Below are 55,147 nucleotides of genomic sequence, written 5' to 3' on the forward strand. Positions count from 1 at the left end.
ACAAGGCGGTCTCGGGCTCGAACAAGGCGCCCGTCGACAAGCTCTGAGCGAACGATCTGCCCCGGACCCGCCTCGGGCCGGGTCCGGGCGGCCCGTTCGCGTCAGTGCCGGGCGGCGACCCCTGCCAGGGTCGCGCGCCAGGTTTCCAGCGGCGCGACCGCGAGCCCGACCACCTTGCCCGCGTCGTCGGCGCGGCGGAGCGCGAGGGCCGCCGCGAACTCCGGATCGGCCTCGAAGGCGGCTCGCTCCGCCGGATCCATCGCCCCACCCTGGGCGATCAGCGTCCGCCGGCTGGCGGGGGAGAGGTCGTGGCCGGGATCGGCGGCGGCCAGGTACCGCTTTGCCGGGATGTGCAGTTCGACCAGCCGCGCGACCCGGTCGCCCAGCAGCGCCCGCACCGCGTCGGCACCGTGCCGGCCGTGCCCGGCGTCGTCACCGGGGACCAGTTTGTGCCCGATATCGTGGACCAGGCCCGCGACCTGCAATTCCGCGTCGCCCGGATGGTCTCGCCGCAGCAGTTGCGCGCACTGCCGGTCGTGATCGAGCAGATCGACCGGGTCGCCGCTGCGATCGGGCATGTCCCAGGCATCGGCGCAGTCGGCCAGCAACTCCAGTAACTCGGCCACGGAACGCGGCGGCACGACGATCGGCACGCCCGCAGCCTAGCCGGGACGGTGATTCGTGACGTCCCGCCCGCGCCGGATCCGGGGACGAGTATCAATGACGGTATGCGACATCCCGCCCGCCCGATCATGAATGCGCTGACCTTCCAGCCGCAGCGGCGGATCACGCTGACCCCCGCGCGCTACGGCCTGCCGCACGAGGATCTGACCCTCACCACCGGCGACGGCGCGCGCCTGCACGCCTGGTTCGTCCGCGCGACCACCGACGAGCCGATCGGCCACATCCTCTACGCCCACGGCAACGGCGGCAACATCGGTGACCGTTCCCCGATCCTGGCCCTGCTGTCCGCCGTCGGTTTCGACGTGCTGACCTTCGACTACCGCGGTTACGGCCGCAGCAGCGGCCGCCCCGGCGAGCACGGTCTGTACCGCGACGCGCGCGCGGCCCGCGCGACCCTGCTCGCCTATCCGCACGTGGACCCGGAACGTGTTCTGTACCTGGGCAAGTCGCTCGGCGGCGCGGTGACCGTCGAACTCGCCACCGAATTCCCGCCCGCCGCGATGATTCTCATGTCGACGTTCACGACCCTGCGCGACGCGGCCCGGTCGATCTACCCCTTCCTGCCGAAATCGTTGATTCCCAACGCTTTCCCGAGCCTCCAGCGGATCCGCGACATCCGCGTGCCGACCCTGGTGATGCACGGCGACGCCGACGAACTCCTGCCGGTCCGGATGGGCCGGGCCCTGTACGAGGCCGCCCCGGGCCCCAAACAGTGGCGCTGCTACCCCGGCGGCCACCACAACGACCTCGTCCTGGATCCGGTCTGGGCCCCGACAGTGGCGGCGTGGGCCCGCGCCGCCCTGGACTCCGCGGGGAGCGAGTAATCCGCCGCAGTCCGGGTAGCACGTGATCGTGACGTACCCGCGTCACGCTGTGCAGGATCGATCGAAGGAGGTTCGACATGGCCGATCCGAAGAACCCTGGTCAGTTCGGCAATCGGAGCGATACCGCGGAGCAGGCCCGTCGCGGTGGCCGAGCGAGCACGGGCAGTTTCGGCGGGCCCAATTCCGCCGATCCCCGCGAGGCGGGCCGTAAGGGCGCCGCCGCTCAGCCGACCGAGGCGAAGGCACGTGGCGGGCAGCACAGTCACAGCGGTCGCTGAGCAGGCGGTCGCGCACACCGCGCCGAGGGTGCGGTGATTCCGAAGGGCCGGGCGGAATTCCGCCCGGCCCTTCGGCTTTCGTACCGCTGGTCAGCCGGCCGTCCCGGACCGGTCGGACAGGCCCAGGCGGAGATGTTCGCTGTGGTAGACGGCCTCGTCCAGCAATTGCGCGACATGGTTGTCGTAGAGGCTGTAGACGATGGATCGGCCGGTGCGGGTGCCCACGACCAGTCCGAGATTGCGCAGCAGGCGCAGTTGATGCGACACCGCCGACTGCTCCATGCCGATCGCGTCGGCGAGTGCGCTGACCGGGAGCGGGCCGTGCCGTAGTTCGGTCAGGATCAGCAACCGGCTCGGCGTCGCCAGCGCCTGCAGTGTGGTGGCCACATGGGCGGCGGCGTCGGCGTCCAGCCGCGCGGCGGGGCGATCGCGGCCCTGCATCCCGTGTCCCATGACCGCTGATCGTACTCCCGCCGAAATCACATGAAGACGTGTTCATATCTTCTGATATCGTGGCGCCGGTCCGAAGCTCATCGCCGAATGTGGAGGTGATCCGTGGTCGCTCCGGCCGCAGCACCCACTCGACCCGCCCCCGCCCCCCGCCGGATCCGGCCCGGGCGCGCGAGCTTGTTCCGTCTCACCGAAATGCGCTGGGCCGCAGCGGCGCTCGGGCTTTTCCTGCTGGGGGCGACGGCGCAGGTGACCGGCGCGCCGGCCTGGCTGTCCTGGACCGCCTACCTGGCGTGTTACGCGGCCGGTGGCTGGTCGCCCGCGCTGGCCGGTCTGCGCGCGCTGCGGGAGCGGACCCTGGACGTGGACCTGCTCATGGTGGTGGCCGCGGCCGGTGCGGCCGCGATCGGGCAGATCACCGACGGCGCGCTGCTGATCGTCATCTTCGCCACCTCCGGCGCGCTGGAGGCCCTGGCCACCGCTCGCACCGAGGACTCGGTGCGCGGCCTGCTCGACCTCGCCCCCGACACGGCCACCCGCGTCACCGCCGACGGCGGCGAACGGACCGTCCGGGCAGCCGATCTGGCGGTCGGTGACGTGCTGCTGGTGCGGCCGGGTGAGCGAATTCCGGCCGACGCCACCGTGATCGGCGGTGGGAGCGAGGTCGATCAGGCCACCGTCACCGGCGAACCGCTGCCGGTCGACAAGACCACCGGCGACGAGGTCTTCGCCGGTACGCTCAACGGCACCGGGGCACTGCGCATCCGGGTCGATCGCCACGCCGCCGAGTCGGTGGTGGCGCGCATCGCCGCCCTGGTCGAGGAGGCCGGCCGGACCAAGGCCAGGACCGCGCTGTTCATCGAGAAGATCGAACAGCGGTATTCGCTCGGCATGGTCGCGGTCACCGTCGCGGTGTTCGTGATCCCGCTGCTCGCAGGCGATTCCGTGGATCGCGCGCTGTTGCGCGCGATGACCTTCATGATCGTCGCCTCGCCCTGCGCGGTCGTGCTGGCGACCATGCCGCCGCTGCTGGCCGCGATCGCCAACGCCGGCCGCCACGGTGTGCTCGCCAAATCCGCGGTCGTGATGGAACGACTCGGCGGCATCACCCGGATCGCCTTCGACAAGACCGGCACCCTGACCCGCGGCGTCCCCGAACTTGCCGAAATACACACCCTCACAGAAGAATTCGGTGAGTCAGAGCTGCTGGGCCTGGCCGCGGCCGCCGAACATCCCAGCGAACATCCGCTGGCCGCCGCGATCGTCCGGGCCGCCCGCGACCGCGGTGCGATTCCGCTCGGGGCAACGGAATTCACCGCGCATCCCGGGCGCGGCGTCTCCGCTCGCGTCCGGGGCCGATCCATCGGGGTCGGCGCACCGGCGGCGCTGCTGCCGGAACAGGACGCGTCCCCGGCCGCCGCGACGGTCGAGACCATGCAGGCCCGCGGCTACACCGCCGTGGTCGTCACCTGCGACGATCGGCCGATCGGCGTGCTGGCCCTCACCGACCTGCTCCGCCCGGAGGCCGAGGCCGCCGTCTCCGCGGTGCGAAGGGTCACCGGCGCCGCGCCGGTCCTGCTCACCGGCGACAACCGGCCCGCCGCGGACCGGCTCGCCGCTCGGGTGGGCATCACCGAGGTACACGCCGGACTGCTCCCCGCCGAAAAGGTCGACGCCGTAAGGAGATTGCAGGCAACCGGCGCCCGGGTCGCCGTCGTCGGCGACGGCATCAACGACGCCCCGGCCCTCGCCACCGCCGACCTCGGAATCGCCATGGGCGGTGCGGGTTCCGATCTGGCCCTGCGCGCCGCCGACGTCGTCGTCGTGCGTGACGACCTCACCACCATCGCCACCGTCGTGGCCCTCTCCCGCCGGGCCGGGCGGGTGATCGTGGCGAACCTCGCCATCGCCGCCGGCTTCATCACCGTCCTGGTGGCCTGGGACCTTCTCGGCACGCTGCCCCTCCCGCTCGGCGTCGCCGGACACGAGGGATCCACCGTCCTCGTCGGTCTCAACGGCCTGCGGCTGCTGCGCGCCGCCGCCTGGCGCCGCGCCGCGGCGACGGTATGACTGCGGGTACCGGCTGTCGACGTCGCGAATGTCGCGGCCTATCCGCCTGCGCCGCAAGGGAACTCGTCGACCGGTCGCCGTGCCGGGGCCACGTGCGGTGCGGTGGGACGATCTCGCCGCCGATGTCGAAAGCCTGCGGCACATCCCGGGCGGCTGGGGGGTTGCGGTCGGGAGGCGTGGCCGGGGTGACGGGGCGGATAAGGTGTGCGGCAGCGTCCGCGCCGATCGGCGGCGCCGGGTGGCGTAATGTCCGTAGGTCGGGTCGGCAGTGGAGAAGCACAACTGATGCATAGCGATATCCAGACGCCACCGCGCTGGTGGCGGCGAATCACGGTGCAGGGCTGGTTCGTGCTGGTGGTGGGGTTGATGGCGTTGCTGGTCGTCGTCGGCACCGGGGTGGGTGCGGGACTGCTGGCGCACACGGCGCGGGTATCCGACCAGCTGGTGCAGCGGATTCAGCCCGCGCGCACCGAGTCGTACCGGATGCAGGCGGCGCTGATCGATCAGGAGACCGGAGTGCGTGGTTACACGCTGGTCGCCGATAAGCAGTTCCTGGAGCCCTACGACCAGGGGCGGCGGGACGAGGCCGCGGCGGCCGGCCGGTTGCGGGAGCTGCTCGCGGGCCGCCCGGAGTTGATCGCCGATCTGGACGCCGCGGAGGCGGCGGCCGCGGCCTGGCAGCGTGAGTACGCCGAACCCGTCGTCGCGGGTGTCACGCCGGGCGCGCCACGCGGGCAGAACCGGGCCAACGCCGACGCCGGGAAGGTCGCGTTCGACCGGTTGCGCACCGTCTGGGCGAGTCTCGACGGCGATCTCAGCCGTGCGGCCGCGGACGGGCGCGGTGAGCTGTCGCGGGTGCGCACGGTCCGCGACGTGGTGCTCGGCGGGCTCGTCGTGGTGTTCCTGCTGGCGGGGTTGGCGCTGGTGGTCCTGGTGCGAGTGCTCGTGACCCGGCCGATGTCGGGGTTGCGGGCCGCGTCCCGGCGGGTGGCCGACGGGGACTACGAGCACCGGATTCCCGTGCGCGGGCCCGCCGACCTGTCGGCGGTCGCCCAGGACGTCGAGGACATGCGGCGGCGGATCGTCGCCGCCCTCGCGGACTCTCGGCGGCAGGGTGCCGAACTGGCCCGCCAGGCCCGCGAACTCGACGCTCGCACAATCGAATTGCAGCGTTCCAACAACGAACTCGAACAGTTCGCCTACGTGGCCTCCCACGATCTGCAGGAGCCGCTGCGCAAGGTCGCCTCGTTCTGCCAGATGCTGGAGAAGCGCTACAGCGAGGTGATCGACGACCGTGGCCGGCAATACATCCACTACGCGGTCGACGGTGCCAAGCGCATGCAGACCCTCATCAACGATCTGCTCGCGTTCTCCCGCGTGGGCCGCGTCCACGACGATCGGGAACCCGTCGCGCTGTCCCCGGTCGTCGACGCGGCGGTGGGCAATCTGGCCGCCGCGATCGAGGAGACCGGCGCCCGCGTCGACTATCCCGCGGATCTGCCGGAGGTGATCGGGGATCGGGTTCTGCTGGGCATGCTGTGGCAGAACCTGCTGGGCAACTCGATGAAGTTCCACCGCCCCGATTCGCCACCGGTCATCACCGTCACCGCCGCCCGCGCGGAGTCCCCGGACGAGCCCGCGATGTGGCGATTCGCGGTGACCGACAACGGGATCGGCATCCCCGCCGAGTTCGCGGACAAGGTATTCGTGATCTTCCAGCGCCTGCACAACCGAGATGCCTACACGGGCACCGGGGTCGGACTCGCCCTGTGCCGCAAGATCGTCGAACAACACGGTGGCGAGATCCACGTCGACACCGGCTTCACCGACGGCACTCGCATCGTCTTCACCCTGCCGGCCGCGGGGACGGACGACAGCATCGATTCCGGCGAGCCCGCCGCGGCGACCGAAGGAGCAGTCCAGTGACCGATCCCGCCATCGCCATCACCGTCCTGCTGGTGGAGGACGATCCCGCGGACGTGCTCATCACCCGGGAAGCGTTCGAGGACAACAAGATCCAGAACCGATTATATGTGGCCCGGGACGGCGCCGAGGCGCTGGACTTCCTCTACCGGCGTGGCGATCACGCCACCGTCCCCGTGCCGGATCTGATCCTGCTCGATCTGAACCTGCCCAAGTACGACGGCCGGGAAGTCCTGCAGCGCATCAAATCCGACCCCGAGCTGGCGAATATTCCGGTGGTGGTGCTCACCACCTCCGCGCTCGAGGAGGACATCCTCCGCTCGTATCGGCTGCGCGCCAACGCCTATGTCACCAAACCGGTCGACCTCACCCAGTTCCTCGCCGCGGTCCGTCAGATCGACAACTTCTTCCTGCGCATCGTGCGCCTGCCGGCCGCGGGGACACCGCTGCACACCTGACCGGCGTCGGACGTCGATCCCGACACGCCGGATGCCGGCGACTCGCGACCTTTCGGACCCGCCCGCAACGATGAAATGTGCTGTGACGTGCGGCTTTCGGTGCAGCGGGGACCGCCCGCCACGGAAGTTCCGTGACGGGCGGTCGGCCGGGTCTATCATGAGCAACGGCTCTCGGGATGGCTCGATGAGGGTCGTTCATCCGGCCGGTGGCCTGCTGACGGGCCGCCGGTCGGGCTCATCCCCGGCCCGTGGCGCTACAGCCCGATCAGTGCGAGCAGTGTCGCCAGCAGCGTGCCGAGGAATCCGAGGATCATTGTGTTCACCCCCTTCCGCATTCGAACGGCGTTCGCAGCGACATCGATGACGGTATGTCGTTGCAAATCGATAAAACAATACTTTCGACTGCGGTGTCATGAAATTCCGAATGTTTACTGATAAATTGCTGTACGCTTTTTTGGGCGGGGTGAAAACCATACTGGACATTCGCGGAAAGCGGACGTATCCAGCCCGTTGGTCCGACACGCCGGGGGAATTCGATAATGGTGTTCCACCTGCCTCGGAACAGTGCTGCATACAAGGGTGAGGCATGCGCGACGCCGACGCGACGAGTATCCGGAGTAGTCGGTGTCAAACGTCTCGAGCGAAATTTGCCACATGAATTTTTCGGCCGCGAGAGTTTGCTTGTGAAGCCGTCTGCCGGGCCGTCGCCGCAGCCCCGTACGGCATTCACCGAAAAGCCCGTGCGCGCTCACCGCGCGTTCGGGTACGGGCACGTCCGGGGCCGCCGTCGCCGGCGATCACCGTCGCCGGACTCGACCCCTCCGGCACGGATGACCGGGCCCGGGCGACCGCGGACGCGTTCCTGTCGGTGATCACTGATTGAATGCGGGCATGTTCGAGGACTTGCCGGCGCCCCCGTTCCGCCCGGATCGACCACCGACGCGGTCGGAAGCGCCCGTGCCGGAGGGCGATCCGGCCCAGGTGTTCGGCGCGCTCGGCGTGCCGTTGCCCGAGATGCGCGTGATCGGGCGAACCGTCGCCGGGCAGCCTATCTGGTCCGGCGAGGTGGAGCCGGGCTATCCGGCCGCCGACCTGTGGACCGCCACGCGCGAATGGTTCCCCGGGACCGGGTGGTGGCCGGTGCTCACCGAACCCCGCACGTTCGACGGCCTGGAAGAGGCCACGAGCGCGGCCCCGCCGCCGATCGGCGAGCCGGACGGGGTGCGCTGGCTCGATCGCGCCTACGCCGCCGCGACCCCGGAGGGCGCCGACTTCCCGCGCTCCCCGCGACCGCTCACCAGTGACGACATCGACCACGCCGGATTCGACTGGGCGGATGCCTGGGCGGTCGTCGGCGACGACTTCGCCGCCCTCACCCTGGTCCCGGCGCCGGCGCCCTGGCTGGTGCCGTACCTGCTGAACTGGTGGGGCGCGTGCAATTACGACCTCGGCGGCGCGGACCACGCGGCGATGTTGCGCCGCTGGGCCGGGCACTGGCAGGCCGAACTGCTCGCACTCGGGCTCGACACCATCACCCTGCGGGTGGCGACCCCGCCCCGCACCGACCCCGACGCGCTCGCTGTCGCCCTGGAACACCACCTGTACTGCCACCAAGGGGTGGAGACCCTGGACAATCTGAAACCGCAGACCGCCGCCCCGCTGTGGCAACTGTGGTGGGACTGAGCCGATCCCTACCGCGCGGTGAAGCCGCCGTCGATCGCGACCGCCGCCCCGGTCACGAAACTCGCCTCGCCGCTGAGCAGATAGGCGCACAGCGCGGCGATCTCCTCGGGCCGGGAGATGCGGCCGAGGGGGTGCATCGCCGCGACGGCGGCCGCACCCTCGGGTGTGGCGCCCATCGAATTCCGGAACGCCGGAGTGTCGACGGCGCCGGACACCAGTGCGTTCACGCGCACGCCGTCGGCCGCCGCCTCCAGCGCCACCGCGCGGGTCAGTCCGATCACGCCGTGTTTGGCGGCCACATACGGCGCCACCGAACCCATCCCCACTACCCCGAGATTCGACGCGTTGTTCAGCACCGCGCCGCCACCGGACTCGATGATCGCCGGAATCTGATGCCGCAGACCGTAATAGACGGCGGTCAGGTTCAATTCCAGATCCGCCCGCCACCCGGCCTCGTCGATCTCCTGGATCGGCCCAAAGGCGTTGACCGCACCGGCATTGTTGAAAGCCGCGTCCAGCCGGCCGAATTCGTCGAGCGCGGCCCGCACCAGGCGCGCGTGGTCGTCCGCGACGGTGACATCGGCGGGCACGAACACCGCGCGGCCGCCCGCCGCCCGGATCTCGGCGGCCACCCGATCACCCCCGGCCTTACCCCGCGCCGCCAGCACGACCGCCGCGCCCTCGGCGGCGACCCGCAGCGCCACCGCCTCGCCCACCCCCGAGGTGGCACCAGTGATCAGCACGACCTTGGACTCGAAGCGAGAATCCATCACGAATCTCCATTTCCGTTGTAGTGGTTGCGATCTCGTCGCGAATTCAGTCAAGCCCGCTGGACCCGCCGGAGCTGGCGGGATCCGGACGACGCGTTCCGGCCCAGGGACGGTTCCGCTGGACGGAGTTCCGGGTCATCATGGGGATGTGCGCGATCTGCTCCGGTCGATATGGTCCGAACCCCCGGCGCCGGACATTCCGCCGCGGTCATGGCGGGACCGGGTCGCGGTGGCGTTCTCCGCCGCGCTGGCGATCATCGAAGGCGTTGTGCGACAAGATGTTCCGTACCGGGCGATCTGGGTGCCGGTCGTCGTCGCGATGACGCTCACGCTGCTGTGGCGGCGCAGCCGGCCGGTGCCGATGATCATCGTCGCGTTCGCCGGCTCGGCCACGGTGACGGTACTGCTGGGTGGCGCGCAATCGCACATCGACGCCGCGGGCGCGGTCCTACTGCTGCCGTACGCGTTGTACCGGTGGGGGTCCGGGCGCGACATCGTGCTCGGCTCGAGCGTCGTCGCGGCCGGCGCGGGCGTCGGGATCGTGGCGGCGGGCCTGGCCGGCGCCGACGCCGCCGCCGGATTGTTCGTGCTGGTCTCGGCCGTGGCGCTGGGTTCGGCGTTCCGCTACCGGGCTCGGGCGAAGGTGCGTGAGTTCGAGCAGGTCAAGCTGATGGAGCGGGAACGGCTGGCCCGCGACCTGCACGACACCGTCGCACATCACGTGTCGGCGATCGCGATCCGTGCCCAGGCCGGGCTGGCGACCGAGGAGTCCACCCCCGGCGCCGCCGTCGACGCGTTGCGGCTGATCGAGACCGAGGCCGCGCTGACGCTCACCGAGATGCGCTCGATCGTGCGCGCGTTGCGCCACGACCGGCCGAGTGACGACGAGAACTGTTTTCCCACACCGGGTCTCGCCGATCTGGCCCGGCTCGCGGAGCTCGCCGGCGATGGTCCCGCCGTGGCGGTGGAGATCGGCGGCGGGGTCACCGATCTGCCCGCGACCGTCGGCACCGCGCTCCACCGCATGGCCCAGGAGGCGATCACCAACGCGATGCGGCACGCGCGCAACGCGACTCGCGTCGAGGTGCGGATCGACGCCGACGACACGGAAGTGCGGCTGCTCGTCCGGGACGACGGCGACGCCGGTCGCGCGCTCCTCGCCGGACCCGCCGGGTACGGGCTGATCGGCATGGCCGAGCGGGCCGGGCTGCTCGGCGGCACCTGCGAGGCCGGGCCGAATCCGGGCCGCGGCTGGACCGTGACGGCCGTACTGCCTCGCGCGGGGGCGGCACTGCCCCGCGCGGGGGCGGCGCGATGAGCGCGCCCCGGCTGCGGGTGCTGGTGGCCGACGATCAGGAGATCGTCCGCACCGGCCTGGTGATGATTCTCGGCGCCCAGCCCGGTATCGAGGTGATCGGCGCGGCGGCCGACGGCGAGGAGGCCGTCCGGCTCGCCCTGGAACGGCGGCCGGACGTATGCCTGTTCGACATCCGGATGCCCGGCGTCGACGGCATCGAGGCCACCCGCCGGCTCGCGGGTCCGGCGGTCGCGGACCCGCTGGCCGTGGTGGTGATCACCACGTTCGATCTCGACGAGTACGTCTACGCCGCCCTGCGCGCGGGAGCGCGCGGATTCCTGCTGAAGGAGGCCGGTCCCGCGATGCTCGCCGCGGCCGTGCACGCCGCCGCGCACGGTGACGCGATGATCGCCCCGAGCATCACCGCCCGCCTGCTCGCCGCCTTCGTCGGCGCCGAACCGACTGCGGCACAACACGAACCGACCGCCATCCTCACCGAACGGGAGGAACACGTGCTGGCCGCCGTGGCCCGCGGGCGGACCAACAACGAGATCGCCGCCGAGCTGCACATCAGCCTCAGCACGGTCAAGACCCACATCGCCGGCCTGATGGCCAAACTCGGCGTGCGCAATCGCGTCGAGCTCGTCATCTGGGCGTACGAGACCCACCGCGTCCGGCGCTGATCGGCCGAAAGTACTACCGCGGCATCAGCGGATCGGCCGAGACGGATCGAGCCGCTCGCCCGATGTGCGCGCCGGCGTGGATCGCGACGATGGTGAGGAACCGTCCGAGGAGGAAATCGTGCCGGAATCCACGAAAACCACCAGCAGCGCCACCATGGCCGCGATCGTCCAACACCGTTACGGCGCACCGGAACAGGTGCTCACCCGCGCCCAGATCGCCCGGCCCGCACCCGGCGCCGACGAGGTCCTGGTGCGGATGCGGGCCACCAGCGTCAACACTCCGGATTGGCTTGCGGTACAAGGCACTCCGCGAATTCTCCGGTTGCAGGCCGGGCTGCGGCGCCCGGCGGCCCCCGTGCGCGGCAGCGATATCGCGGGCATCGTGGCCGCGGTGGGGACGAACGTGACCGACCTCCGGATCGGTGACGAGGTGTTCGGTTCGCAATGGGGAACCCGGTCGCGGCCCGGCACCTTCGCGGAATACGCGCTCGCACCGGCGGACCACCTGATCCCCAAACCCGCCGAACTGTCCTTCGAGGAGGCCGGCGCATCGGTGATGTCGGGAATCACCGCGCTGCGCGCCGTGCGGGACGTGGGCCGCGCCGGCCCCGGGCGGCGAATCCTGATCAACGGCGCGTCCGGCGGCGTCGGCACCTTCGCGATACAGATCGCCAAGTCGCTGGGCGCGCACGTCACCGCCGTGTGCAGTACGCGCAACATCGAATTCGTGCAGTCGCTGGGCGCCGACGAGGTCGTCGACTACACCCGCGACGACTACACCCGCGGCGCACAGCGATACGACGTGATCCTCGACAACGTGATGAACCATCCGCCCGCCGCGAACGCCGCCGTCCTCACCCCGTCCGGAACCTTCATCCCCAACAGCATCGGAGACGCCGGCGGATTCCTCGGCGGCCTGCCGAGAATCGCGCGGGCGCAGCTGATGGGCCGTGGGTCGGCCGATGTCCGCAGCGTCACCTGCGTCCCCGATCGCCCGAATCTGCGCGACCTCGCCGCACTCCTGGCATCGGGCGACATCGCGGTGATCATCGAGCGGACCTATCCGCTGAACGAGGCCGCCGCCGCGATCGCGCACATGCTCGGGCACCGGGCCAGAGGCCAGATCGCCGTCACCATTCCGTCGGCCGACGAGATCTTCTGAGCGACAGTCGGTTTCGTCGCAGCCACGCATCCGTGATGACCGCCGCAGTGGCGATCCTCTCAGCACCGGAACGGCGGGCGCGCGATACGATATGGTCCACAGGTTCCGACTCCGACGAGTGTTGTCCAGTAAAAAGGAGTCCGAGCGGATGGGTCTGGCGGACCAGCGGATCAGCCGGCGCAGCGTGCTGTGGGCGGCCGGCGCCGCGGTCGCGCTCACCACGGTCGCTCAGCCGACCCAGGCCGCGGCCATCACCCCGATCGCGTCCGCCGGACCCGCGGAACCCGAGAAGCGCGCGGAACTGGCCGAGAGGGCGATCGTCGAACGCCATGTCCGCGCACTCTGGGGCCGATCGTCGGCACAGCTGGGCACCCTCACCTGGCCCGCGGCCCTGCTGGACCAGTCGTTCCTGAAATGGTGTTACTGGTGGCAGGCCCACCTGCTCGACTGCGCGGTGGACGCCGCCTGCCGCGCCCGCACCGACGACCGGCTGCACCGCGTCGCCGCGCTCGCGAGCGGCATCCGCACCCGCAACATCACCGGCTGGACCAACCGCTACTACGACGACATGGCATGGCTCGCGCTCGCGCTGGAGCGCGCCGACCGGCTACTGGGCCGCCGGTACACCGGTCCCACCGCCGAATTGCGCACCGCCCTGCTCGCCGGCTGGAATCCGGCCGTCGGCGCCGTGCCCTGGCGGCACGGCGACCATTTCTACAACACCCCCGCGATCGGCCCGACCGGAATCGCGCTGGCCCGCCTGGGTGAACTCCCGCGCGCCCGGCAACTCGCCGATTTCCTGCGCACCCGCCTGCACGACCCCGCCACCGGCCTGACCCTCGACGGCGTCCGCGAACCCGAGGACCGGGTGGACCGGACCGTCCACACCTACTGTCAGGGCGTCGCCATCGGCCTGGAAACCGAATTGGCCGTGCGCACAGGCGATTCGGCCCACCACGACCGCGTGACCACCCTGGTCGCCGCCACCGGGACCCACCTGACGAACGCCGGCGTGATCACCGGCGCCTCCGCCGACGACTCGGGCCTGTTCATGGGCATCCTGGCCCGGTACCTGGCCGAGGCCGCCCTGACTCTCGGCGACGCCACCGCGGCGGACATCGTGCACACCTCCGCCCGCGCCGCGTGGGAGCACCGCGCCGAGGTGGACGGCCTGCCCCTGTTCGGAATGGACTGGTCCCGCCCGGTCCCCGCCCCGGACCGCCCCCGGGCCTTCCCCGACTTCACCCACGCCCCCGCCGCCACGACCTCGAATCTGAGCCGCGACCTCTCGGTCCAGCTGAGCGGCTGGATGCTGCTCGAGATGGACCACCGGCTCACCGCCGCCGGACTCTGAATCCGGCCCGCGTTCAGCGGTCGGCCGCGGCGAGGGGGTCGAAGCTCGGCCGTTCGTGCGCGGACGGCAGTTCGGTGGCGATGCGGTGGGCGAAATCGCAGAAGGTGGCCGGCAACATGCGCGTGTCGTCACGCCGGCGTACGACGTAGGTCGTGCAGGTCGGGCCGCCCCGGAGCTCCACGAGCTTGAATCGCGAGACGGTCAGACCGTCCCCCAGAGTGGCCGGTCCGGCGATCACGACCTTGTTCAGCCCGGCCGACAGGGTGATCTCGGCATTGGTGGCGGCGTGCTCTCCGACGAATTGTGGTTCGGCGCCGTTGCGCTCACCCGAGAGCTGCCAGAACAACCGGGGCCGCCGCGAGATCTTCGGCGAATAGTTCACCAACGGCTGCTCGAGAAACTCCGCGACACCGACGCTGTCCGCTTCCCAGAACGGATGGCCCTGTGGTGCCGCGATCGCACACGGCTCGCCGCCGACGATCGGCTGCCCGACGACCCGGTCGAAATCCAGCGGCGAGCGCAGAAATGCCACATCGATGTCGCCGGTGAGCAGTGGTTGTTCGTACTCTGGGATGGCCAGCTCCTGGCATCGCAGCCGGACCTGCGGGAAGGCCGCGGCGAACGCGCTGATGACGGGGAAATGGATCGAATCGGGCAGCGGCCCGGCGACGCCTATGCGCAGTTCCGACAGATGCGGTGCGGCCTTGCGGGTATCGGCGACCGCGCTGTCCACCTTGCCCAGAATCCGTTGTGCCCGTTCGTAGAAGACCAGTCCCGCCGCGGTCAGCCGGGTGCCGTCCGGCTGCCTGTCGAACAACCGCACACCGAGTTCCCGCTCCAGACCCCGGATCTGCTGACTCAACGTGGGCTGGGACACGTACAACCGCGCCGCCGCCCCGGTGAAGCTCATACACTCGGCGACCGCTACGAAGTAGCGAAAGTGTCGTAACTCCATGATGTTTCGATTCCCCTCGTGGCGGTGAGACCCGCTGAGCCCAGTATCCCTTACACCGGATCCCGGCGACAGCCGTCGTTTTCGGGTCCCGAGGCGATCGGTTGTGCCTATACGGACATAGGTGATCCGACTTCGACACCCCCGTGGATCGGCCGGGACACTGGTCGTGGTGCCCGGGCTCGACAGTCAGGAGCTGAAGATGTTGTCTCTCAGAGGGTTCGGTTCGGTCGGTGGCCGGCTGCAGGTGGGGTCCGCGCTCGCCGCGATGGTCGCGGCGGGGATCGTGGCGCTGAGTGGGCCGGGCGTGGCCCACGCAGCGACGACCTCGGTGACGGTGTCCGGCCGGGCGTCGACCGCGTGCCCGGCGACGGTGACGGCGACCGTGTCCGGCGTGAACCTGGCCGCGAACGGCGGCTCACCGGGCGCGGTGCTGTTCGGGGACGGCGCAGCCACGCTCGGCATCGTCCTCGCCACCGTGCAGTCCACCACGCCGACCGGCGCGACCGTCGTCGCCGCGTTCGAGTGGCATCCGGCCACGACGGGGACCCACGTCCTGACCGCCGTCTACTCCGGTGACAGCTCGGGCGATCACACGACGGTCGAGGTCGGCACCGGGATCAACCTCGGCTCCGTGTGCCTGTGACGAGACGGGAGGGCTTTGCATCATGGAACCCGCGTCGCTGGGTATCGCGGCCGCCGCGCTGCTGGCAACCAAGTTCGGGGAGGGGCTCGCGAAGGACGCGGGCTCCAGCAGCTGGAACGCGATCACCCGCCTCCGTACGCTCGTATCGGCGAAATTCGGGTACGAGCCCGAGGTTGTCCCGACCGAGCCGGCGGACCCGGCCGCCGATCGGCGCGTGACCGCCGAGGCCATCGACGCCGCGGCCCGCGCCGATCCGCACTTCGCCGCCGGCCTGCGCTCCGTCCTCGCCGAGGCCGGCGGAAACGGAAGGGGCGCAACGATCATCGCGAACGCGCACGACAACGCGAAGCAGCCGATCGTCAACGGTGACGTGCGCGGCGGACTGCGGCTGTGACCCGTGGACGCGTTCCGGACGGCCGGCGACGTCGCGCCGGCGATCTCCACCGCGACGGACCATGCGATCCAGGTCAACGTGCACGGCAGCGTCTCCGGTGGTGTGCACGTCGCCGCCCGGGAGGCGGCACGTTCGGCACGGCGCCGGATCGTCACGAACCTTCCGGCCCCGCCGCGCACCTTCATCGGTCGGCAGGACGAACTCCGGCGAATCGTCGACGGGCCGAAACAGCATGCGGCGGTGGCGATCTACGCGATCGACGGGATGCCCGGCGTCGGGAAGACCGCCTTCGCGGTCCGGGTCGCGCACGAACTGGCCGATCGGTATCCCGACGGCCGATACCTCCTCGATCTCCACGGACACACCCCGGGCCGGCGACCGGTGGACCCGGCGGACGCGATCGCGGAGATGTTGCTCGCGCTCGGCGAGGACCCCGCCGGGATGCCGGCGACGGCCGTCGGCCGCCTGGATCTGTGGCGCGCTCGGACGTCCGAGGCAAGAACGCTGCTGGTGCTCGATGATGCGGCCGACCGAAGCCAGGTCGAACCGCTTCTGCCGAGCGGGTCCGGATGCCTGACGCTGATCACCAGCCGCCGCCGGTTGCTGCTGCCGGACATGCGACCGCTGTCGCTGGCGGTCCTCGACCCACCGGCGGCCGAGGAACTGTTCCGGACCGTCGGAGGCCGCGATCCGGACGCCGCCGGCGAACGCGAAATCGTCGCGCGGACAGCCGCGTTGTGCGGATACCTGCCGCTGGCGATCGGGCTGGTGGCCGGCCAGGTGGCCCAGCATCCCCACTGGACGACCGGCGATCTGGGCGATCTGGCCGCGGAACTCGCGGCCGAGACAGACCGGTTGTCGGTCGTGGACGGCTCCGAGGGGCCGACCGTGCGCGCCGCGTTCGACCTGTCGTATCGAAAACTGCCCGCGAACCGACGAAAGTTCTTCCGGCAACTGGGATCCCACCCTGGTCCGGATCTCGGTGCGGATGCGGTCGCCGCACTGACCGGAGTGCCGCGGACGGCGGCACGGCGCGAGTTGGCGACGCTCCACCGTGATCACCTGCTGGAGGAGACCACGCGGGGCCGCTACCGGTTGCACGACCTGCTCCGCGGCTACGCGCGCACCCTCGGGGCACCGAATGCGCACGCGAACAACGCCGTTGCGGTGAACCGGCTGCTGGACCACTATCAGCAGACCGCCACCGACGCCGATCGGTGGCTCTCCGGGCCGACCCGTCCGGCCGGTCGCGTGACCGGCGGCAACGCGCACCGCGTGACCGGCGGTGGCAGCGCCGATCGCGTGACCGGCGGTGGCAGTGCCCAGTGTGTGACTGCCGGCGACAACGCCCAGGGTGTGACCGCGGGCAGCGGTGCCGGACACGAGTTCGCCGACGCTGCGGCGGCCCTGCGGTGGCTTCGTGGTGAGCGCGCGAATCTGCTGGCGTGCCTGGATTATTGCGCCGAGCACGACCTCGCCCGGCTGGTCGCGCTGACCGGGCGGATGGCCGGACTGCTGATCCTGGACGGTCCGTGGCAGCAGGCTCGCTCGATCCATCGGCGGGCGGTCGACGCGGCCGTGCTGCTCGGCGATCCGGTCGGAGCGGCCGTGGCCCGCGCGAATCTCGGTCGGGTACACAACCTGCTCGGCGAATACCGCCCGGCCCGCGAGGCGCAGCGGCAAGCACTCGAGACCTTCCGGCTGCACGGTGATCGGTCGGCGGAGGCCGCCGTTCACGGCGATCTCGGTCTGGCCGCCGAGAACATCGGTGAGTACGCCGAGGCGGCCGCGGCGCAGCGGCGTGCCCTGGTTGTCCACCGGGAACTGGGCAACCGAATGGGCGAAGCCCACACCGTTCGCCGTCTCGGCGCCGTGTATCAGGCCGCCGGAGATTTCCGGCAGGCCGCCGGCCTGCTGGCCGCGGCGGCGGATCGGTACCGTGAACTCGGTGACCGGCTCGGCGAGGCGCACGCCCTCGGTGCGCTCGGCACGTTGCGCCAGTCGACGGGAAATCACACCGATGCCGTCGCCCTGCACGGGCAGGCGCTGAACATTCTTCGGGCACAAGGTAATCGGCTCGGCGAGGCCAACACACTGCGTGACCTCGGCCTGCTGCGTCATATCGAGGGCGATCGCGACGGCGCCGCCGAGTTGCGGCAGCAGGCGCTGGACATCTACCGCTGGCTCGGCCACCGCCTCGGGGAGGCCGACGCACTCACCGCATTCGGTGTGGCGCACTGGCGCACCGGTGATTTCGTCGAGGCCGTCCACCATCAGCTGCACGCGGCGGCGATCTTTCGCGAATCCGGTGACCGGCTCGGCGAAGCCGGAACGCTCGTCGACCTCGGTCTGGTGTACGAGCGGATCGGGCATCCCGAGCAGGCCGGTGAGCTATACCGGCGGGCGCTGCTGGTTTTCGAGGACATCGGCAACCGGCTCGGCTACGCCGACACCCTGGGTAACCTCGCCGCGCTGCGCCGGGCCGAGGGACGACACGGGTCGGCAGCAGGGCTGTATCGGCAGGCACTGCTGATCTTCCGGGACATCGGCAGCCGCCTGGGTGAGGCGAAGGCGCTGGCCGGTCTCGGGCGGGCGCGGGAGAGTGCCGCGGATTTCGGCGGTGAAGCCCGGGAGCTGTATCGGCAAGCGCTGGACGTCTTCCGGGAAATCGGCAGTCGCCGTGGCGAGGCCGAAACGCTGGTCGCGCTGACCCGCGTACATCGCAACGCGGGCGATTACGACGACGCCGTCGATCTACTGGAGCGGGCCCGGGATCTCTACCGGCACAGCGGAAATCGACTCGGCGAGGTCGAAACACACAACGGCCTCGGCTGGCTGCTGCTCGAGACGGGCCGGGTACCGGAGGCGTTGCGGCTGTTCACCGAGGTGCTCGGCGAGGCCGATCGCATCCACAATCGACTCGAACGGGCGCATGCGCTCGAAGGGGCCGCCCGGTGCCGGACCATCCGCGGCGACGCGAGCACCGCCACCGCGCAACTGGAAGAGGCGCTGACCATCTACCGCGGCCTCGGCTCACCCGAAGCCGACCGCACCGCAAGGTATCTCGCCAGGAGAAGCGACGCATGACCGATATTTCCTCGCCGCCACGATCGGACCCCGCACTCGTGCGGCGGCTGCGCGACGGCGACCTCGACGCACTGCGCGACATCCACACCGAGTACGCCCCGGCACTGCGCGCCTACTGTGTGAGCCGGCTCGGCGATCGGGAAGAAGCCGACGAGGTCGTGCACGACACGATGCTGACGGCCTGGTCCCGCGCGGGCCTGCTGCCCGACCCGAACACGTTGCGCGCGTGGCTGTTCGCAGTCGTACGCAACGAATGCCGACGCCGGCTCGATGCGCACCCCGCCGGCGATCCCGGTGAATCCGTTCCGCGCCGTCCGGCGTCCGGCGACCACGGGCACGAAGACCGAACCCGCGCGTTCGTGCGGAGTGCTCTCGGCCACCTGCCGCCGGACGAGCGGGACGCCCTGGAACTCGCTCACGGGCAGCACCTTTCGACCGCCGAGATCGCCGACGTGTTCCGTGTCTCCGAACGTCGGGCCCGGCGATTGCTGGATCGTGCCCGACAGAATCTGACGTACTACGTGTCCGCCACGGCCATCGCCGCCGACGGTACCGGCGAATGCGCCGAACTGGCGAGCCTGGTCGACACCGAGGACGAATTCACCGCCCTGACAAGCCGTATCGGCCGGCACCTCCGCCAGTGCTCGGTCTGCTCGGTCGGCGAAGCCCGCCGGGTACGCCCGGCGGAACTGATAGCCGTTGTGCCCCTGCTCGTTCCGGCCGGGCCGGTCCCCTCGCTCGACGCGGTCCGGCTGGTCGCCGAGACCCGCCCGGCCGGTCGCACCTCCCCGGAAGCCGAGCGGGCCGGTCCGTACGACCGATCCGGATTTCCCCGCTCACCCGAGCGCCGGAGGCGACAGCGGATCGCCTTCGTCGTCATCGCCGTCGCCGCGCTGCTCGCGTCCGCCGCCGTCGCGGCATCGGCACTCGCCGTACAGGGACGTACCCCGCCACCGTCCGCGACGATCGAACTCCGCACTCCCGGGCGATCGACTCCGGTCGCGGTACCCGTCCCGGGCCCGGTCCTCCCGTCGCCGATATCCTCGCCCCCGTCGCCGTCGAATTCGACTCCCGCACCCCAGAATTCGCAACCCGCACCGCCGACTGCGCAACCCGTGAACGATCCGCCGCTCGCACCGAATCCCGCTCCGCCTCCACCGGATCCGAGATCGGCCGGGCAAGGACCGAACGCCGGGCCGCATCCGCCGCCCGATCCGAAACCGCCGGTGCCGGGCCAAAATCCACTACCTGATCCCAAACTCCCGGGACAGGATCCGAATCCGCAGGTGATCCACAACCCGCCGGCACCGGACCCGGGGCCGCAGCTGAACAGCAGTCGGTCGGACTCGCGAAATTTCGAGCCGGACCACAACCCGCCGGCGCAGGAGCAGGATTCACAGCAGAAAAAGTCGGCTCCCGATCCGGTTCCGCAGCCCGACCCGAAACACCCCCAGCCGAACGTGCAATCCCCACAGCCGCAACCGGGGCCGAGCCCGCAGCAGACGACGCCGCAACCGGCCACCCCGCAATCCTGCTCCTGGGACCAGTACTGGGATCCGGTATCGCACAGCTGCAAGTTGGCCCCCGGCTAGGCCACCGCCGCCGCCCTGGCAACCCGCACCGAACTCGCAGCCGGCCACCCGGCACCGGCACCGGCACCGGCACCGGCACCGATATCGCGAAGCTGCGAACCGGTACCGGGCCGCCCGCTGCCGGATCGACACCCGCACCGGTCCATGCGATGCCCCGCCGGTACGCGGCAGCTCACCCGTTGAGATACGCCAGGACCGCCAGTACCCGGCGGTGCCCGCTGTCGCTGGGCGGGAGGCCGAGTTTCGAGAAGATGTTGCCGATGTGCTTGCTGACCGCGCGCTCGGTGACGAAAAGGGTTGTGGCGATGGTGGAGTTGTCGCGCCCTTCGGCCATCAGTCCCAGGACTTGGCGTTCTCGTGGCGTGAGCGAATCGAGGGGAGAGTCGCGGCGGCGAACGAGCAACTCGCTCACCACTTCCGGGTCGAGGGCGGTGCCCCCGGCGGCGACCCGCTCCAGGGCCTCGAGGAATTCGTCCACGCGCCCGACTCGATCCTTGAGCAGATAACCGATCCCACCCGTGCCGTCACCGAGAAGTTCTGCGGCATAGGACTGTTCGACATACTGGGACAACACCAGGATCGGCAGTCCCGGCAACTGCCGGCGAGCGTCCAGGGCGGCGCGCAGGCCCTCGTCCCGGAAGCCGGGTGGCATCCGCACGTCGAGGACCGCCACATCGGGGCGATGTGCCAGGAGCGCGGGCAGGATGTCCGGGCCGGTGCCGACGACGGCCACCACCTCGTGGCCGACCGAGGTCAGCAGGAGGACCAGGCCCTCCCGGAGCAGGGCGTTGTCCTCGGCGATCACCACACGCACGGTAACTCCGCTTCGATACAGGTCGGGCCCCCGGCGGGACTGGTCAGGGCGAAGGTGCCGTCCAGGGCGGCGATGCGCCGGCCGATGCCCAGCAGGCCGGAGCCGGTCTCCCCGGCGCGGGGGAGGTGGGCGCCGCCGCGGCCGTTGTCGCACACCGTGATCCGGACGCCGGTGGGCGTGCGGGCCAGCCGGACGCCGGCACGGTCGGCTCCGCTGTGTTTCGCCGCGTTCGTGAGCGCTTCGGCCACAACGTAATACGCCGCCGCCTCGACCGCCGCCGGGGCTCGGGGCGGATCGTCGAACGCGTCGGCGTCGACGGTGACCGGCAGGCCGCTGCCCGCCGCCAGAGCCCGGACCGCGCCGGACAGACCACGGTCGGTGAGGATCGGTGGATGGATGCCGCGCACGACGTGCCGCAGCTCGGTGAGGGCCTGCTCCGCCTGGGACTGCGCCTCGTCGAGCAGGCTCCGTGCGGCCGCCGGATCGGTGTCGAAGGCGCGGCGCGCCAACCCGATTCGCATCGACAGCGCCACCAGCCCGGCCTGCGCACCGTCGTGCAGATCCCGTTCGATCCGGCGCAGCTCGGCCGCGTGCGCGGCGACGGCGCCGGCCCGGGTCTCGGTGAGTTCCTGAACACGCTCGGCCAGAAGCGCTTTCGGCGGTGGCCGCAGCAGCGACTCGGACCAGCGGGCGTCGAGGCCGGCGAGCCGATCGATCAGCGGAAGGATCAGCGCCGCCCGGCCGAGCAGCCCGCACCACACGCCGTCGACGACGAGGCCGATCGGCCACAGCGCCACGGCGGCCAGGCCGAGGAATCCGTAGAGGTAGTGCGCCAGCATCCAGCGCAGATCGGCGTAGGTGCACGGGTCGCGGCGAATCGCGCGCAGACTGTTGCGCAGCGGCGGGTCCAGCGGCAGGTACACCTCGGGCAGGGGCCGTCCGGTCCGGGCGTGCACCCAGCGCCGTTTGGCGCCGGCGATCCGGCGGATCAGCAGCACCGTCTCCGGAAGGAGCCCGATACCGACGACGGTGACGGCTGCGGCGACGGTCAGCAGCAGGACCGTGACGAACAGCCAGCAGCCGAACGCCAGCGCCACGGCCCGGGCCAGATACGCCGAGGCCCGCGCTGCTTGCCGGACGGTTGCTCGCATGCTCTCACCTTAAATCCCGGGCCGATGGTGCGCGGTCGTGCCGAATCCACTCCAATGGTGGAGCCCGCTACACCCTCGGTCCGGGGTCGCACCCCCTCGTGCCGACGCGGCGGCGACGGCATCGTCGTAGTCACCACGCGGCATCCGCTCGGGATGACGCCGACAGCGAGGAATTCCGCCATGCGCGACACTGCCGACATCATCGAAGCCCCTCCGGCCACCCTGGGGACGCGGACCGGCTTCCGCACGATCGGGCTGCGAATCCTGTTCGCCGCCGGGGTCGCCGCCTGTGTCGGATCCGGATTCGTGCTCCCCGACCAGTATCAGCACGCGGCCACCTACGCCGGGACCGCCGTGTCCCTGCTGACCGGTCCGCTGGTGATGCGCGAGGAGCCGCTGCGTTCCTGGCTCGCGGCCCGTCCGACCTTGTGGTTCCTGTTCGTGTTCAACCTGGCCGTCGCCGTGTGCGCCGGGGTCTTCCTGGACGGTCCGGAGGGTATCGCCGCCGCGGCCGGTATGGGCGTCGTCTCGCTCGGCGCGGGCATCGGCCTGCTGCGAACCCGCCCGGCCGCCGCTCCCGCGCGATGATTCAGCCGACGGTCCGGGGGCTGCGCTGCCAGCGATGTTCGACCCGGGCCAGCCGCCAGTAGGTGAGGGCGATCGCCCACACCGCGACGAACAGGCCGACGATGACGAATCCGACGTTGTCCAAACTCAATCCGGAGATCCAGTCGGTGACCGGATCGGTGAGGTCGAGCTGGTTGTGCAGGATGCCGACCAGTTCGATGGTGCCGATGAGGAAGGCCACGGCGATCGAGAGACCGGTGATCGTCAGGTTGTAGTAGACCTTCCGGACCGGATTGGCGAAGGCCCAGTGGTAGGCGAAGTTCATGAAGGTGCCGTCGATGGTGTCGAACAGGCTCATCCCGGCCGCGAACAGCAACGGCAGGCACACGACCGCGTACCAGGGCAGCCCGGCGGCGGCGCCGGACCCGGCCATCACCATCAGCGTGACCTCGGTGGCGGTGTCGAAGCCGATCCCGAACAGCAGCCCCACCGGATACATCTGCCCGGGGCGGGTGATGGATCGGGTCAGCCGCCCGAGGATCCGGTTCAGCAACCCCCGGCTGTCGAGGTGCCGTTCCAGCTCCCGCTCGTCGAATTCACCCGCGCGCATCGCCCGGAAGATCCGCCAGATCCCGGCGAGCGCGACCAGATTCAGGGCGGCGATCAGATAGAGGAAGCCCCCGGAGGCGAGGGTGGAGACGAGGCCGAGGTCCTGCCGGGTGCTGGAATCGTCGCTGGTGAGCGTCCCGGCCAGCCGCACCCCGGCGGCGATGCCGGCCGCCAGCAGCACGACCACGGTGGAATGGCCGAGCGCGAACCAGAACCCGACCGAGACCGGTCGTTTCCCGTCGGCCATCAGCTTGCGGGTGGTGTTGTCGATGGCGGCGATATGGTCGGCGTCGAAGGCGTGCCGCATCCCGAGCGTGTAGGCCGTCACCCCCAGACCCAGGCCGAACACCTGGGTGCCGACGGTGTAGTGACGCGGGGCGACCAGGGCGATCAGGATGCCGAACGCGATCAGGTGCAGGACGGCGATCACCGCGAACAGGCCGCCGGTGCGGATCCAGTCCCCGCGTTGCCACCGCGGTATCCCGGGTGGCGATTGCGAAGCCGTTGGCGGACAGGGGTTTTCGGGCAGTGACACGGCGGGACAGCCTCTCCAGCACCTCGTGGACGGGGTATTGCGTGCCGTGGCCGGTCTCCTGGCTGACGGGTCGACACCGATGCCCCTGGCCTTCCGGCACCGGACGGTGCTGTGGCCCGCCCCGAGGGGCGGCGAGGTATCGGCTCTCCGATCACAGTGGCGAGGGCCGCTCCGGTTTCCCACCGGTCTTCCCGAACACCACGGCGGATCTCACGGTAACCGGCCGGTTTATCGGCCGCAAACCTGGCCTACACCATCCGGTCGGTGAGCCGGTGCGGTGCGTGCCGCAGCACGGTGTCGATGACGCGCCACCGGATCCCGGGCAGCGCCGCCCGCGTGGGTTCGCGTTCGACGGCCGTGATCATGGCGGATACGCCCCGATCGAGCGAGGCGGTGAGCGCTGCGCTCGCGCCCGCGCCGGCGGACAGATCGGTGGCGATGTAGCCGGGGACCAGGGTGGTGACGGCGATCGCGGTGCCGCGCAACTCGGTGGCCAGCGCCTCGCCGAGCGCGGAGACGGCCGCCTTGCTCGCGGAATAGGCTGCCGCCTTACCCGGCAGCCCGCGATCGGCGCTGATGGAGGACACCAGCACGAGATGGCCGTGGGTTTGCCGGCGGAAGATCGACAGCGCCGCCTCGGCCTGTGCCAGGGTGCCCAGCACATTCGTGCGGGCGGTGTCCAGATTGGCCCGCGACCGGCCGGTGCCGATCGGGGCGCCCTTGCCGATGCCGGCGTTGGCGATCACCCGGTCCAGGCCGCCGAGGGTCGTGGCGGCGGCCTCGAAGGTCTCGGTGACCGCCTCGTCGTCGGTGACGTCGAGCGGGTGGACGCTGACCGTGATCGCCGGGTTCGCGGTCAGCAACTCGGCGCGCAGCGCCTCGAGCCGGTCGGCCCGGCGCGCACACAGCGCGAGGTCGCGCCCCGCGCCGGCGTAGCGGCGGGCCAGCTCCGCGCCGAGGCCGGAACTGGCGCCGGTGATCAGGATCCGTTGCCGGGGCGGGTGCGGCGTGCGTGTCATATCGGCGTCGTCTCCGGTCGGGGGATGGAACTTACTCTCGGGTAATAACGGACCCTATCGGCGCCGCCGGTTCCGGACAAGCGGGCTTGTGTGCCCGCCGATACACACCGAGTGTCGCTGCGCTGGCAGAACTTCCCGCCCATCCCGCGCAGTATCGAACACGTACCGGACGCCGGCCGCACGGGTCGGCGAAAAGACTTGGAGGACAACATGACCAACGTGTTCCGCCGGATCGGCGTCACCCTGGCCGCCCTCACCGTGATCGGTGGCGCCGGGGTCGGGATCGCCGGTGCCGCAACGCCGGCCGCCGCACTGCCGGCCCACACCGTGGTGCAGCTCGGTGAGCACACCTGGTTCGATCCGTTCTGCGAATGGCGTGACGGCTTCGACTGGCACTACTACAACTACTGCGACAGCAACTTCTGGCACGGCAGCCATCACCACGACTGGGAGTTCTTCGATCGCCACCACCGCGGCTGGGACTACGACTGGCGTCGCTGAGCCATCCCGCCCGCTCGGCGCCCCGGCAGCATCGCTGCCGGGGTGCGGCCGTTTCCGGGGACGCCTGTCCGGCCGGCCGGTCCGCTGGGTAGGGTTCAACAGTGTCGAAAGTGGGCGTGCTCACGTGGGCCGCCGCGATCATCCTGCCGGCGGCCGGGTTGTGGCTGCTGCTGTCGCACCCGGGGCTCGACGCCCACTACGAACATCATCCGCAGCACTTCTGGCTGGTCCTGGCGGCCGCGGTGCTGGCCGTGCTGCTCGGCGTCGTCCTGTTCCGCGCCGCGCGCACCCGCCGCGATGTGCGGCTCATCCTGGTCTCGCTGATGTTCCAGTTCGCGGCCGGTTTCCTGGGCCTGCACGCGATCGCGACGCCGGGCGTCATTCTCGCGATGCCCAACGCCGGCTTCGTCTACGCGGTGCCGGTCGGGCTGACCCTCGGCGGATTCGCGGCCCTGGCCTCGGCGATCGAATACGGACCGGCCGCGGCCGCCCGGCTGAACCGCATGGTCTGGCTGTTGTCGGCGCTGCCCGCGGTGGCGCTGGTGGTGTGGGCCGCTTTCTCGCTCACCGGATTACCGCCGTTCGACGGAATGCCCAGTCCCACCGAGACTTCCGGGCCACTGGTGATCCTGGCCTATGTGGGCTCGCTGTCCTATGTGGGCGCGGCGATCGCCTACGCGCGCCAATTCCTCCGGCGCCGTGGGCTTTTGCTGCTCAGCGTGCTCACCGCGTTCGTGCTGCTGATCGAGGCGCTGCTGGCGGTCGGCTACGGCCGCAGCTGGCAGGCGTCCTGGTGGGAGTGGCACGTCCTGATGGTGCTGGCGTTCGCGCTGATCGCGCTGAGCAGCCACACCCAGTTCCGGCGCGAGGGCTCGTCGCTGGGCCTGTTCGACAGCGTCACCCTGAACCAGACGATGGCCGTGCTGGAGCGCGACTACACCCGGGCGCTCGCCGAACTCGTGGAGGTGCTGCGGCAACGCCAGGCCGCCGGGCTGCCGATCGATCAGCCGCTCGGCTCGGTCGGGGTCGACCTGTCGAAACGGTTCGGGCTCACCGAACGTCAACTCGCCGTGCTGACCCAGAACGCCCGGTTGTATCGGCAGCTCGACGGGCTGTTCCGTTCCTACATGTCCCCGCAGGTGGCGACCGCGCTGCTGGAGAATCCGGCGCAGGCCGACCTCGGTGGCCGGATCGCCGAGGTCAGCGTGCTGATGGCGGACCTGAGCGGGTTCACGCCGTTCGCCGAGCGCACCGATCCGGCGCTGGTCGTACAGATGCTGAACACCTATTACGGTGCCATCGTGCCGGTCATCCTGGACGAGGGTGGCGTGGTGGTGCAGTTCGTCGGCGACGCGGTGATGGCGGTGTTCAATGCGCCTGTCCCGCAACCGGATCACGCGCTGCGCGCCGGGCGGGCCGGGCTGGCGCTGCAACACGCGGTGGGGCGGATCGCGGCGGACCGGCCGGACTGGCCGCGTTTCCGGGTCGGCATCAACACCGGGCCCGCACTCGTCGGCAATATCGGTGCGGCGCAAATGCGCAACTACACCGCGATCGGCGACACCACCAACCTCGCGGCCCGGCTGGAGGGCGTGGCCCAGCCCGGCGATGTGGTGATCGGGCCGCTCACCCGGGATCAGCTCGGCCCGTACGCGATCGTGCAACCGCTGCACGCGATCTCGGTGAAGGGCCGGCGAGAACCGGTGACCTGCTTCGTACTCCGGGGCCTGCGGTGACCACCGAATTCGCGCTGCTGCGCAGCCTCGAGCCCGAGGAGCGCCGTCAGGTGCTGGCGTCCTGTATCCCGCGGCGCTTCAAACGGCGTGAAATCCTCTGCCACGAAGGCGATCCGGGCGACACACTGCATCTGGTCCGGTCCGGGTTGTTGTTGATCCGGGTGGCGACCCCGCTCGGCTACACCGCCACCCTCACCATGATCGGCCCGGGTGATTCCTTCGGAGAACTCGCGCTGCTCAGCGACGACGCCAGGCGGACGGCGACCGTGGAGGCCGCCGAGAACGCCGAAACCCTCACCCTGAGCCGCGCGCAACTAGCGGTGCTGCGCGAAGCCCACCCCACCATCGACCGGATGATCACCGCCACCCTGGTCGAACAGGTCCGCCGGTTGTCCGCGAATGTGCTGGAGGCGCTGTATCTTCCGGTCGAGGCGCGGGTGGTGCGCCGGCTGGCCAATCTCGCGCGCATCTACGGCGGTCCCGCGCCCATCGTCGAGATCCGGCTCACCCAGGACGATCTCGCGTCGATGGCGGGCACCACCCGGGTCACCGCCAACCGGGTGCTGCGCGATCTGGAGCAGCGCGGCATCCTGGCCCTGCGGCGGGGCCGGATCATCGTCACCGACCGGGCCGGCCTCGCCGCCGCCGCGAACGCGACCCCCTGATCCGCTCGCCGGTCGGCGCGACCCGCGTTGCCGGCCACGGAAATTCGGTCGCGCGGCGGTGGGGCCGGTGGCTACATTGACCGCCATGGCGGAGTTGCGGGGACATGTCGACGATCGGTTCGAGCCGGTGGCGCGGGCGCTGTCGGCGGCACTGGACGCGGTCGACGTGGGCGCCTCGGCGGCGGTGTACGTCGACGGCGAACCGGTGGCCGACCTGTGGGGCGGCTACGCCGATGCCGCGCGGACCGTCCCCTGGGAGCGGGACACCATCGTCAACGTCTTCTCGACCACCAAACCGATGGTCGCGCTGTCGGCGTTGATCCTCGCGGATCGCGGCGAACTCGATCTGGACGCGCCCGTCGCCCGGTACTGGCCGGAGTTCGCGGCCGCCGGGAAGCACGACGCCCGGGTCCGGCATCTGCTGGGACATACTGCGGGACTTCCGGATTGGGACACCCCGATCAGCGTGCCGGAACTGTTCGATGGGCCGTCGGTGACCGCGCGGCTGGCGGCGCAGGCGCCGCAGTGGGAGCCCGGTACCGCGGGCGGCTACCACTCGCTCACCTTCGGTTACCTCGTGGGCGAGGTGATCGCGCGGGTCAGCGGCCGCAGCGTCGGCACCTTCTTCGCCGAGGAGGTCGCCGGGCCGCTCGGCGCCGATTTCCACATCGGTCTCGCGCCCGAGCACGACCGCCGCGTCGCCGCGCTGATCGCCGCGCCGAGCGGAGACAAGCCGGAGGGGTTCGCGGTCGGGGTCTCCGATGCCAATACGCCCGAATGGCGGCGCGCCGAGATCCCCGCGGTCAACGGGCACGGCAACGCGCGCTCGGTCGCCGCGGTGCAATCGGTGCTCACCTCCGGGGGAGTGGGCGGCGACGGCGTGCGCCTGCTCTCCCCGGCCGGCTGCGAGCGGGCGCTCGAGGAACAGTTCCGCGGGACCGACCGTGTGCTGCGGGCCCCCATCACCTGGGGCCTCGGGTACCGGCTGGAGAACCGCACCTGTTCCTGGGGCGGCTGGGGCGGCTCGCTGGTGTTCAACGACCTCGACAACCGCCTGACGGTGGCCTATGTGATGAACCAGGTCCTGTGGGAGGACGACTACCTCCGGGGCCTGTCCATCGTGATGGCCGCCTACGAGGCGCTGAACTCCTGAGCACCGGCGGTGACGTCTTCCCGAGCCACCGCCGGGCCGTCGGTCACACCGGGACCAGTTCGCTCGTGCAGAACGCGCAACGCTTCGCCTCGGTCGGCACCGAACTGAGGCATTCCGGGCAGTCGCGCTTGGGCGTGGTCACTTCGTTCTTCGGGCTGAACCGCGAGGTCAGGGCATTGACCGGGAGTACCACGAGGTAGTAGACGAACAGGGCCACCAGGATGAACGTCACGATCGCGGTGAGAAACGCGCCGACCGGGAACTCGACCTTCCCGACCTTGAAGCCCTGGTCACTGAAATCCCCGGAAGCGCCGACCGCGAGGCCGACCAGCGGGGTCAGGAACGCGCGCACGAAGCCGTTGACGACGGAGGTGAACGCCGCGCCCACCACGATGCCGACCGCCAGATCCACGACGTTGCCGCGCAGCAGGAACGTCCGAAAGCCCTTCATATCTCTCCTTCAAGCCTTGCTCTTCCCCGGCAAGCCTAGGTTCTGCGCCGGAATGCGGCAGCGATCTCCGCCACACCGCCGATAGGCTGGCGGAACGCCGGATCGACGATCCGGTGCGGGGTCGAGGGGACGGATACCGAAAAGCGTGACTGCGAAACGAGTGTGGCTGATCCGGCACGGGGAGAGCGAGGGCAATATCGGCCTGCCCACCCGAAACGGCGCCACTCCACTCACGGACGTCGGCCACGCTCAGGCCCGCCGGGTGGCCGCGGCGTTCGACACCGCACCGAGCCTGATCGTGGTCTCACCGATGCGGCGGGCGCAGCAGACCGCGCAGCCCACCGCCGACCGCTATCCCGGCAGTCCTCGGGAACAGTGGCCCGTGCAGGAATTCCACCACCTGCCGAGCTTCGCGGACCGCCCGGTGACCGCCGAGTTTCTCGGACCGCACCTGCGGGCCTATTGGGAACGCGCGGATCCGGAGGAACGGCACCCCGGCAAGGAGTCGTTCACCGACCTGCTCGACCGGGCCGAGGAACTGCTGAAACGCCTTGCCGCCCAACCGGACGGCCTGATCGCGGTCTTCAGCCACGGCACCTTCCTGGGTGCCGTGCTGTACGTCGTGGAGGCCCGCCACGAACGGACCCCGGCCGGCATGCGCGCCTTCCACGACTATCACGAGGCGAATCCGCTGGGGAACGGGGTCATCGTCGAACTGGGCTACCCTGGTCCGAAGGTGCTGCGCACGAACGTGTCCCATCTCGACTGACCGGTAACTGTCCACGGCGACATCCGATGTCGGCTGAAATGAGTTGTGTACCAACAACATGGGTGACTGCTCAGCGTCCGGTCGTGCGGTGACATCGACCTCAGCCCTGTGCCGCGGCGGCGTGGCGGCGAGCGAGAGTCGCTGAGGCGGCGCGTAATTCGGGCGGGCCGACGATCTCGAAATCGGTGTCGAATCGGCCGATCGCGGCGGCCAGCGCGATCCAGGACCAGGAACCGGTGATCAGCCGGCAGCGGTCCGGGCCCAGTGCCTCGACCAGGCCGTCGTGGACGAACGGCGACACGTCGGCGGCGGGACGACGGAGGACCACCTCGCCACGACAGGGCCAGCCGGGGGTGTCCGAGCCGCGGAATCGGCCGGTGACGAACGCGGCGACGTCCCCGCCGGGCAGGTCGCGCGGGGTGAATCGGGGACCGTTGGGGGTGCGGAGGCCGATCCGATCGGCGCGGAAGACGCGCCAGTCGTCGCGGTCCGGGTCCCAGCCGATCAGATACCAGCGACCGTCGCGGGTGACGAGGTGGTGCGGCTCGACGCGGCGGGGCGCGATCGCCTCGCCGGGGTCGCCGGTGGGCCCGTAGTCGAAGCGCAGCACCTCCCGGGCGTGCACGGCCGCGCCGATGGCCACGAGCACATCGGGGTCGACGGCCGGTGTGGCGGCGTCGCCGACGGCGGTGATCCGCAGCGCGTCCACCCGGTGCCGCAGGCGGGCGGGCAGGACCTGCCGGATCGTGTTCAGCGCGCGCACCGCGGCCTCCTCGATGCCGGCGCCCGCGGTAGCGGCGAGGCGCAGCGCGACGGTCACCGCGACGGCCTGATCGTCGTCGAACAGCAACGGCGGCAACTCGGCGCCCGCTCCCAGCCGATAACCGCCGTCCGGGCCCTTCACGGCGGCGATGGGATAACCGAGTTCGCGCAGCCGGTCGACATCGCGGCGGACGGTGCGCGGACTGACCGCCAGGCGTTCGGCCAGCAGCGTCCCGGGCCAATCCCGGCGGGCCTGCAGCAGTGACAGCAGGGCCAGGAGTCGGGCGGACGTTTTCGGCATATTTCGATTCTGCCCGGAGAAGAGGACACATCCTGACCGCTTCCTCGGTGAGTGTGGTGGATGTCAGGCAACAGTCGAACAGAGGAGCGGACATGTCCGTCACGACCACCACCCATCTGAACTTCCGCGGTGACGCGCGGGCGGCGCTGGAGTTCTATCAATCCGTCTTCGGCGGCGAGCTCGTCGTCGTCACCTACGCCGACGCCGGGAGTGTCGCGGTGGAATCCGAGGCGAAGCACGTGATGTGGGGTCAGGTGCGCGCCGCCAACGGATTTCAGGTCATGGCGTACGACGTGCCCGGGCGGATGGAATTCGAGCGGGGCGCGAATTCGTTCTTCGTCTCGGTGCGCGGCGAGACGGTCGACGAGATCGAGGCCCTGTGGGGCCGCCTGGCCGGCGGGGCGACGATCGTCGTTCCGCTCGGCCCGGCCGGCTGGGCCGCCGCCTACGGAATGCTGCGGGATCGCTTCGGGATCGTCTGGGTCCTCGACGTTTCGACTTCCCACTGATCCGGCCCCGGCCGCCGCGCCACGAACGGCCTACGCGGCGGCCGGGATTCGCGGCCTCAGCGCAACTGTGCGAAAGTTCCCGCGGCGGTGAAGGCTTCGGCGATCGGCGCGATGAGCGTGGCCAGCCGGCGTGCGCCCGTGGCGCCGATCGGCGCCCACAGGGCCGCGCAGTGCTCGTCGGTCTCGACCTCGATCCGTTCGCGCTCCGCGATACCGGTGCCGGTCGGGGTGCCGTCCGGGTGGAGCCAGCCGCGTTCCGCCAATCGCGCTGTGGCCGCGTCCCATTCCGCGTCGTTCCACTCGCGGGTGGCGCGCAGGACGGCGCCCGGGAGCCGGCCCGTCGCCGCGTGCAGGACATTGCATTCGCACGGCCCGAGGCGGTTGTCGGCGAGCACGATCAGATGCGCGTCGCCGCGCCACTCGCGCAGCACCGTGATTTGCTGCCACAGCGCGACCAGCGGATCCGCCGGCAGGGCGACGGCAGCGTTCGCGGCCGCGAGCGGTTTGCCCGCGTAGTCGGCGGCGGCGACGACACGGTCGATCAGCGACCGCGCCTCGGCGATCCGCTCCTCCGGCAGCCGAACTCCGACGCGCCGCATCGCGCGACCGACGGCGGTGAATCGAGCGTCCTGCCATCGAGCGGGTGCCGCGATGTCCCACACCCCCGTCATGCTCCGCACGGCTCTGGGGCTGAAGTTGTAGAAAGTCGCGAGCACGACCTGCCACGGGACGACGCCGAGCGGAGCCGCGCGGAAGGCGAAATAGCGTGGGGCGCGGTCGGTTACGCCGAGAGCGGCGGCCTCCTCGACCGTTTCGGGCACGAGGTGGACGGGCATGTGGGCCGCGGTGACGGCGAGCGAGATCTCGCGCACGGCATCGAGCCCGATATCCGGACGATCGGTTCCGAGTGGGGCGGGGCAGGTCATGGTGATCGGTTCTCCTGACGAACGGGATCGGGCGAACATGACGCATAGGATCGATGATTAGAACAATAATCGATTATTACCGAATCTGTCTATGATGGCCTCATGGCACAGGTAGCCGGCCCACACCCGCCGTCGGAGAAGCAGATGCTGTCCGAGCAGGTCTACGCCCGATTACGGGAAGCGATCATGCGCGGCGAGCACGTACCCGGCGCGGCCCTCAAACCGCAGGATCTATCCCGCGAATTCGCGGTCAGCCTGGCCGTCGTGCGCGAGGCGCTCGTCCGGCTCGTCGGCGACGGCCTGGCCGATCGGCTGCACAACCGCGGGTTCGCGGTACCGGAGTGCTCCGATCGGCGCTGGCAGCAGATCACCGAGGCCCGCCGCGCGCTCGAGCCGGTCGTGGTTCGGATGTCGGTCGAACGCGGCGACCTCGAATGGGAGGGCCGGGTGCGTGCCGCCGCGCACCGGCTCGCCCGCACGCCGACCCACACCGGGGAGGACCGGCACTACAGCGAGGAGTGGTCCGAGGCGCACCGGATCTTCCATCGGACCCTGCTCGCGGGCTGCGGCAATCCGGTGCTGATGGAGACCTTCGACCGGATGTGGACCGCGAGCGAGCTGGCCCGCCGCTGGTCGAGTTACCGCAATCCGGACCGCGACGCCGTAGGCGAACATCGCCGGCTGGAGGAGGCGGCGCTGGCCCGGGACGCCGACGCCGCCGCCGAGGCGCTCACCCGGCACCTCACCCAGACCGCGACCGGTCTCACGGAATCGGATTCGCCGAATTCGGTTCAGGGATAACGGATGTCGCGGCCGGCCTGGATGGTCGTGTTGCCGTCGCCGGTCACCGTCGCGGTCTGGGTGACGGTCGTGGTCCGGCCGGCCCGATCCAGCAGGGGAGTCAGTTCCTCGGCGAGCAGGCGCCGGAGTTCCACGGCCAGTTCGGGATTCGAGGCGATCAGGCGACGCAGCCGGGCCCGCCACTCACCGGTGAGGGCCTCCCGCGTCGCCTCGTCGGCCGCGGCGTCCACGACCTCGTCGTGGAGTTGATCCAGATCGGCGCCGACCTGGTCCGCCGACTCGGGATGATGGCGACGCCACCAGCGGACCACGACATCCTTGGCGCCGGACCACATGTCGGTGGCCATGACCTTCACCAGCGCCGTGCCCGCTTCCACCACAACAGGATCCATCGCTGCAACCCCCGCTCGACGCGTTCCGGTCACGTCATCCTAACCGGCGGATCGCGACGCGCGGATCAGTGTCCTTGGCGCTGGTGTGGCGGGATGTGGGCGGAGACCCGGCGTTGCTCGAGCAGTAACCAGGCGATGCCGCCGAGGAGACAGACCGCGCAGAGGATCGCGCCGACGACGGCCCAGCCGGCGAAGCCGTAGCCGGCGGCGGTCAGGGTCGCGGCCAGCGCCACGACACCGAGGAGGCACAGCACGTAACCGGGGATGTTGGCGTTGTCCTCGACACCCTCGCCGGCATGCGTGCGGCCACGCCGGCGGATGAGCCATCGGTCCCGCCGCGGCCGGGGCGGGACGTGCGAGGGAAATTGGGCCGCCGATCCCGCCATGACCTTCTCCCTTCTCGGGGTGCCTCTGGGTTTGCTACCCGTTTTCCGCGGCGTCAATCATTCGGTGCGGCGATCGTTTCGAGGCGGAATGCCGGGGTAGCCGGAGAACGGGACAGTGCGAGTCCCTCCCATCCGATCCGGAATTGGAAGGAGTGGCATGAGCGCCACGGACAAGGCGAAGAACAAGGCCGACGAACTGGCCGGTAAGGCCAAGGAGAAGACCGGACAGGTCACCGGTGATCGGGAGCAGGAGAACGAGGGCAAGGCCGATCAGGTGAAGTCCAACCTCAAGGACGCGGGCGAAAAGGTCAAGGATGCGTTCCGCGACTGATTCACGGCATCGGAACGCCGGGGTCCCTTCGGGTGCCCCGGCGTTCCGCATCTCCGTCCGGCGCAGATGAGAAGGCCACGACGATGACGGTGTGGGTAGGGACATCGGGGTGGCAATATGCCGATTGGCGCGGAATATTCTACCCGCAGGGCGTCGCGCAGCGGCGGTGGCTGAATTTCTATACACAATCGTTCGCCACGGTGGAACTGAATGCCAGTTTCTATCGTCCGGTTCTGCGTCCGGCATTCGAGGGATGGCGGGAACGGACTCCCGATGATTTCCGCATGGCGGTGAAGGCCGGGCGCGCACTGACCCATTTCCGGCGCTTGCGCGACCCCGATGTCCCGCTGGAACGAATGATCGACGCGGCACGCGGGCTGGGGGACAAAATGGGGCCGCTGTTGATCCAGTTGCCGCCGGACCTGACCGCCGAACCCGAGCGGCTCGACGCGGTGCTGCGGTTGATTCCCGGAGATGTGCGGGTCGTCGTGGAACCACGGCACGACAGCTGGTGGACCGAGGAGGTGCGGGCCGTGCTCGCCGGGCACGACGTGGCCCTGTGCTGGGCCGATCGGCTCGAGCGGCCGGTGACGCCGCTGTGGCGCACGGCCGGATTCGGCTATCTGCGGTTCCACGAGGGAACCGCGCGCCTGCGGCCGCGCTATCACCGCACCGCGCTCGGCGAATGGGCCCGACGCGTCGCCGAGACGTGGCCGGCGGGCGAGGACGTCTTCGTCTACTTCAACAACGATCCCGGCGGTGCCGCGATTCACGACGCGGTGCGGTTCGCCGCCGCCGCCCGTGCCACCGGCATGCCGGTCGGCCGGACGCCGGAACTTCGCGACCTCCGGGCGGCGTCACTCGGTCCCGGCCGCTGACTGCGGCGCCTGCGGCTCGCACTTGCGCGCCAATTCGGCAGTGCGCCAGCGATATTCGTCGGCACTGATCCTGCCGCCGAGCCGGGCCGCGAGCAGGATGTTGGCCGCCCGGAGCGCGGGCCAGATCTGCGCGGGGTCGGCCCATTCGAGGGTGGGCTCGTCCGAGCCGGCCGGGGTCTCGGCCGATGGTGGTCCGGCGACCGGCGGGGCGGGCGAACGGAACCGTTTCGGCTTCACCTGGGAGCCGGTGCTGTTGCCGGAGAGGAGCCAGCAGGCAGTCGTCAGTATCACCGTGCAGGCGATCGACACGAAGATGTCCAGAACCATCGGCGTCTCCTTACGCGCGCTGTGGACGGCATACCCCGGGGACGGCGATTCCATCCACGGACGCACCGGTGAATCGGCGCGCCGCCGGGCGAAACGACCGAGATTCGTGATTCGGGTAGTCCGCTACCCGTGTGCCGGCCCTCGCGGGCGGATTCGATCGGAGTGGCAATCATCGAACCCGGTGGCGCGGTCGCCGCCGATCCCGCGGAGGACACGATGGCTGGTTACGCGGCCTGCAATTTCGCCATGGCCGGCGCCGGCGGTGGCGAGCGTCATGCCGAAACGGTCTCCACCGCCGCGCATTTCGATACGGCCCGGCGCGGCGGGCCCGGCCGGCGCTGCCCGCTCGCCCGAGGCGACCGCCGGGCGCCGGTCCGGGCGCCCCGTGATCCGGCGCCGCCGCGACCGCGTCCGGAACGGCCGGCGGCGCCGGAGCCGAGTCTGGAGCCGCTGGCCGAACCGGCCCTCGGCGTCGGAGTGGTGATGTTGCTCGCCGCGCTGGTCTGCGCCCCCCGGATACCGTTGTGGGCCGACGACTACGGCGTTGCCCTCGTGTACCTGGCGCTGTTCATCCACTTGGCGCTGGCCGTGGGCGCGGTGCGCTGGGGTCTGCGGATCCGGCGGGAGCACCGCACCGGCCGGCCGCGGCCCCCGGGCCGGGAAACCTCGGCCGCGGACGAATCCGACGAGCCGCGACGCCGCGCATCGAGCCCGGAATGAGACGCACCGACACCCGGTGGCCGGATCACGATGCGGTGACGGGGATCACGAGGCACGACCGCTGACGAGCCCGCGCCCTGCTCACTGGATCGGGTTGTGCCAGATCAATTCCGCCAGTTGATCGCGGTCGGTCGCGTCCAATTTGGTGCAGGCCCGGTAGATGTGGCCTTCCACCGTCCGGATGGAGACCCCGAGGCGTTCGGCGATATCGCGATTGGAGCGGCCGCGGGCGACGTGCGCACTGATCTCGCGCTCCCGCGCGGTCAGCGGCAGCGGGCGTGAGGTGGCCATCAGCGCCGGGGTCGCGGCGCCGTCGCAGCGGGCCGCCAGCCGCAGCGCGCGAGCGGAGGCCTGGGCGCTGTGCCGGCGCTGCCCGGCCCGATCGTGCAGCGGAATCGCCTGCGCGGCAGCGTCGGCCGCCGACACCAGCAGACCGACCTGTTCGAATTCGACGCTGACGGCGTCCAGCGCCTCGGTGTCGCCGTCGGCGATCGCGGCGGCGTGCCGGGCGTACATGCCCGCCACCGGCCCCTGCACCCGCCCGGCCAGGGTGGCCAGCCGTGCGGCGTGGGTACGGTCGCCGAACCGGGTGGCGTGGTGCAGGGCCTCGGCCTCGAGCGCGTATTGTCCTGCGCCGGCGGCGATCGTGGCGGCCTTGCGGGCGAACTCGACGGCGGAGTGCCGCCCGGCGGTGGCGGCGGCCAGCCATGCGCGCGCGATCAGCCGCTGCGGCTCGTGCAGGGCCAGATGCGGGCCGGCGTGCTCGTCGGCCGCGGCGAGCACCCGCTCGGCCGAGGAGACGTCGCCGAGGGCCGCGTAGGCGCGCACCAGCAGCAGCCGTGCGGGCAGCTGCCAGGGCAGCGAGGTCTCGGCGTGCAGGGCGGCCAGCGCCTGTTCGAAGGTGGTGACGGCCTCGCGGAACCGGCCCCGGTGAATGGCGACCACACCGACGGCGATCTTCGCGATCGCCCAGCCGAGAAATTGTGCGGTGGAAGAGAATTCGCTGTACTCGGTGGCGCGCTCCTCGGCGCGGTCGAGTTCGCCGACGGTGGTGAGCGCGAGGACGTCGCAGTAGCGCACCATCACCCGGATCATGCCGTCGGTGGGCTGCTTCTCGGCACGGCTGCGGGCCGCGATCGGCTCGAAGTCGGCGCCGCGCCCGGCGACCGGCATCGCCAATCCCGCGGCGAAGGCGGCGAAGTCGATGGCCTGCCGCGGTGCGTCGGGGGCGGCGAGGACCTTCTCGGCGGCCGCGATGCCCTCGGCGATCCGGTTCTCGTGCACCGTCATCGCCGCCGCCGCGGCGTCGCCGACCAGCCGCAGCGGCGGGTACTCGACCCGAGTGTCCATGAGCCGCATCAGTTCCCGGCCGCGGTCGACATCGCCGAGCGACCAGAACTGCAGGCTGGCCCGCGGCAGCACCCATTGGACCAGCTCCAGCTGATCGAGCGTGTCCGGGTCGTAGCGGTCGAGGATGGCGTCGGCCTCGCCGGGCCGGCCCTGCCACAACAGCGCCCGCGCCAACAGTTCACCCTCGCGCAGGCCGCCGTCGCGCTCCCACGCCGCGCGGGCCAGATCCTCGCCCAGGGACAGATTGGACAGGAAGATGGCGTCCTTCGCGGCACTGGACAGCAGCGCGGTATCGGCGGCCTGATCGCTGTCGAGATACAAGCGCGCCAACCGGATCCGGTCCGCGGCGGTGCCGGGCTCGCGTTCGCGCAACGCCTCGACGATGCGGCCGCGCCGCCGCCGCGCCGACGCGGTGCCGATGCGGCCCTGCACCACCTCGCCGAGCAGCGGATGGCTGAAGCGCGCACTGATTTGCCGCCCGTCGCGCCCGATCCGGATCAGGCCCGCGATCTCCGCGGCGTCGACGGCCGCCTCACCGACCAGGCCGATCAGGATGTCCAGATCCAGCGGTTCGCACAGCGCCAGCATCTGCAGTGCGTCGAGCACGGAATCGCCTGCGCGGGACAGTCGTTCGTCGAGCAGCGCCGCCAGCCCGGACGGTACGGCGGTCGGGCCGCGCAACTGCCAGACGCCGTTGACCTTCGTCAGGGTGCCGGCCTCGAGCGCGCCCTCGACCATGGTGCGCAGGAACAGCGGGTTGCCGCCCGAGGACTCCCACATCACGTCGGCGCTGAGACCCTCCAGCGCACCGCGCAATACGGACTCGACCAGGCCCACGCACTGCTGTTTCGTCAGCGCCGTCAGCTCGACCCGTTCGAGATAGCCGTCCTTCCACAGCGAGGTGACCGCGTCGGGCACCGGTTCGCCGTTGCGGACGGTCGCCACGATCCGGGCGCTGCGGTCGACGGCCAGCTGATGCAGCAGCGTCGCCGAGAGCTGGTCCAGCAGATGCGCGTCGTCGACCCCGAGCACCGAGTTGGGCTGCGCGAGAATGTTTTCCCGCGCGGACCCGAGCAGCGCGAGCGGGTCGCGCGACGCCGACGGGGCGATCCACGGCGCGAAGACACCCAGCGGAATCGCCTGCGACGACTGGGTACACGCGGCCCAGCGCACCGGACGGCTCAACGTTCCGGTGACCATGCGCGCCAAGGTGGTCTTCCCGACCCCGGCGACCCCGACGAGTACCACCCCGCCGGTGTCGCCACTGGTCAAAGCCTGATGGACCACCTCGAATTCGCTGGGGCGATCGAGCAGCTGCCAGCGCTCATCCATGAGGTGGAAGTGTAGAGCGTCTCTCGCTGTGTCACTGCGGGAGCTGGGAGATGTCCGTGGGTTCGAACCTCGCGGCGTTGTTCACATCGTGGCGAAAATTGCTGGATGCCTCGTATACCCGCTTCTTGAGGCGGTTGATCGAACCCATCGGGCGGTGGGCCGCGAGGCCGCGCCAGGAGTTGAACGACAGCACGTCGTCGCCGAAGGCCCGCCGCTCCGGGGTGTACGGATCCTGGCGGTCGAACCGGATGGTCGCGACCGTCCGGTGCGGCGACACGGATTCCGGCCACGGCACCGTCGCGTCCTCGATCGGCATCACCCGCGGGTCGGTGCACAACTGCACGCGCAGTTCGTATTCCGCGCTGTGCGTGGCGAAGAAGTCCACCACCAGGTCCTGCAACGCGTTGATGCCGACGGCGTCCATCGGGCGGTCCCGCAGCGCGACGACCTCCGGTGACGACGGGGTGTACAGCAGCTTGGCGACGTGGTCGCCCCAGCGCAGCGGCGCCGACGAGTAGAAGGTGTCGCCGAGGATGTGGGTGTTGGGCCGGACGAACACGCCCAGGGTGGGCGGCAACGGCCGGCCGATCCGCCGCAGCACGCGTTCGTCCAGTGCCGCCAGGGCATTCGAGCCGACCCGCAGGACCGGATCGGACAACCGGGCCAGGGCCCACGCGGTCGGCATGCCCTGGGTCAGGTAGGCGTGCGCGTCGGCGAACAGGAACTCCCGATGGGTCACCATGATGAAGTCCTGGGTGGTGGCGTCGTCACCGGGCAGCGCCCGCGGGCCCCGCGCCCCCAGCACCTTGATGCCCAGTCCGCGCACGCCGCGCAGCTGGTCGCTGCGGATCGCCCCGGAGGTGCTCGACAGCCGGGCGACCACCGGATAGCTGCCCGGTGTGGCGAACAGGCCCTGCGCCAGCTCCTTCGGCAGTCCGGCCGGCACGATCAGCTCACCGCGCAGGATGCCGTGGCTCTTGGCGTGCGCGTCGCGCACGCCGCGCTTGTAGGTGCGGTAGGCGCGTTCGTTGTTGCGGCGCAACACCGCGATGATCCTGTCGATGATCTCTTCCTCGTCCGGCCGCGGCCGTTCGAGATCGTCGCGGTAACGAACCCAGGTGTCCCCGGTGGTGTTCGGTGTGGCCAGATCGGTCATGACAGTCGAATTTCCTCACGGGCCGGTTCGGTGGTCTTCCAGGGGGCGAACGGATTGGCGACTCCGTCGAGAGCGGGTGCGAGGGTGGGGAAGTGGCGTAGCAGCACGCTGCGCATGGTGTTGTCGCGGACCCAGGACATCCCGGCCTCGGTGTACACCTCGGCCCGGAAGTCGCTGGTGAAGAACCGATCCGCCGACAGCCGGCGGGAGGCCATCAACACGAAGATCCGGAAGGCGGTGTCGCTGAACCCGAATCCCGCCGGCTTCGGCTCCGCGTACAGCCCGACCATCAGATCGACCTGCTCCACATCGCCGTAGACGTCCCGTAGCTCGCGCGCCCACGACGGATCGTCGGTCAGTTTCTCGAACGAGGTGACCGGCGCCAGCCGCAGCGCGCGACGGAAATCGTTGTAGCGCGGGACGCCACGCTCCCGGTTGCGCAGGATGTCGACCGTCGCGAGGTCGGTCAGCGGATGCCCCGGCCGGGACAGGTTCTGCAGGTGGCGCGGATAGTTGTGCAGCGTCAGCGCTCCCGGGTGCGCGCGGCCGAACGAGTACAGCAGATCCGCCATCGGCGTCTCCGCCAGGCGCGAACGCACCTGGGCCACTTGCAGATCCGGGAACTCGTGCTCGGCGACCAGCCGATCGTCGGCGAGACGGCGCACCTCGAAGTGGTCCGGCAGCAGCGGATGCATCCGGTACACGGCGACGAATTCCTCGGTCAGCGCGTACGGCACGCCGGCGTCGTCGGTGGGGGAACCCGGTATCCCGCTGAGCACCTCGTTGTCCGAGATCCGGCCGAACCGGCGGTGCACCTGCTCGCCGAGGATCCCGAACCAGTTGCCGCGCATGGCCGCCACGGTGGTCGGGTGGGCGATGATCGCCGGAGTCCAGTCCAGCGTGTGGATCTTGGCGATCAGCGCCGAATTCACCAGGCGCGCCGTGTCGTACAGCTGCTGATCGGTCATCTCCGGGTACCGCCGCGCCAGCCGGTCGCAGATCGCGTTGTGCTCCCGCATGAACAGCGAATGCAACAGCGCGAGGCCGACCCAGAAATTGCCGGCGGGCCCGTCGACATCCACCAGGGTCTCGACATCGGCCGGCGGCAGGCCGAGATCGTCCAGGCGCAGCCGGCCGCCCTCGCCGGAGCGCAGCGCCCGCGCGAATTCGGGTGTGCTGCCGTAGATCTGGGAGGCGTCCCACCAGTGCGAATCACCGGTGGCGTAGGTCGGCGGCGCGTCCGGATCGGGGTTCGGCGCCTGCGCGGTCCGGAAGACCGTCATGGGCCGCTGCGGCCACGGATCGTCGTCGGCGAGCGGCACCGTCAACGGCGGCGCCGTGGAATCCGGATGGCTCAGCCAGTCGTGGACCTCGAACTGGATCCAGGCCGCCGCCAGCAGGTTCAAGGTGGTGGCGGGCCGGAAATCGTCGCGCGCCAGCAGGGTTCGGCTGATCCGCCGAGGATCCGGATGCAGCATCCGGGCCGGATCCTCCGGGCGGCCCTGCTCCGGCGGCACATTGCGGCCGAACCGGCAGCCGAGCGAACCCACGCGGGGGTCGTCGAGCCGGTTGTAGCTGCCGTCCACGGTCCGGGCGCGGCCGTGCTCGCTGTCCTCGGTGCCGGCGGGCAGTGGACCGGCCGGATGCGGGCCGGTGTCGAACAGATTCTCCCGGCGCATCCGGCCGCGCAGGCCGACCAGGACGGCCAGCCCGAGCGGCGTCGGCAACCGCGACCAGCCGACGGCGCTGTCGAGCCGCCCGGCCGCCCATTCCAGCAAACGGGTGGCACGAGAAGGACTGTGGGGGCGCGATAGCGGTCGCGCCGCGGTGGCCGTCGACTGTGACAACGGCTCTGTCCCGACCATTCGAGGACCTCCAGAAGAGACGCGCGAGCGGCGCTCGCCGGGGATGGTACCGGATGCCCAGTGTTGCTGCCGGGCTGCGGGTGCGGCACGAGTAGTGCACTACCTCAAAGCGATCCGATGTATCCGGATGGTCCGGTCGGTCCCGTGTTCGCGGCGGCCACCCGGCGGATCGGTGCCGCCCGCCCCGCCGGACCTCGGCCGCGCCCGTAGCCGACCGGCCGCGAACCCGGCGGAGCGCCACCGGAGCGACCGGGCCGGGCGTAATCGGGTAGTGCCGTACGCGTGCCCGGCGGCGGGGTATGGACGACGCTGTCCGGGATGGTGTCGCCGGACCCGCAACCACCGACTCGGGCCGGCATCGGAAAGGGACTCGCGCGTGATCACCCCGATCGAAATCAAGGTCAACGTGGGCGGGAACGTCGTCGACGCGCTGGCCCGGCTGCGCGGGACGGACGGACCGGCGATCGATCGCCGAATCTGGTTCGCGGAGGCCAGGGTCGGCGGCAACGGTAAACCGCTGGGCCTGTTGTCCAGTCGCATCATCATCCGGCTGCGCAGTGGTGACCGTGACGACGTGACCGTGAAACTGCGGCCGTGCCAGCGCACGCAGCTTGCCGGACTGTGGGCCGCGCCGTTCACCGAGGGCACGGTGGCCTATCGGCTCGTCGGCGACTGGAGTGCCCGACGCCGGATGTTGTCGGCGTCGGTCGTCAGCCGGCGACAGCCCGGATCGTTGCGGGCCGCGACGGCGCCCGGAGCCGATATCGCCGCGGCCCTCGATTCCGCGCAGCGCCGATTCCTGGTGAGTTGCACGCCCCCCGGCGCGGCTGTCGATCACCTGGTGGCGCTGGGGCCGATCGACTCCACGAAATGGCCCAAGCTACGACTCGGTGACATCCAGGTCGAGGGGGAGCGCTGGCGCGCCGACACTTTCGACATGCTCGAACTGTGCGCCCGCATCGACCCGCGCGACGGTGAATCGCTCGCTTCGGTGGAAACCCGTGCGGCCGCGATGCATTCCCGGCTAGAGACCGCGGTACGGCGGCAGGGCATGCAGATCGAGAACGGATACACCAAGACCCATCAGGTCATCACCGCCCTCGCCGGTCGCGTCCCCCAGCCCTGAGCCGGCCGCCACCGGGGCCGTCTCATCCGGCGGCCCCGCTCACTCGCGATAATCGGGCGGGAGGTCGAAACCGTAGCGTTCGCCGAGGGCCCGTACGTCCCGGACGTCCTTGCGCGCGGGTGGATACGCGGTCTTGAACTCGAACATCCGCTCGGCCCCGATACAGGGCACCTCTTCGCCGTCGATCGTGCCGACGCCGGTGAAAGAGTCGCTCGGATAGGCGATTCCGTAGATGCTGTTACCGTCCTCGTCGAATTCGAAGACGTGGACGTCGACCGAGCCACCGTCGGATTTCCTGGCCAGCACGAAATTGAAGTCGGTGGTGTTCTCGTCGCCCGTGTACGTGTAGCCGAGTTCGGCCAGGCACTCCAGCAGCGTGCCGACATCCCGGCGGTGCACCGCGATGTCGAGATCCGCGTGTGCCCGGGTCTGCCGGCCCAGCAGGGCGTCGACGCACCAGCCGCCGTCGATCCAGATCGGCACGCCCACCGACCGGAGCGCCCGCCGGATCTCCAGTACCTGTGCCGCGTCCATCCCACCTCCCGTGTTCCGGTACCCGGCCCGCGGATTCACTCCGGCAGTCGGGTGACGGCGATCGCCGCTTCGCTGAGACTACCGAGATACAGCGTTCCGTCCTGTTCGGCGACGCCGGTGACCTGCGCGAAATTGTCACCCTCGCATTGCAGGTCGTGAACCAGGTTGCCGTCGAAGTCGAACGCCTGGACCCAGACGGTCCGGGCGGGCGCGGGCTGCAGGCGCGCGGGGATCGTCCAGAGCAGCTGCCGTACCCATCCCGGTCGCGGAAGCAGACTGTCCAGCAACGGATTCCGCGGGCTGACCAAGGCCGCCCAGATCGATCCGTCGCTGCCCAGCCCGAGGTTGTCCGGGAATCCGGGCAGATTGTCGACCAGCACATCGTGCCGGCCCGCCTCCGGCCCCGTCAGCCGATACCGCGAGAGCCGGTATCCCGCGGTCTCCGCGACCACGACGCAGGACCCGTCCGGCGCGAGCACCAGCCCGTTGGCGAATTGCAGTCCGTCGACGAGGGTTTCGACGGCGCCGTCGGGATGCCGCCGGAACAGCCGCCCGGTCCCCGAATGTTCGTAGATGTCACCCATGTAGCGCGAGAGGGGATACCGCCGGCTCGACTCCGTGAAATAGATGCTGCCGTCCGGGCCCTCGACGACGTTGCTGGTGAACCGCAACGGTTCACCGTCGACCTTGTCCACGAGCACTTCCAGGCCCTTGTAGATCGGGTCCAGCCGTAGCAGTCCGCGTTCGGCGTCGCAGATCAGCACGCTGCCGTCGGCCCCGGCGTGCAGGCCGAGCGGCCGGCCACCGGTGAACGCGATCTGCACCACCTGCCCGTCGCTCGGATCCACCGCGAGCACCGGCCCGCCCTCGATCCCGGTGAGGATCCGGCCCTCCCCGTCGATCACCACGTCCTCCGGTCCGCGCCCGGGAATCGGCAGCAGACGCGGGACCGGCAGCGGGGGAGTGCTGTGCGTCAGGCGTGCTCGCGGCGGTGCGGGTGGCGGCGTCCATCGGTGGGGTTGTAACGGCATGGGCAACACCGTACTCGGCGGCGGAAAGCGAATGTTCGCAATCCCGACCGCAATCCATCTACTCGAATTAGAACTTGTCACTTCAAAAACAGGTAGTTAAGCTCGACCCGACGACGACCGGGAGGCGATATGACGAGGCCGGAGGTCGGCTACCTGCTGCCGACACGCGATCAGGCGGTACATGGCCGGCACGAGCCGAAAAGGCTTGTGGCCCAAGCACGACGAGCCGAGGCGCTGGGGCTCGATGCCGTCTGGGCGGGTGACAGCCCGGTGACCCGTCCCCGCGCCGACCCGCTGCTGGTGCTGGCCGCGGTGGCCGAGGCCACCGAACGGATCGCCCTGGGCACCGCGGTCCTGCTACCGGCGCTGCGGCATCCGATCCTGCTGGCGCATCAGCTCGCCACCCTCGACCGGCTGTCGGACGGGCGAGTGATCGCGGGGGTGGGCGGCGGCTTCCCGAACCCGCACACCGAGGCCCAATTCGCCGCGCTCGGTATCGAATTCGGCACTCGGATCAGTCGGATGACCGAGGCTCTGGAGATCATGCGGTTGCTGTGGTCCGGCGACGAGGTGTCGTTCCGCGGCGCGCACTTCGACTTTCGCGACGTACGGCTCGCGCCGCCGCCGGCGCGGCCCGGCGGCCCGCCGATCTGGCTGGCCGGTAGCGGTCCCGCGGCGCTGCGGCGAGTGGCCCGGCACGCCGACGGCTGGTTGCCCTATCCGATCGACCCCACGGCCTACGCCGCCGACCTCGCGGTCGTCGAATCCGTTGCGGCCCGGCCGATCACACCCGCGCTGTACGTGACCCTGTGCCTGGACGACGATCCGGACCGGGCGCGCGAGCGACTACGGGTGAGCATCGAGCGCTACTACAACGCGCCACTGGAATTCGTCGCCTCGATCCAGGCGTTGTTCGCGGGCACACCGGGCGAAGCGGCCGCGCGGCTGCGGGCCTACGCCGCCGCCGGCGCACGCCACCTCGTGATCCGCACGGCCACCGACGATCACGAGGCGGCCCTGGAGGAATTCGCCGACCGGGTACTGCCACTGCTGCGCGCGGACGGTTCGCGATGACGACATTCGTTCTCGTACACGGGGCCTGGCACGGCCCGTGGGCCTGGGACCGGGTGGTCCCACTGCTGCACGCGGCCGGGAAACGAACCCGCACACCGGATCTCACCGCACTCGGTGAGTCCGGACTGCACGACCACGCCGCGGCCGTGGCCGCCGCGATCGACGGGATCCCCGGCGGCGAACCGATCGTCCTCGTCGGTCACAGCTACGCCGGACTGGTGGTGCGGGAGGCGGCCGACCTCCGCCCCGGCGCGGTCGGGCACCTCGTCCTGCTGGACGGCTGGGCCGGCCCGGACGGGTCGTCGCTGCTCGGCCTGGCCCCCGCGTCCTTCGGCGCCGCGATCCGGGCCGCCGCGCGAACCGCCGGCTCGGAGCGGTGGATCCCGAGCCCGCCACCCGCCGCCTTCGGCATCACCGACCCCGCCGAAGCGGCCCGCCTGCGACCGCGCCTGGTCCCGCAACCGTTGCGTACCTTCACCGAAACCACCCGCCTGCACGCGCACGTCGACCGCATCCCCGGCACCGCCGTCTACTGCCGTCCGCAGACCTACCCGTTCGCGCGCTTCGGCGCGGAACTCGGATACCGGACCGAGCCCCTGGACGCCCCGCACGACGCGATGCTCACCCATCCGGAACCGCTGGTCCACCTGCTGCTGACCGCGTCGTCGGTTCGGAATCAGGAAGCGCGAAGTCTAGAGTGAGGAAGTGGACCAGCGAAGCTACAACCAGTACTGCGCCACCGCGCGCACACTCGACCTCGTCGGCGAACGCTGGACCCTGCTGCTGATCCGCGAATTGCTCACCGGCCCCAAGCGTTTCGGCGACCTGCAGGCGTCGCTGCGCGGCCTCGGCACCGGCCTCCTCGCGACCCGCCTGAAACACCTCGAACGCGAGGGGCTCGCCCGGAAGATCACCCTCCCGCCCCCGGCCCGCACCCCTGCCTACGCGCTCACCGAGGCCGGCGAGGAACTCGGCCCGGCGATCCTGGCCCTGGCCCGCTGGGGCCTGAAATGGGCGATGGACGAGCCCCGCGACTCCGAGACCTTCCATCCCGGCTGGGCCCTGCTCGGCCTGCGCTCCTGCTTCGACCCCGAGGCCGCCGAAAGTCTGCGCGCCGTCTACGAATTCCGTATCGAGGACGAGATCTTCCATGCGCGCGTAGCGGATTCGGCGATCGAAACGCTGCACGGTCCCGCCCAGCACCCGGACGCCACGATCACCATGAGCGAGAACACATTCCTGCGCGTGACCCGCCGAGCCCTCACCCTCGCCGAATCGATCGAGCGCGGCGAGACCACCGCGACCGGCGACCCCGAACTGCTCCGCCGCCTGGGTGCGGTGTTCCGGCTGCCGCCACCCGCGCGGCGAACCTGATCCCGGCGCCCTCAGCCCGCCGGCGCGGGCTCGTCGACGGCCTCCAACCCAACCTCGTGACGCGTGCCCGCCACCCGGATCGTTCCGCGCCCTGCCTCTCGTGCCGCGCGGTACCAGCGGGAACCGACCCCGCGGTACGCGCGAACCCACAGCTCGCCGTCGACGACGACCATGCCGATCTCCACGCCGGGACGGTCGTCCTCACCGGCGGTCAGGGTCAGACTGTGGCTCCCCGAGAACAGGGTTCGGTCCGCCGGGGGCCACGCGGTCATCGGTCGCGCCCGGTGGCCGACGACACCGGACGGCAATCGCTGCCACAGTCGTCGCCGGTGGGGATGACCGGCTGATCGGCGGCGCGATGCAGTACCGCGTGAGTGATCGCGATCTCGATGCCGCCGTCGGTCACGGTGGCGGTGCCGTCGACGAGCAGCGTGTAACCGGCGGCCGCCGCGGGCGGCCACAGGAGAGTGACCGTGCCACGCTCGGCGGCATTACGACGGGTGCGGGAACCGGCGGACGCCAGCACGATCCGATCCGCCTCCAGCCGGGGCCGGACCTGGACCGCGTGGGGCCGGGCATCGCCACCGACGGTGATCAGATAGGCGATGTCGTATCCGGCGAGAGTCCGCGCGAGATCCTCCGCTGCCACCACGACGCTCATCGGGCCAGCGTACCGGGAGGCTCCGCCGGCGCCGCGCCGGATGAGCGGCGGGCTGCGGGAGGGTCGCTGCCGGTCGGACGTCCGGGTGCGCGACAGGTGCGTACCGGCGCGGCGAGCGCCCGGGTCATCGCGATGTACTCGGTGAATTTCGGCTCGGCGGGCCCGAACCGGATATCCGCGCCGGGGTGACCGGAGCGTTGCCACGAACCCGCTCACATTGCAGGGGCACCGTGCGGCGGATAGACTCGTGCCGACTTGTCCGGGGTGGAGATCGCAGGCGCCCCTTGGTGTTTCACTTTCGGAGGGGTGAAGTCGATGAACGGTACGGATCTGGTCGCACTGGCCGGTAGCGAGCGCGGAGCTCTCCACTACGTGGAGAACCTCGGGCCGGTCGATCCCGCGGCATCGGTGGAATTCACTGTGGTGTTGCGCCGTCGCGCCGAACTACCGGCCGAACTGGTGACCGGTTCCGGCACGGTGACGGCCGACGAGCTGGCCGCGCGCTACGGCGCCGACCCGATCGATCTCGAGCTGGTGGTGTCCACCCTCGAGGAGGCGGGCGCCGAGGTGCACGAACAGCACACCGGTTCGCGGCGGGTCATCGCGAGCGCGCCGGTTTCGGTGGCGCAGCGGCTGTTCGGGGTCGAGCTGTCCGCGGTCCGTGAGACCGGTCCGGTCGGCGGTGAGCCGGTGGCGCATCGCATGCGCAGCGGGGAGTTGTTCGTCCCGGCCGCGTGGGACGGCATCGTCACCGCGGTCCTCGGCCTGGACGACCGCCCGCAGGTGCGTCCCCAGTTCCGGCTGCCGGACGATGCCGCGGCGGCGCGCACCACCGCGTACACCCCGCCGCAGCTGGCGGCGATCTACGATTTCCCGGCGGCCACCGGGGCCGGGCAGACCGTCGCGATCCTGGAGTTCGGCGGCGGATTCGACCAGCGGGACATCGACGGCTACTTCGCCGAGCTCGGCCTGCCGACCCCGAAGATCACCTCGGTCGGTATCGATGGCGAGAAGAACAGCGGCAGCGCCGACGACGAGATCTCCGGCGAGGTCACTCTCGACATCCAGGTACTGGGCGCGGCGGCGCCCGATGCGGCGCAGGTGGTGTACTTCGCGCCGTGGTCGGACCGCGGCTTCCTCGACGCCATCGCGACCGCCGCGCACGCGCACCCCGCACCGGTGGCGATGAGCATCAGCTGGGGCCTGTCCGAGGAGCGCTGGACCGGCCAGGCCATGAAGGCCATCGACGCCGCCTTCGCCGACGCGGCCGCCCTCGGCGTCACCGTCTGCGTCGCCTCCGGCGACGACGGCAGCCGATCCCGCGACGACAGCCCCGGCCCGCACCAGGCGTTCCCGGCATCCAGCCCGCACGTGCTGGCCGTCGGCGGCACCACCCTGTCGGCCCGGGCCGACAACAAGACCGTCGACTCCGAAACAGTCTGGGGCGGACCGGGTTCCGACAACGCCACCGGCGGCGGTGTGAGCTCGGTGTTCCCCGTTCCGGATTGGCAGACAGCAGTGGGAGTGCCGTCCCGCAACGGCCGCCCAGGCCGTGGGGTGCCGGACGTCGCCGCCGTCGCCGACCCCGCCACCGGATATATCGTGCGCTGGCGCGGCGACGACCAGAGTATCGGCGGCACCAGTGCCTCCGCTCCGCTATGGGCCGCGCTGATCAGCCGAATCACCCAAATCGTCAAGCGGCCGATCGGTTTGGCGCAACCCGTGTTCTACCAGGGCGTCACGGCCGGCAAACCCGCCCCCGGCTTCCGGGACATCACCTCGGGCAGCAACGGCGCGTACCGCGCCGGCGTGGGCTGGGACCCCTGCACGGGTCTCGGCGTCCCCCGTGGCAACGACCTGCTGGAGGTCGTCCGCCGCCACTTCGGCGACCGCACCTGACAATCCACTGAACGCGCTCCCCGGCAACACCTTCCGGCGAGCGCGTGGAGACCGGGCTCGGTCGACTTCTCACCCAACAGCGCGGAATACGTCACTACGAGACATAGAGCGTCTCGACAGCGCAGCCTCGCCGGCCCGTCGAGACGACAACGCGCACCCTCCGCGATTTCGCCTCCCGGAGTACCCGTTTCATGGGATGGTGCCGGGATGCTGATCGAATGCGGAGTGTGGGTCTCGAGGTTAGCTGTGGCCGGAGTGTTCGGGCTCTCGGCGGTCGGAAAGCTCGCCGATCGGGCCGCGACAGCCCGCGCGGCGCACGAATTCGGGGTGCCGATCCGATGGTCCGCGACCGTGGCGGTGGCACTGCCGGCGCTCGAAGGCGTGATCGCGCTGGGGGTGCTGCCGGAACGGACCGCGGTCGTGGCGGCCTGCGGCGCGATCGCGCTACTGGTCGTGCTGACCGCGGCCGTGCTGCGGTTGCTCGCGCGGGGAGCGAGGCCCGCGTGCTCGTGTTTCGGTGCGGCGAGCGCCGAACCGATCGGGGGTGCCACGGTGTTCCGCAACGGCGTGCTCATCCTGGTGGTGGCCGCCGCGGCGGTGGGTTCCGCGCTGAAACGCGGGGTGCCGGGCGAGTTGCCGGTGTCGCAGTGGGCCGGGCTCGCCGTGATCGCCGGCCTGGCGACCTGGCAGGTGTGGACCCAGGCGCGGGTCGCGACGTTACGCCGGCAGGTGGATCGGCTGGCGCTCGCGGATCTCGGCAGGGAAGGGCTGCCCCCGGGCGCGGCCGCACCGGAGTTCGACCTGGCCGATACCCGTGGTGGCCGCGTCACCCTGACCGACCTCGTGGCCGACGGCCGCCGGTCGCTGCTGGTGTTCGTCCACCCCGAGTGCGAGGTCTGCGCCACCCTGGCCCGGGAGTTGCCGCGATGGCAGGCCCGGCGGGCGAACACGCTCACCATCGCGGTCGTGGGCAACGGTGACGTCGAGCGGTACGCGGAGTGGGGGCGGGAACTCGAACTCGGTGATACGACGATCCTCGTCCAGCAGGGTAACGAGGCGGCGTTGCGCTACCGGGTGCGCGGCACCCCGTCGGCCGTGCTGATCGACCCCGACGGCCGCATCGCGGCACCGGTGGCCCGGGGGCCCATGGCGATTCGCGAACTGATCGTCTCCGCGAACGGCGCCGCGCCGCGCCGGGACGCGGGTTTCGAGCGCAGCGGCACGTCGTAACGGCGGGCAGTGCACCGCCGGTTACGACACGCCGAGCGGCGGCCAAGTGCCACAACGTTTTCCGGCGTGTCGATGGATGCTGAAGAGTTACTCTGAGATTGCTGTTCAGTCACTGTCCGGCTCGCCAGAGGGAGAAGATCATGGCCGATTTCGCCTTCACCGATTACTCCGGCAAAGAATTCATCATCCGGCTCACCAACGAGCAACGTATCGATGAGGCGCGGCGCATCCTGTCCGGCAAGGAGCAGATGTCCGTGCACGTCATGGGCCGCGTCCGCAAACGGGAGGCCGACTACAACCCGGGCTGGACCTTCCACCTCGATCCCGACACCATCTCGTTCTTCACCGTGGCCATCGAGGTGTGTGATTCGAGTATCGAATACACCGAGGACCATCTCGACGAGGCATGCGGCGCATTCCTGCCGGGCTGCTTCTGGTGCCCGTGGTCGTCCAAGCTGACCAGAGAACTGCCGGCCGCCGCGTAGCGGCCACCCCAGGTGCGACGGGGTGGCGTCGCGGTGCGACGCCACCCGGTCTCCCTATACGGTTTTCACCGTTCCACCGTCGATGATGTGATCGGCGCCGACGATATTGCCCGCACGGTCGGAGACCAGGAAGGCGATCAGCGCGGCGACCTCCTCCGGTTCACTGATCCGTCCCGACGTGGCACCGAACTGCTCCGCCATCGACGCGATCAGGTCCTCGTGCGCAATCCCCTGGGCCTCGGCCACTTTCGCCCCGAAGCCACCGGGCGCCAGCCACAACGGCGTGCCGACCGGGCCGGGCGACACGGTGTTCACCCGCACACCGCGCGGACCGAACTCCTCGCTGAGCCGCTTGCCGAGGTTGGTCAGCGCGGCCTTCGCCTCGCTGTAGCCGACCGGCCCGCCGGTCGGCAGATGAGCGTTGATCGACGACACGTTGACGATCGCCCCGCGCCGCTCCAGCAGACTGGGCAGTGCCGCCCTGGTCGTCCGCACCGCGCTGAAGAGGTTGAGGTCGAACAGCTTTCGCCACTGCTCGTCGTCGATGTCGAGGAATCCGCCCAGTCGAAGTTCGGCGGCGTCACCGCCGCCGACATTGTTGACCAGGATGTCGATGCCGCCGAATTCGGCCAGCGCGGCGTCGATCACCGCGACGGCTCCCCCGGCCGTCGACAGGTCCGCGGAAACGGTTGCGGCGCTGACCTTCTCCAGTTCCGGGGAGATGGTGCGGGCCGCACCCAGCACCCGCACGCCCTCGGCCGCCAATGCCTGTGCGACGGCCAGGCCGATACCCCGGCTGGCGCCGGTGACGACGGCGGTACGGCCTTCGAGTCCGAGATCCATCAGTGTGTCCTTTCCGGTTCCGAGGTATTTGACCTCGAAGTCAATAATCAGGGCGTGAAAAGGCCGCCGATCGGCGGCCCGCGATCAGAGTGCGGTCAGTGCGGTGTCGATGATGCGGTGCAACGCGGGGGCGTCGTGGACGCGAGCCATCACGCGCAGGCCCACGAGGGTGTTCATCACGAATTCGGCGGCCGCGCGCGGATCGGTGCCCGCCGTGAGGTCGCCTTCACGAGCGGCTCGTTCGAGCCGCTGGGTCAACTCGGCGACGACATGTTCCTGTGCGTCGCGCACCGCGCGGGAGATCTCCGGATCGTGACCGGCCAGCTCGGTCGCTGTGTTCACGGCCAGGCAACCGCGCCGGATCGGTTGCGCCACATCCGTATCGATGAGGGAGTACAGGAATGCGCGGATCACCTCGCGCACCGGGCCGGGGCGGTCCAGATACCGCGCGGCGTTCTCCCGGCCCACCCGGTCGTAGCGGGCGATCGCCTGCTCGAACAGTTGCCGTTTGCTGCCGTACGCGTGGTAGAGGCTGCCCTTGCCGATTCCGGTCGCCTCCGCGAGCCGAGCCGGCGAGGTGCCGGCGTACCCGTAGGTCCAGAACGCCTCCATGGCCCGCTCGACCACCGCGTCCGGTTCGAAGTTCCGCGGCCTGCCCATGTCGACCACCATATGCCCTTTATGACCTACAGGTCAACAATTCGGCCTCCGCCGCTGGACAGCTCTCGGCGAGCGAATCCCGAAGGGCGAGGCCGACCCTCGGAGGTTCTCAGCACGGGGAACACGTTCGACAATCATTTCGTGGACAGTCCGGCCCGGCGAAACGGATGAGCCGGCGGTCCGGTCGGACCAACTCACCGAACAGCCCGGCCCGAACTCCTTTCGGCAACTAATCTGGAACAGAGGTAAATACGACGGGAGAACAGGAGGCGTCGAGATCGACACCACCGCCACCGCCTTCCCGCGCAGCATGTTTCTGCGGGGAGTGCTCGGGATCGCAGTTGCCGGAGGTGCTTCGGCCGCCGGATTACCTCTCGCACACGCGGATCCGAGTCCGTCCACGTCTGCGGCGGCCGCGAACGCGAACTGGGCTTCGCTGCAGCGGCGGATCCAGGGCAGGGTCGTCCTCGCGCGCGACGAGGACTACGCGGCGGCCAAACAGATCTTCAACGCCTATTACGATGCCGCGGCCCCGGCCGCGGTCGTGCAGGTCGCGTCCACCCAGGACGTCTCCGCCGCAATGGCTTTCGCGGCCGAGAACAGGCTGCGCGTGGCGGCCCGCTCGGGCGGGCACTCGTATCTGGGCATCTCCTCGGCGACCGGTGTGATGATCATCGACCTGCGGCGGCTGCGTGACGTCAGCTACCTGGACGGCGCGGCGGTGGTCGAGCCCGGGCTCACCCTCTACGACATGTACGGGGCGCTGGACCGATTCGGGCAGATGATCCCGACCGGCATGTGCCCGATGGTCGGCGTCGCCGGGCTGACCCTCGGCGGCGGACTGGGATTCGAATCGCGGCGGTACGGGATGACCTGCGACCGGCTCACCGCGGCGACGGTGGTGCTGCCCGACGGCCGGGTCGCGGAGGTGTCGAAGACCTCGCACCCGGATCTGCTGTGGGCGTTGCGCGGTGGCGGTCACTTCCTCGGCGTGGTCACCTCGTTCACGTTCGCCACCTGTCCCGCGGCCGCGAAAGACCTTGTGCAGGTGACTTTTCCCGGCGACAAGGCCGCCCAGGCGATCGCCGGGTGGTTGTCGTGGGTCACCACGGCCGAGCGCAGTCAGTGGGCCGACATCAGCATCGATGCTGACGGGGCGGGTGGTCTGCGGTGCTGGCTGCAGCTGGTGTGCCCGGCCGGTACCGGGGCCACGGCCACCGCCGCGCTCGCGGACGCGGTCGGTGTCGCCCCGGTGACCGTCGAGAGCCGCACGCTGTCGCACATGGAGACCGTCACCTTCCTCGCCGGGGGCGGGGGCACCGAACCGAGGTCCGGCTTCGCCAACGGCTCCGACGTGGTCCGGGAACTCACCCCGGAGGTGATCATGGTGATCGTCGAGGCGATCACCATGTTCTCCCGGTCCGGCCACACCGGCTGGGTGCAGATCAACTCCCTCGACGGCGCGGTGCGCGACACCACACCCGATCAGGCCGCCTTCCCGTGGCGGCATCACGCGGCGCTGGTGGAATGGGGTGCCTACGAACCCAATCCGCCGGAGGAGTCCCGGGCCTGGATCGCCGACGCGCACAAGCTGATCCGGCCCGCCTCGGCCGGCGCCTATGTCAACTATCTGGAGCCCGGCGATCGGGTCGAGCGCTACTTCGGCCGAAATTATCAGCGCTTCCACGATATTCGCGCGCGCGTCGATCCGGATCGCCGAATGCACAGCGCGCTCATCGGCTGATCGCGGCCCGCGGGTGAATCAGGAGGCAGCGGGCGCGATCTCGGCGCCGCTCGCGCGGCGGCGCACCAGCACCACGAGCACGATCAGGCACAGTACCGCCACTCCCACCGCGAAAACCTGTACCGCCCTCAGCAATCCGGACACGGTGGCGAGGAAGCCGACTCCCACCGCCG

At 70.5% G+C, this 55,147-nt stretch carries 58 protein-coding genes and 1 riboswitch (2 of these 59 running past the window's edge); of the genes, 34 read left to right on the forward strand and 24 right to left on the reverse strand.

The window, feature by feature from the left end; all coding sequences use genetic code 11:
- A protein-coding gene (locus NRB56_RS38510; protein ID WP_194291065.1) for a hypothetical protein crosses the window boundary here: on the forward strand, window positions 1-47 show its 3' end. Its footprint begins 127 nt before the window's first position; 47 of the gene's 174 nt are visible here — the last part of the coding sequence; the start codon falls outside the window, past its left edge; it ends in the stop codon at window positions 45-47.
- A 54-nt stretch (window positions 48-101) separates the two neighbouring features.
- Here the strand turns inward: NRB56_RS38510 and NRB56_RS31955 are convergent, their stop codons facing one another.
- On the reverse strand, window positions 102-653 hold the full coding sequence (locus tag NRB56_RS31955) for an HD domain-containing protein (RefSeq protein WP_319943837.1): 552 nt from the start codon (window positions 651-653) through the stop codon (window positions 102-104).
- Window positions 654-728: 75 nt separating this feature from the next.
- On the opposite strand from NRB56_RS31955, the gene NRB56_RS31960 reads away from it, so the two are divergent.
- Together NRB56_RS31960 and NRB56_RS31965 are read left to right on the forward strand one after the other, a co-directional pair.
- On the forward strand, window positions 729-1,508 hold the full coding sequence (locus tag NRB56_RS31960; protein ID WP_153348068.1) for an alpha/beta hydrolase: 780 nt from the start codon (window positions 729-731) through the stop codon (window positions 1,506-1,508).
- 77 nt (window positions 1,509-1,585) lie between these two features.
- Window positions 1,586-1,786: a hypothetical protein gene (locus NRB56_RS31965; RefSeq protein WP_153348069.1), complete on the forward strand. Its 201-nt coding sequence runs from the start codon at window positions 1,586-1,588 to the stop codon at window positions 1,784-1,786.
- Between the two features lie 90 nt (window positions 1,787-1,876).
- Here NRB56_RS31965 and NRB56_RS31970 read toward each other — a convergent pair whose 3' ends face one another.
- Window positions 1,877-2,239 (reverse strand): ArsR/SmtB family transcription factor, encoded by a 363-nt coding sequence (locus tag NRB56_RS31970; RefSeq protein WP_153348070.1) that lies wholly within the window; start codon window positions 2,237-2,239, stop codon window positions 1,877-1,879.
- Between the two features lie 192 nt (window positions 2,240-2,431).
- On the opposite strand from NRB56_RS31970, the gene NRB56_RS31975 reads away from it, so the two are divergent.
- From NRB56_RS31975 to NRB56_RS31990, 4 genes are all read left to right on the forward strand, one after another.
- The gene (locus NRB56_RS31975) at window positions 2,432-4,306 is read left to right on the forward strand and encodes a heavy metal translocating P-type ATPase (RefSeq protein ID WP_153348071.1); all 1,875 of its coding nucleotides are present in this window, start codon (window positions 2,432-2,434) and stop codon (window positions 4,304-4,306) included.
- Between the two features lie 285 nt (window positions 4,307-4,591).
- Complete coding sequence (locus NRB56_RS31980) at window positions 4,592-6,232, forward strand: sensor histidine kinase (RefSeq protein ID WP_153348072.1); 1,641 nt, start codon at window positions 4,592-4,594, stop codon at window positions 6,230-6,232.
- A complete protein-coding gene (locus NRB56_RS31985; protein WP_319943838.1) occupies window positions 6,229-6,687 on the forward strand; it encodes a response regulator in 459 nt (152 codons plus the stop codon). Before NRB56_RS31980 ends, NRB56_RS31985 begins: the two co-directional genes overlap by 4 nt.
- Before the next feature lie 891 nt (window positions 6,688-7,578).
- Window positions 7,579-8,370, forward strand: coding sequence for a DUF4253 domain-containing protein (locus NRB56_RS31990; protein ID WP_153348073.1), 792 nt, complete (start codon window positions 7,579-7,581; stop codon window positions 8,368-8,370).
- Between the two features lie 8 nt (window positions 8,371-8,378).
- Here the strand turns inward: NRB56_RS31990 and NRB56_RS31995 are convergent, their stop codons facing one another.
- Complete coding sequence (locus tag NRB56_RS31995; RefSeq protein WP_153348074.1) at window positions 8,379-9,140, reverse strand: SDR family NAD(P)-dependent oxidoreductase; 762 nt, start codon at window positions 9,138-9,140, stop codon at window positions 8,379-8,381.
- Window positions 9,141-9,288: 148 nt separating this feature from the next.
- Between NRB56_RS31995 and NRB56_RS32000 the strand changes: the two genes are divergently transcribed.
- The 4 genes from NRB56_RS32000 (at window position 9,289) to NRB56_RS32015 (ending at window position 13,636) form a co-directional block, all read left to right on the forward strand.
- Window positions 9,289-10,458, forward strand: a complete 1,170-nt coding sequence (locus tag NRB56_RS32000) for a sensor histidine kinase (protein WP_319943839.1) — start codon at window positions 9,289-9,291, stop codon at window positions 10,456-10,458.
- A complete protein-coding gene (locus NRB56_RS32005) occupies window positions 10,455-11,120 on the forward strand; it encodes a response regulator (protein WP_153348075.1) in 666 nt (221 codons plus the stop codon). Before NRB56_RS32000 ends, NRB56_RS32005 begins: the two co-directional genes overlap by 4 nt.
- 118 nt (window positions 11,121-11,238) lie before the next feature.
- Window positions 11,239-12,282, forward strand: a complete 1,044-nt coding sequence (locus NRB56_RS32010) for an NAD(P)-dependent alcohol dehydrogenase (protein ID WP_319943840.1) — start codon at window positions 11,239-11,241, stop codon at window positions 12,280-12,282.
- A gap of 148 nt (window positions 12,283-12,430) precedes the next feature.
- Window positions 12,431-13,636, forward strand: coding sequence for a glycoside hydrolase family 76 protein (locus tag NRB56_RS32015; protein ID WP_153348076.1), 1,206 nt, complete (start codon window positions 12,431-12,433; stop codon window positions 13,634-13,636).
- Window positions 13,637-13,649: 13 nt separating this feature from the next.
- On the opposite strand, the gene NRB56_RS32020 is transcribed toward NRB56_RS32015, so the two are convergent.
- Complete coding sequence (locus NRB56_RS32020; RefSeq protein WP_153348077.1) at window positions 13,650-14,591, reverse strand: LysR family transcriptional regulator; 942 nt, start codon at window positions 14,589-14,591, stop codon at window positions 13,650-13,652.
- 199 nt (window positions 14,592-14,790) lie between these two features.
- Between NRB56_RS32020 and NRB56_RS32025 the strand changes: the two genes are divergently transcribed.
- The 4 genes from NRB56_RS32025 to NRB56_RS32040 are packed head-to-tail and all read left to right on the forward strand — an operon-like array spanning window position 14,791 to window position 20,307.
- The gene (locus tag NRB56_RS32025) at window positions 14,791-15,234 is read left to right on the forward strand and encodes a hypothetical protein (protein WP_153348078.1); all 444 of its coding nucleotides are present in this window, start codon (window positions 14,791-14,793) and stop codon (window positions 15,232-15,234) included.
- A 22-nt stretch (window positions 15,235-15,256) separates the two neighbouring features.
- Window positions 15,257-15,628 carry a hypothetical protein gene (locus NRB56_RS32030; RefSeq protein WP_153348079.1) on the forward strand — a complete coding sequence of 124 codons (372 nt, stop codon included), beginning with the start codon at window positions 15,257-15,259 and terminating at the stop codon, window positions 15,626-15,628.
- Between the two features lie 3 nt (window positions 15,629-15,631).
- Complete coding sequence (locus NRB56_RS40305; RefSeq protein WP_153348080.1) at window positions 15,632-18,715, forward strand: tetratricopeptide repeat protein; 3,084 nt, start codon at window positions 15,632-15,634, stop codon at window positions 18,713-18,715.
- A complete protein-coding gene (locus tag NRB56_RS32040; RefSeq protein WP_153348081.1) occupies window positions 18,712-20,307 on the forward strand; it encodes an RNA polymerase sigma factor in 1,596 nt (531 codons plus the stop codon). The genes NRB56_RS40305 and NRB56_RS32040 overlap by 4 nt, the downstream gene beginning before the upstream one ends.
- Before the next feature lie 172 nt (window positions 20,308-20,479).
- Here NRB56_RS32040 and NRB56_RS32045 read toward each other — a convergent pair whose 3' ends face one another.
- Window positions 20,480-21,121, reverse strand: a complete 642-nt coding sequence (locus NRB56_RS32045; protein WP_319943841.1) for a response regulator transcription factor — start codon at window positions 21,119-21,121, stop codon at window positions 20,480-20,482.
- A complete protein-coding gene (locus NRB56_RS32050) occupies window positions 21,109-22,272 on the reverse strand; it encodes a sensor histidine kinase (protein WP_153348082.1) in 1,164 nt (387 codons plus the stop codon). The genes NRB56_RS32045 and NRB56_RS32050 overlap by 13 nt, the downstream gene beginning before the upstream one ends.
- 180 nt (window positions 22,273-22,452) lie before the next feature.
- Here NRB56_RS32050 and NRB56_RS39435 point away from each other — a divergent pair, with 180 nt between their 5' ends.
- Entirely contained in the window at window positions 22,453-22,860 is a 408-nt protein-coding gene (locus NRB56_RS39435) for a hypothetical protein (RefSeq protein WP_227838501.1), read from the forward strand.
- 1 nt (window position 22,861) lies between these two features.
- On the opposite strand, the gene nicT is transcribed toward NRB56_RS39435, so the two are convergent.
- Both nicT and NRB56_RS32065 read right to left on the reverse strand, forming a co-directional pair.
- On the reverse strand, window positions 22,862-23,983 hold the full coding sequence (gene nicT / locus NRB56_RS32060) for a Nickel transporter NicT (protein WP_456320183.1): 1,122 nt from the start codon (window positions 23,981-23,983) through the stop codon (window positions 22,862-22,864).
- A gap of 31 nt (window positions 23,984-24,014) precedes the next feature.
- Window positions 24,015-24,201: riboswitch (cobalamin riboswitch) on the reverse strand.
- A 30-nt stretch (window positions 24,202-24,231) separates the two neighbouring features.
- Window positions 24,232-25,002: an SDR family oxidoreductase gene (locus NRB56_RS32065; RefSeq protein ID WP_153348083.1), complete on the reverse strand. Its 771-nt coding sequence runs from the start codon at window positions 25,000-25,002 to the stop codon at window positions 24,232-24,234.
- 210 nt (window positions 25,003-25,212) lie between these two features.
- Here NRB56_RS32065 and NRB56_RS32070 point away from each other — a divergent pair, with 210 nt between their 5' ends.
- The 4 genes from NRB56_RS32070 to NRB56_RS32085 all read left to right on the forward strand — a co-directional run bounded on the left by NRB56_RS32070 (window position 25,213) and on the right by NRB56_RS32085 (window position 29,057).
- On the forward strand, window positions 25,213-25,503 hold the full coding sequence (locus NRB56_RS32070; protein ID WP_153348084.1) for a hypothetical protein: 291 nt from the start codon (window positions 25,213-25,215) through the stop codon (window positions 25,501-25,503).
- 101 nt (window positions 25,504-25,604) lie between these two features.
- Window positions 25,605-27,239, forward strand: coding sequence for an adenylate/guanylate cyclase domain-containing protein (locus NRB56_RS40310; RefSeq protein WP_153348085.1), 1,635 nt, complete (start codon window positions 25,605-25,607; stop codon window positions 27,237-27,239).
- Window positions 27,236-27,904, forward strand: coding sequence for a Crp/Fnr family transcriptional regulator (locus NRB56_RS32080; RefSeq protein WP_319943843.1), 669 nt, complete (start codon window positions 27,236-27,238; stop codon window positions 27,902-27,904). The genes NRB56_RS40310 and NRB56_RS32080 overlap by 4 nt, the downstream gene beginning before the upstream one ends.
- 67 nt (window positions 27,905-27,971) lie before the next feature.
- Window positions 27,972-29,057, forward strand: coding sequence for a serine hydrolase domain-containing protein (locus NRB56_RS32085; RefSeq protein WP_319943844.1), 1,086 nt, complete (start codon window positions 27,972-27,974; stop codon window positions 29,055-29,057).
- Between the two features lie 43 nt (window positions 29,058-29,100).
- Here NRB56_RS32085 and mscL read toward each other — a convergent pair whose 3' ends face one another.
- The gene (mscL, locus tag NRB56_RS32090) at window positions 29,101-29,508 is read right to left on the reverse strand and encodes a large conductance mechanosensitive channel protein MscL (RefSeq protein WP_153348087.1); all 408 of its coding nucleotides are present in this window, start codon (window positions 29,506-29,508) and stop codon (window positions 29,101-29,103) included.
- Between the two features lie 145 nt (window positions 29,509-29,653).
- Here mscL and NRB56_RS32095 point away from each other — a divergent pair, with 145 nt between their 5' ends.
- A complete protein-coding gene (locus NRB56_RS32095) occupies window positions 29,654-30,277 on the forward strand; it encodes a histidine phosphatase family protein (protein ID WP_153348088.1) in 624 nt (207 codons plus the stop codon).
- Window positions 30,278-30,377: 100 nt separating this feature from the next.
- Here NRB56_RS32095 and NRB56_RS32100 read toward each other — a convergent pair whose 3' ends face one another.
- Entirely contained in the window at window positions 30,378-31,340 is a 963-nt protein-coding gene (locus tag NRB56_RS32100; protein ID WP_153348089.1) for a helix-turn-helix transcriptional regulator, read from the reverse strand.
- A 92-nt stretch (window positions 31,341-31,432) separates the two neighbouring features.
- On the opposite strand from NRB56_RS32100, the gene NRB56_RS32105 reads away from it, so the two are divergent.
- On the forward strand, window positions 31,433-31,849 hold the full coding sequence (locus NRB56_RS32105) for a VOC family protein (RefSeq protein WP_153348090.1): 417 nt from the start codon (window positions 31,433-31,435) through the stop codon (window positions 31,847-31,849).
- A gap of 56 nt (window positions 31,850-31,905) precedes the next feature.
- Here the strand turns inward: NRB56_RS32105 and NRB56_RS32110 are convergent, their stop codons facing one another.
- Window positions 31,906-32,775 (reverse strand): SCO6745 family protein, encoded by an 870-nt coding sequence (locus tag NRB56_RS32110; protein ID WP_153348091.1) that lies wholly within the window; start codon window positions 32,773-32,775, stop codon window positions 31,906-31,908.
- A gap of 102 nt (window positions 32,776-32,877) precedes the next feature.
- On the opposite strand from NRB56_RS32110, the gene NRB56_RS32115 reads away from it, so the two are divergent.
- Complete coding sequence (locus NRB56_RS32115) at window positions 32,878-33,576, forward strand: GntR family transcriptional regulator (protein ID WP_153348092.1); 699 nt, start codon at window positions 32,878-32,880, stop codon at window positions 33,574-33,576.
- Here the strand turns inward: NRB56_RS32115 and NRB56_RS32120 are convergent.
- Both NRB56_RS32120 and NRB56_RS32125 read right to left on the reverse strand, forming a co-directional pair.
- On the reverse strand, window positions 33,567-33,968 hold the full coding sequence (locus NRB56_RS32120; protein WP_153348093.1) for a hypothetical protein: 402 nt from the start codon (window positions 33,966-33,968) through the stop codon (window positions 33,567-33,569). The genes NRB56_RS32115 and NRB56_RS32120 overlap by 10 nt on opposite strands.
- 65 nt (window positions 33,969-34,033) lie before the next feature.
- A complete protein-coding gene (locus NRB56_RS32125; protein ID WP_227838502.1) occupies window positions 34,034-34,354 on the reverse strand; it encodes a hypothetical protein in 321 nt (106 codons plus the stop codon).
- Window positions 34,355-34,511: 157 nt separating this feature from the next.
- On the opposite strand from NRB56_RS32125, the gene NRB56_RS32130 reads away from it, so the two are divergent.
- Window positions 34,512-34,685, forward strand: a complete 174-nt coding sequence (locus NRB56_RS32130; protein WP_153348094.1) for a CsbD family protein — start codon at window positions 34,512-34,514, stop codon at window positions 34,683-34,685.
- Between the two features lie 83 nt (window positions 34,686-34,768).
- Window positions 34,769-35,563 (forward strand): DUF72 domain-containing protein, encoded by a 795-nt coding sequence (locus NRB56_RS32135; protein ID WP_153348095.1) that lies wholly within the window; start codon window positions 34,769-34,771, stop codon window positions 35,561-35,563.
- Here NRB56_RS32135 and NRB56_RS32140 read toward each other — a convergent pair.
- Window positions 35,543-35,890: a hypothetical protein gene (locus NRB56_RS32140; RefSeq protein WP_153348096.1), complete on the reverse strand. Its 348-nt coding sequence runs from the start codon at window positions 35,888-35,890 to the stop codon at window positions 35,543-35,545. The genes NRB56_RS32135 and NRB56_RS32140 overlap by 21 nt on opposite strands.
- Before the next feature lie 162 nt (window positions 35,891-36,052).
- Between NRB56_RS32140 and NRB56_RS32145 the strand changes: the two genes are divergently transcribed.
- On the forward strand, window positions 36,053-36,610 hold the full coding sequence (locus NRB56_RS32145; protein ID WP_153348097.1) for a hypothetical protein: 558 nt from the start codon (window positions 36,053-36,055) through the stop codon (window positions 36,608-36,610).
- 81 nt (window positions 36,611-36,691) lie between these two features.
- On the opposite strand, the gene NRB56_RS32150 is transcribed toward NRB56_RS32145, so the two are convergent.
- Genes NRB56_RS32150 through NRB56_RS32160 form a run of 3 tightly spaced genes read right to left on the reverse strand, consistent with a single transcriptional unit; the run spans window position 36,692 to window position 42,127 of the window.
- Window positions 36,692-39,292, reverse strand: a complete 2,601-nt coding sequence (locus NRB56_RS32150) for a LuxR C-terminal-related transcriptional regulator (protein WP_153348098.1) — start codon at window positions 39,290-39,292, stop codon at window positions 36,692-36,694.
- A gap of 31 nt (window positions 39,293-39,323) precedes the next feature.
- Window positions 39,324-40,448, reverse strand: coding sequence for a catalase family protein (locus NRB56_RS32155; protein ID WP_153348099.1), 1,125 nt, complete (start codon window positions 40,446-40,448; stop codon window positions 39,324-39,326).
- Window positions 40,445-42,127, reverse strand: coding sequence for a peroxidase family protein (locus NRB56_RS32160; RefSeq protein ID WP_227838524.1), 1,683 nt, complete (start codon window positions 42,125-42,127; stop codon window positions 40,445-40,447). The genes NRB56_RS32155 and NRB56_RS32160 overlap by 4 nt, the downstream gene beginning before the upstream one ends.
- 562 nt (window positions 42,128-42,689) lie before the next feature.
- On the opposite strand from NRB56_RS32160, the gene NRB56_RS32165 reads away from it, so the two are divergent.
- Complete coding sequence (locus tag NRB56_RS32165; protein WP_153348101.1) at window positions 42,690-43,439, forward strand: hypothetical protein; 750 nt, start codon at window positions 42,690-42,692, stop codon at window positions 43,437-43,439.
- Window positions 43,440-43,478: 39 nt separating this feature from the next.
- Here NRB56_RS32165 and NRB56_RS32170 read toward each other — a convergent pair whose 3' ends face one another.
- Both NRB56_RS32170 and NRB56_RS32175 read right to left on the reverse strand, forming a co-directional pair.
- Window positions 43,479-43,973 carry a nucleotidyltransferase domain-containing protein gene (locus NRB56_RS32170; RefSeq protein ID WP_153348102.1) on the reverse strand — a complete coding sequence of 165 codons (495 nt, stop codon included), beginning with the start codon at window positions 43,971-43,973 and terminating at the stop codon, window positions 43,479-43,481.
- A 35-nt stretch (window positions 43,974-44,008) separates the two neighbouring features.
- The gene (locus tag NRB56_RS32175; RefSeq protein WP_153348103.1) at window positions 44,009-45,004 is read right to left on the reverse strand and encodes an SMP-30/gluconolactonase/LRE family protein; all 996 of its coding nucleotides are present in this window, start codon (window positions 45,002-45,004) and stop codon (window positions 44,009-44,011) included.
- A 129-nt stretch (window positions 45,005-45,133) separates the two neighbouring features.
- On the opposite strand from NRB56_RS32175, the gene NRB56_RS32180 reads away from it, so the two are divergent.
- The 3 genes from NRB56_RS32180 to NRB56_RS40315 are packed head-to-tail and all read left to right on the forward strand — an operon-like array spanning window position 45,134 to window position 47,452.
- Window positions 45,134-46,078, forward strand: coding sequence for an LLM class flavin-dependent oxidoreductase (locus tag NRB56_RS32180; protein WP_153348104.1), 945 nt, complete (start codon window positions 45,134-45,136; stop codon window positions 46,076-46,078).
- The gene (locus NRB56_RS32185) at window positions 46,075-46,779 is read left to right on the forward strand and encodes an alpha/beta fold hydrolase (protein ID WP_153348105.1); all 705 of its coding nucleotides are present in this window, start codon (window positions 46,075-46,077) and stop codon (window positions 46,777-46,779) included. The genes NRB56_RS32180 and NRB56_RS32185 overlap by 4 nt, the downstream gene beginning before the upstream one ends.
- A 4-nt stretch (window positions 46,780-46,783) precedes the next feature.
- Entirely contained in the window at window positions 46,784-47,452 is a 669-nt protein-coding gene (locus NRB56_RS40315; protein ID WP_319943845.1) for a winged helix-turn-helix transcriptional regulator, read from the forward strand.
- An 11-nt stretch (window positions 47,453-47,463) separates the two neighbouring features.
- Here the strand turns inward: NRB56_RS40315 and NRB56_RS32195 are convergent, their stop codons facing one another.
- Window positions 47,464-47,724 carry a DUF2255 family protein gene (locus tag NRB56_RS32195; protein ID WP_153348106.1) on the reverse strand — a complete coding sequence of 87 codons (261 nt, stop codon included), beginning with the start codon at window positions 47,722-47,724 and terminating at the stop codon, window positions 47,464-47,466.
- Complete coding sequence (locus NRB56_RS32200; protein WP_153348107.1) at window positions 47,721-48,113, reverse strand: pyridoxamine 5'-phosphate oxidase family protein; 393 nt, start codon at window positions 48,111-48,113, stop codon at window positions 47,721-47,723. The genes NRB56_RS32195 and NRB56_RS32200 overlap by 4 nt, the downstream gene beginning before the upstream one ends.
- 315 nt (window positions 48,114-48,428) lie before the next feature.
- Between NRB56_RS32200 and NRB56_RS32205 the strand changes: the two genes are divergently transcribed.
- The 3 genes from NRB56_RS32205 (at window position 48,429) to NRB56_RS32215 (ending at window position 51,727) form a co-directional block, all read left to right on the forward strand.
- Window positions 48,429-50,012 carry a S53 family peptidase gene (locus tag NRB56_RS32205; RefSeq protein ID WP_153348108.1) on the forward strand — a complete coding sequence of 528 codons (1,584 nt, stop codon included), beginning with the start codon at window positions 48,429-48,431 and terminating at the stop codon, window positions 50,010-50,012.
- A gap of 207 nt (window positions 50,013-50,219) precedes the next feature.
- Complete coding sequence (locus NRB56_RS32210; protein ID WP_153348109.1) at window positions 50,220-51,242, forward strand: MauE/DoxX family redox-associated membrane protein; 1,023 nt, start codon at window positions 50,220-50,222, stop codon at window positions 51,240-51,242.
- A 140-nt stretch (window positions 51,243-51,382) separates the two neighbouring features.
- Window positions 51,383-51,727: a BP74-related protein gene (locus tag NRB56_RS32215; RefSeq protein WP_153348110.1), complete on the forward strand. Its 345-nt coding sequence runs from the start codon at window positions 51,383-51,385 to the stop codon at window positions 51,725-51,727.
- Between the two features lie 54 nt (window positions 51,728-51,781).
- Here NRB56_RS32215 and NRB56_RS32220 read toward each other — a convergent pair whose 3' ends face one another.
- Together NRB56_RS32220 and NRB56_RS32225 are read right to left on the reverse strand one after the other, a co-directional pair.
- A complete protein-coding gene (locus NRB56_RS32220) occupies window positions 51,782-52,570 on the reverse strand; it encodes an oxidoreductase (protein ID WP_153348111.1) in 789 nt (262 codons plus the stop codon).
- An 84-nt stretch (window positions 52,571-52,654) separates the two neighbouring features.
- Window positions 52,655-53,230 (reverse strand): TetR/AcrR family transcriptional regulator, encoded by a 576-nt coding sequence (locus NRB56_RS32225; protein WP_153348112.1) that lies wholly within the window; start codon window positions 53,228-53,230, stop codon window positions 52,655-52,657.
- A 310-nt stretch (window positions 53,231-53,540) separates the two neighbouring features.
- Here NRB56_RS32225 and NRB56_RS32230 point away from each other — a divergent pair, with 310 nt between their 5' ends.
- On the forward strand, window positions 53,541-54,974 hold the full coding sequence (locus NRB56_RS32230) for an FAD-binding oxidoreductase (RefSeq protein WP_153348113.1): 1,434 nt from the start codon (window positions 53,541-53,543) through the stop codon (window positions 54,972-54,974).
- Window positions 54,975-54,992: 18 nt separating this feature from the next.
- Here the strand turns inward: NRB56_RS32230 and NRB56_RS32235 are convergent, their stop codons facing one another.
- On the reverse strand, window positions 54,993-55,147 hold the final stretch of the coding sequence (locus NRB56_RS32235) for an MFS transporter (RefSeq protein WP_153348114.1). Its footprint extends 1,087 nt past the window's final position; only the last 155 of its 1,242 coding nucleotides appear in the window; its start codon lies beyond the right edge, outside the window — the gene reads right to left on this strand; the stop codon is at window positions 54,993-54,995.

This window comes from Nocardia aurantia, assembly GCF_009604425.1.
Taxonomy (GTDB): domain Bacteria; phylum Actinomycetota; class Actinomycetes; order Mycobacteriales; family Mycobacteriaceae; genus Nocardia; species Nocardia aurantia.

Bases quoted from the DNA above. Each gene is read 5' to 3' on its own strand.
- NRB56_RS31960 (WP_153348068.1), top strand. From the start codon at position 729: ATGCGACATCCCGCCCGCCCGATCATGAATGCGCTGACCTTCCAGCCG.
- NRB56_RS31965 (WP_153348069.1), top strand. From the start codon at position 1,586: ATGGCCGATCCGAAGAACCCTGGTCAGTTCGGCAATCGGAGCGATACC.
- NRB56_RS31970 (WP_153348070.1), bottom strand. From the start codon at position 2,239: ATGGGACACGGGATGCAGGGCCGCGATCGCCCCGCCGCGCGGCTGGAC.
- NRB56_RS31975 (WP_153348071.1), top strand. From the start codon at position 2,432: ATGCGCTGGGCCGCAGCGGCGCTCGGGCTTTTCCTGCTGGGGGCGACG.
- NRB56_RS31980 (WP_153348072.1), top strand. From the start codon at position 4,592: ATGCATAGCGATATCCAGACGCCACCGCGCTGGTGGCGGCGAATCACG.
- NRB56_RS31990 (WP_153348073.1), top strand. From the start codon at position 7,579: ATGTTCGAGGACTTGCCGGCGCCCCCGTTCCGCCCGGATCGACCACCG.
- NRB56_RS31995 (WP_153348074.1), bottom strand. From the start codon at position 9,140: ATGGATTCTCGCTTCGAGTCCAAGGTCGTGCTGATCACTGGTGCCACC.
- NRB56_RS32005 (WP_153348075.1), top strand. From the start codon at position 10,455: ATGAGCGCGCCCCGGCTGCGGGTGCTGGTGGCCGACGATCAGGAGATC.
- NRB56_RS32015 (WP_153348076.1), top strand. From the start codon at position 12,431: ATGGGTCTGGCGGACCAGCGGATCAGCCGGCGCAGCGTGCTGTGGGCG.
- NRB56_RS32020 (WP_153348077.1), bottom strand. From the start codon at position 14,591: ATGGAGTTACGACACTTTCGCTACTTCGTAGCGGTCGCCGAGTGTATG.
- NRB56_RS32025 (WP_153348078.1), top strand. From the start codon at position 14,791: ATGTTGTCTCTCAGAGGGTTCGGTTCGGTCGGTGGCCGGCTGCAGGTG.
- NRB56_RS32030 (WP_153348079.1), top strand. From the start codon at position 15,257: ATGGAACCCGCGTCGCTGGGTATCGCGGCCGCCGCGCTGCTGGCAACC.
- NRB56_RS32040 (WP_153348081.1), top strand. From the start codon at position 18,712: ATGACCGATATTTCCTCGCCGCCACGATCGGACCCCGCACTCGTGCGG.
- NRB56_RS32050 (WP_153348082.1), bottom strand. From the start codon at position 22,272: ATGCGAGCAACCGTCCGGCAAGCAGCGCGGGCCTCGGCGTATCTGGCC.
- NRB56_RS39435 (WP_227838501.1), top strand. From the start codon at position 22,453: ATGCGCGACACTGCCGACATCATCGAAGCCCCTCCGGCCACCCTGGGG.
- NRB56_RS32065 (WP_153348083.1), bottom strand. From the start codon at position 25,002: ATGACACGCACGCCGCACCCGCCCCGGCAACGGATCCTGATCACCGGC.
- NRB56_RS32070 (WP_153348084.1), top strand. From the start codon at position 25,213: ATGACCAACGTGTTCCGCCGGATCGGCGTCACCCTGGCCGCCCTCACC.
- mscL (WP_153348087.1), bottom strand. From the start codon at position 29,508: ATGAAGGGCTTTCGGACGTTCCTGCTGCGCGGCAACGTCGTGGATCTG.
- NRB56_RS32100 (WP_153348089.1), bottom strand. From the start codon at position 31,340: ATGCCGAAAACGTCCGCCCGACTCCTGGCCCTGCTGTCACTGCTGCAG.
- NRB56_RS32105 (WP_153348090.1), top strand. From the start codon at position 31,433: ATGTCCGTCACGACCACCACCCATCTGAACTTCCGCGGTGACGCGCGG.
- NRB56_RS32110 (WP_153348091.1), bottom strand. From the start codon at position 32,775: ATGACCTGCCCCGCCCCACTCGGAACCGATCGTCCGGATATCGGGCTC.
- NRB56_RS32115 (WP_153348092.1), top strand. From the start codon at position 32,878: ATGGCACAGGTAGCCGGCCCACACCCGCCGTCGGAGAAGCAGATGCTG.
- NRB56_RS32120 (WP_153348093.1), bottom strand. From the start codon at position 33,968: ATGGATCCTGTTGTGGTGGAAGCGGGCACGGCGCTGGTGAAGGTCATG.
- NRB56_RS32125 (WP_227838502.1), bottom strand. From the start codon at position 34,354: ATGGCGGGATCGGCGGCCCAATTTCCCTCGCACGTCCCGCCCCGGCCG.
- NRB56_RS32130 (WP_153348094.1), top strand. From the start codon at position 34,512: ATGAGCGCCACGGACAAGGCGAAGAACAAGGCCGACGAACTGGCCGGT.
- NRB56_RS32135 (WP_153348095.1), top strand. From the start codon at position 34,769: ATGACGGTGTGGGTAGGGACATCGGGGTGGCAATATGCCGATTGGCGC.
- NRB56_RS32140 (WP_153348096.1), bottom strand. From the start codon at position 35,890: ATGGTTCTGGACATCTTCGTGTCGATCGCCTGCACGGTGATACTGACG.
- NRB56_RS32150 (WP_153348098.1), bottom strand. From the start codon at position 39,292: ATGGATGAGCGCTGGCAGCTGCTCGATCGCCCCAGCGAATTCGAGGTG.
- NRB56_RS32155 (WP_153348099.1), bottom strand. From the start codon at position 40,448: ATGACCGATCTGGCCACACCGAACACCACCGGGGACACCTGGGTTCGT.
- NRB56_RS32160 (WP_227838524.1), bottom strand. From the start codon at position 42,127: ATGCGCCGGGAGAATCTGTTCGACACCGGCCCGCATCCGGCCGGTCCA.
- NRB56_RS32170 (WP_153348102.1), bottom strand. From the start codon at position 43,973: ATGGACGCGGCACAGGTACTGGAGATCCGGCGGGCGCTCCGGTCGGTG.
- NRB56_RS32175 (WP_153348103.1), bottom strand. From the start codon at position 45,004: ATGCCGTTACAACCCCACCGATGGACGCCGCCACCCGCACCGCCGCGA.
- NRB56_RS32180 (WP_153348104.1), top strand. From the start codon at position 45,134: ATGACGAGGCCGGAGGTCGGCTACCTGCTGCCGACACGCGATCAGGCG.
- NRB56_RS32185 (WP_153348105.1), top strand. From the start codon at position 46,075: ATGACGACATTCGTTCTCGTACACGGGGCCTGGCACGGCCCGTGGGCC.
- NRB56_RS32195 (WP_153348106.1), bottom strand. From the start codon at position 47,724: ATGACCGCGTGGCCCCCGGCGGACCGAACCCTGTTCTCGGGGAGCCAC.
- NRB56_RS32200 (WP_153348107.1), bottom strand. From the start codon at position 48,113: ATGAGCGTCGTGGTGGCAGCGGAGGATCTCGCGCGGACTCTCGCCGGA.
- NRB56_RS32205 (WP_153348108.1), top strand. From the start codon at position 48,429: ATGAACGGTACGGATCTGGTCGCACTGGCCGGTAGCGAGCGCGGAGCT.
- NRB56_RS32210 (WP_153348109.1), top strand. From the start codon at position 50,220: ATGCTGATCGAATGCGGAGTGTGGGTCTCGAGGTTAGCTGTGGCCGGA.
- NRB56_RS32215 (WP_153348110.1), top strand. From the start codon at position 51,383: ATGGCCGATTTCGCCTTCACCGATTACTCCGGCAAAGAATTCATCATC.
- NRB56_RS32220 (WP_153348111.1), bottom strand. From the start codon at position 52,570: ATGGATCTCGGACTCGAAGGCCGTACCGCCGTCGTCACCGGCGCCAGC.
- NRB56_RS32225 (WP_153348112.1), bottom strand. From the start codon at position 53,230: ATGGGCAGGCCGCGGAACTTCGAACCGGACGCGGTGGTCGAGCGGGCC.
- NRB56_RS32230 (WP_153348113.1), top strand. From the start codon at position 53,541: ATGTTTCTGCGGGGAGTGCTCGGGATCGCAGTTGCCGGAGGTGCTTCG.